Source organism: Streptomyces sp. NPDC002788, assembly GCF_053592115.1.
Map to the genome: position 1 here is coordinate 1 of NZ_JBSFVB010000003.1, position 57,265 is coordinate 57,265.

Annotated in this window: 48 protein-coding genes, 8 tRNA genes, 1 pseudogene and 1 riboswitch (2 of these 58 running past the window's edge); of the genes and pseudogenes, 29 read left to right on the forward strand and 28 right to left on the reverse strand. The window is 71.2% G+C overall.

The features are described from left to right. Positions 1-539: 539 nt before the first annotated feature. Positions 540-1,088, reverse strand: a complete 549-nt coding sequence (locus ACWD1U_RS06610) for a MarR family winged helix-turn-helix transcriptional regulator (protein WP_451105052.1) — start codon at positions 1,086-1,088, stop codon at positions 540-542. Positions 1,089-1,211: 123 nt separating this feature from the next. Here ACWD1U_RS06610 and ACWD1U_RS06615 point away from each other — a divergent pair, with 123 nt between their 5' ends. Then, complete coding sequence (locus ACWD1U_RS06615) at positions 1,212-2,477, forward strand: MFS transporter (RefSeq protein WP_451105767.1); 1,266 nt, start codon at positions 1,212-1,214, stop codon at positions 2,475-2,477. Positions 2,478-2,489: 12 nt separating this feature from the next. Here ACWD1U_RS06615 and ACWD1U_RS06620 read toward each other — a convergent pair whose 3' ends face one another. Both ACWD1U_RS06620 and ACWD1U_RS06625 read right to left on the reverse strand, forming a co-directional pair. Continuing rightward, positions 2,490-4,157: an ATP-binding SpoIIE family protein phosphatase gene (locus ACWD1U_RS06620; RefSeq protein WP_451105053.1), complete on the reverse strand. Its 1,668-nt coding sequence runs from the start codon at positions 4,155-4,157 to the stop codon at positions 2,490-2,492. A gap of 173 nt (positions 4,158-4,330) precedes the next feature. Then, a complete protein-coding gene (locus tag ACWD1U_RS06625) occupies positions 4,331-5,710 on the reverse strand; it encodes an NAD(P)/FAD-dependent oxidoreductase (RefSeq protein WP_451105055.1) in 1,380 nt (459 codons plus the stop codon). 376 nt (positions 5,711-6,086) lie between these two features. Between ACWD1U_RS06625 and ACWD1U_RS06630 the strand changes: the two genes are divergently transcribed. Further along, positions 6,087-6,854 carry a TetR/AcrR family transcriptional regulator gene (locus tag ACWD1U_RS06630; RefSeq protein ID WP_451105057.1) on the forward strand — a complete coding sequence of 256 codons (768 nt, stop codon included), beginning with the start codon at positions 6,087-6,089 and terminating at the stop codon, positions 6,852-6,854. 467 nt (positions 6,855-7,321) lie between these two features. Beyond that, positions 7,322-9,268 carry a sigma-70 family RNA polymerase sigma factor gene (locus tag ACWD1U_RS06635; RefSeq protein ID WP_451105059.1) on the forward strand — a complete coding sequence of 649 codons (1,947 nt, stop codon included), beginning with the start codon at positions 7,322-7,324 and terminating at the stop codon, positions 9,266-9,268. Here ACWD1U_RS06635 and ACWD1U_RS06640 read toward each other — a convergent pair. Together ACWD1U_RS06640 and ACWD1U_RS06645 are read right to left on the reverse strand one after the other, a co-directional pair. Next, complete coding sequence (locus tag ACWD1U_RS06640) at positions 9,255-9,680, reverse strand: BTAD domain-containing putative transcriptional regulator (protein ID WP_451105060.1); 426 nt, start codon at positions 9,678-9,680, stop codon at positions 9,255-9,257. The two genes, ACWD1U_RS06635 and ACWD1U_RS06640, sit on opposite strands and share 14 nt — an antisense overlap. Next, positions 9,578-11,695: an asparagine synthase-related protein gene (locus ACWD1U_RS06645; protein WP_451105061.1), complete on the reverse strand. Its 2,118-nt coding sequence runs from the start codon at positions 11,693-11,695 to the stop codon at positions 9,578-9,580. The genes ACWD1U_RS06640 and ACWD1U_RS06645 overlap by 103 nt, the downstream gene beginning before the upstream one ends. Positions 11,696-12,485: 790 nt before the next feature. Between ACWD1U_RS06645 and ACWD1U_RS06650 the strand changes: the two genes are divergently transcribed. From ACWD1U_RS06650 to ACWD1U_RS06665, 4 genes are all read left to right on the forward strand, one after another. Beyond that, the gene (locus ACWD1U_RS06650) at positions 12,486-13,910 is read left to right on the forward strand and encodes an MFS transporter (RefSeq protein WP_425952295.1); all 1,425 of its coding nucleotides are present in this window, start codon (positions 12,486-12,488) and stop codon (positions 13,908-13,910) included. 136 nt (positions 13,911-14,046) lie between these two features. Next, on the forward strand, positions 14,047-15,243 hold the full coding sequence (lhgO, locus tag ACWD1U_RS06655; protein WP_451105063.1) for an L-2-hydroxyglutarate oxidase: 1,197 nt from the start codon (positions 14,047-14,049) through the stop codon (positions 15,241-15,243). Between the two features lie 87 nt (positions 15,244-15,330). Further along, complete coding sequence (trmB, locus tag ACWD1U_RS06660) at positions 15,331-16,161, forward strand: tRNA (guanosine(46)-N7)-methyltransferase TrmB (RefSeq protein ID WP_451105065.1); 831 nt, start codon at positions 15,331-15,333, stop codon at positions 16,159-16,161. 59 nt (positions 16,162-16,220) lie between these two features. After that, a complete protein-coding gene (locus tag ACWD1U_RS06665) occupies positions 16,221-17,549 on the forward strand; it encodes a PrsW family intramembrane metalloprotease (protein ID WP_451105067.1) in 1,329 nt (442 codons plus the stop codon). Between the two features lie 79 nt (positions 17,550-17,628). On the opposite strand, the gene ACWD1U_RS06670 is transcribed toward ACWD1U_RS06665, so the two are convergent. The 4 genes from ACWD1U_RS06670 to ACWD1U_RS06685 form a co-directional block, all read right to left on the reverse strand. Continuing rightward, positions 17,629-18,573: an aldo/keto reductase gene (locus ACWD1U_RS06670; protein WP_451105069.1), complete on the reverse strand. Its 945-nt coding sequence runs from the start codon at positions 18,571-18,573 to the stop codon at positions 17,629-17,631. A gap of 153 nt (positions 18,574-18,726) precedes the next feature. Next, the gene (locus ACWD1U_RS06675) at positions 18,727-19,758 is read right to left on the reverse strand and encodes a M23 family metallopeptidase (RefSeq protein ID WP_451105070.1); all 1,032 of its coding nucleotides are present in this window, start codon (positions 19,756-19,758) and stop codon (positions 18,727-18,729) included. 11 nt (positions 19,759-19,769) lie between these two features. After that, positions 19,770-19,926, reverse strand: a riboswitch (cyclic di-AMP (ydaO/yuaA leader). A gap of 294 nt (positions 19,927-20,220) precedes the next feature. Next, positions 20,221-20,294 (reverse strand) — tRNA-Met (locus tag ACWD1U_RS06680). 124 nt (positions 20,295-20,418) lie between these two features. Continuing rightward, a complete protein-coding gene (locus tag ACWD1U_RS06685; RefSeq protein WP_451105072.1) occupies positions 20,419-21,549 on the reverse strand; it encodes a dihydrofolate reductase family protein in 1,131 nt (376 codons plus the stop codon). A gap of 77 nt (positions 21,550-21,626) precedes the next feature. Between ACWD1U_RS06685 and ACWD1U_RS06690 the strand changes: the two genes are divergently transcribed. From ACWD1U_RS06690 to ACWD1U_RS06700, 3 genes are all read left to right on the forward strand, one after another. Further along, on the forward strand, positions 21,627-22,142 hold the full coding sequence (locus tag ACWD1U_RS06690) for a MarR family winged helix-turn-helix transcriptional regulator (protein WP_451105074.1): 516 nt from the start codon (positions 21,627-21,629) through the stop codon (positions 22,140-22,142). Between the two features lie 143 nt (positions 22,143-22,285). Next, positions 22,286-22,927, forward strand: a complete 642-nt coding sequence (locus ACWD1U_RS06695; protein WP_451105076.1) for a GTP cyclohydrolase II — start codon at positions 22,286-22,288, stop codon at positions 22,925-22,927. A gap of 118 nt (positions 22,928-23,045) precedes the next feature. Then, a complete protein-coding gene (locus ACWD1U_RS06700) occupies positions 23,046-23,561 on the forward strand; it encodes a MarR family winged helix-turn-helix transcriptional regulator (protein ID WP_451105078.1) in 516 nt (171 codons plus the stop codon). A gap of 55 nt (positions 23,562-23,616) precedes the next feature. On the opposite strand, the gene ACWD1U_RS06705 is transcribed toward ACWD1U_RS06700, so the two are convergent. From ACWD1U_RS06705 to ACWD1U_RS06725, 5 genes are all read right to left on the reverse strand, one after another. Continuing rightward, entirely contained in the window at positions 23,617-24,666 is a 1,050-nt protein-coding gene (locus ACWD1U_RS06705) for an ATP-binding SpoIIE family protein phosphatase (RefSeq protein WP_451105080.1), read from the reverse strand. Further along, a complete protein-coding gene (locus ACWD1U_RS06710) occupies positions 24,666-25,109 on the reverse strand; it encodes an ATP-binding protein (protein ID WP_451105081.1) in 444 nt (147 codons plus the stop codon). Before ACWD1U_RS06710 ends, ACWD1U_RS06705 begins: the two co-directional genes overlap by 1 nt. After that, positions 25,109-25,537: an STAS domain-containing protein gene (locus ACWD1U_RS06715; protein WP_451105083.1), complete on the reverse strand. Its 429-nt coding sequence runs from the start codon at positions 25,535-25,537 to the stop codon at positions 25,109-25,111. The genes ACWD1U_RS06710 and ACWD1U_RS06715 overlap by 1 nt, the downstream gene beginning before the upstream one ends. Continuing rightward, positions 25,534-26,442 (reverse strand): STAS domain-containing protein, encoded by a 909-nt coding sequence (locus ACWD1U_RS06720; RefSeq protein WP_451105084.1) that lies wholly within the window; start codon positions 26,440-26,442, stop codon positions 25,534-25,536. The genes ACWD1U_RS06715 and ACWD1U_RS06720 overlap by 4 nt, the downstream gene beginning before the upstream one ends. Positions 26,443-26,551: 109 nt before the next feature. Continuing rightward, entirely contained in the window at positions 26,552-27,748 is a 1,197-nt protein-coding gene (locus ACWD1U_RS06725; RefSeq protein ID WP_451105768.1) for a PP2C family protein-serine/threonine phosphatase, read from the reverse strand. Positions 27,749-28,208: 460 nt separating this feature from the next. On the opposite strand from ACWD1U_RS06725, the gene ACWD1U_RS06730 reads away from it, so the two are divergent. Both ACWD1U_RS06730 and ACWD1U_RS06735 read left to right on the forward strand, forming a co-directional pair. Then, positions 28,209-28,703 carry a MarR family transcriptional regulator gene (locus ACWD1U_RS06730; protein ID WP_451105085.1) on the forward strand — a complete coding sequence of 165 codons (495 nt, stop codon included), beginning with the start codon at positions 28,209-28,211 and terminating at the stop codon, positions 28,701-28,703. Between the two features lie 335 nt (positions 28,704-29,038). Beyond that, a complete protein-coding gene (locus ACWD1U_RS06735; protein WP_451105087.1) occupies positions 29,039-29,899 on the forward strand; it encodes an RNA polymerase sigma factor SigF in 861 nt (286 codons plus the stop codon). A 59-nt stretch (positions 29,900-29,958) separates the two neighbouring features. Here the strand turns inward: ACWD1U_RS06735 and ACWD1U_RS06740 are convergent. From ACWD1U_RS06740 to ACWD1U_RS06755, 4 genes are all read right to left on the reverse strand, one after another. Beyond that, positions 29,959-30,031: transfer RNA gene (locus ACWD1U_RS06740), tRNA-Lys, on the reverse strand. 149 nt (positions 30,032-30,180) lie between these two features. Further along, positions 30,181-32,307 (reverse strand): DEAD/DEAH box helicase, encoded by a 2,127-nt coding sequence (locus ACWD1U_RS06745; protein WP_451105088.1) that lies wholly within the window; start codon positions 32,305-32,307, stop codon positions 30,181-30,183. Positions 32,308-32,686: 379 nt separating this feature from the next. Beyond that, positions 32,687-33,220: a hypothetical protein gene (locus tag ACWD1U_RS06750; protein ID WP_451105090.1), complete on the reverse strand. Its 534-nt coding sequence runs from the start codon at positions 33,218-33,220 to the stop codon at positions 32,687-32,689. 86 nt (positions 33,221-33,306) lie between these two features. Further along, positions 33,307-33,657 (reverse strand): metallopeptidase family protein, encoded by a 351-nt coding sequence (locus ACWD1U_RS06755; RefSeq protein WP_190199398.1) that lies wholly within the window; start codon positions 33,655-33,657, stop codon positions 33,307-33,309. Between the two features lie 83 nt (positions 33,658-33,740). On the opposite strand from ACWD1U_RS06755, the gene ACWD1U_RS06760 reads away from it, so the two are divergent. The 8 genes from ACWD1U_RS06760 to ACWD1U_RS06795 all read left to right on the forward strand — a co-directional run bounded on the left by ACWD1U_RS06760 (position 33,741) and on the right by ACWD1U_RS06795 (position 40,934). Further along, positions 33,741-35,315, forward strand: coding sequence for a metallophosphoesterase family protein (locus tag ACWD1U_RS06760; protein ID WP_451105091.1), 1,575 nt, complete (start codon positions 33,741-33,743; stop codon positions 35,313-35,315). 80 nt (positions 35,316-35,395) lie between these two features. Beyond that, positions 35,396-35,468: transfer RNA gene (locus tag ACWD1U_RS06765), tRNA-Glu, on the forward strand. A 37-nt stretch (positions 35,469-35,505) separates the two neighbouring features. After that, positions 35,506-35,580, forward strand: a tRNA-Asp gene (locus tag ACWD1U_RS06770). A gap of 24 nt (positions 35,581-35,604) precedes the next feature. Then, a tRNA-Phe gene (locus tag ACWD1U_RS06775) sits at positions 35,605-35,678 on the forward strand. Between the two features lie 124 nt (positions 35,679-35,802). Further along, entirely contained in the window at positions 35,803-36,252 is a 450-nt protein-coding gene (locus ACWD1U_RS06780) for a hypothetical protein (RefSeq protein ID WP_451105093.1), read from the forward strand. A 184-nt stretch (positions 36,253-36,436) separates the two neighbouring features. Beyond that, positions 36,437-40,381, forward strand: coding sequence for an ATP-dependent RNA helicase HrpA (hrpA, locus tag ACWD1U_RS06785; RefSeq protein WP_451105095.1), 3,945 nt, complete (start codon positions 36,437-36,439; stop codon positions 40,379-40,381). Between the two features lie 94 nt (positions 40,382-40,475). After that, positions 40,476-40,550, forward strand: a tRNA-Asp gene (locus ACWD1U_RS06790). A gap of 189 nt (positions 40,551-40,739) precedes the next feature. Beyond that, a complete protein-coding gene (locus ACWD1U_RS06795; protein WP_451105097.1) occupies positions 40,740-40,934 on the forward strand; it encodes a DUF6274 family protein in 195 nt (64 codons plus the stop codon). A 473-nt stretch (positions 40,935-41,407) separates the two neighbouring features. On the opposite strand, the gene bldC is transcribed toward ACWD1U_RS06795, so the two are convergent. Beyond that, the gene (bldC, locus tag ACWD1U_RS06800) at positions 41,408-41,614 is read right to left on the reverse strand and encodes a developmental transcriptional regulator BldC (protein WP_003949541.1); all 207 of its coding nucleotides are present in this window, start codon (positions 41,612-41,614) and stop codon (positions 41,408-41,410) included. Between the two features lie 597 nt (positions 41,615-42,211). After that, complete coding sequence (locus ACWD1U_RS06805; protein WP_451105099.1) at positions 42,212-43,057, reverse strand: hypothetical protein; 846 nt, start codon at positions 43,055-43,057, stop codon at positions 42,212-42,214. 223 nt (positions 43,058-43,280) lie between these two features. On the opposite strand from ACWD1U_RS06805, the gene ACWD1U_RS06810 reads away from it, so the two are divergent. Both ACWD1U_RS06810 and ACWD1U_RS06815 read left to right on the forward strand, forming a co-directional pair. Then, a complete protein-coding gene (locus ACWD1U_RS06810; RefSeq protein ID WP_451105101.1) occupies positions 43,281-44,387 on the forward strand; it encodes a Leu/Phe/Val dehydrogenase in 1,107 nt (368 codons plus the stop codon). 306 nt (positions 44,388-44,693) lie between these two features. Continuing rightward, entirely contained in the window at positions 44,694-44,942 is a 249-nt protein-coding gene (locus ACWD1U_RS06815) for a DUF3073 domain-containing protein (protein ID WP_451105103.1), read from the forward strand. A gap of 83 nt (positions 44,943-45,025) precedes the next feature. Here the strand turns inward: ACWD1U_RS06815 and purM are convergent, their stop codons facing one another. From purM to purS, 8 genes and pseudogenes are all read right to left on the reverse strand, one after another. Then, positions 45,026-46,105, reverse strand: a complete 1,080-nt coding sequence (purM, locus tag ACWD1U_RS06820; protein ID WP_451105105.1) for a phosphoribosylformylglycinamidine cyclo-ligase — start codon at positions 46,103-46,105, stop codon at positions 45,026-45,028. 45 nt (positions 46,106-46,150) lie between these two features. Continuing rightward, entirely contained in the window at positions 46,151-47,680 is a 1,530-nt protein-coding gene (gene purF / locus ACWD1U_RS06825; protein WP_451105107.1) for an amidophosphoribosyltransferase, read from the reverse strand. Positions 47,681-47,743: 63 nt separating this feature from the next. Further along, positions 47,744-48,517 carry an META domain-containing protein gene (locus ACWD1U_RS06830; RefSeq protein WP_451105108.1) on the reverse strand — a complete coding sequence of 258 codons (774 nt, stop codon included), beginning with the start codon at positions 48,515-48,517 and terminating at the stop codon, positions 47,744-47,746. Positions 48,518-48,554: 37 nt separating this feature from the next. Further along, complete coding sequence (locus tag ACWD1U_RS06835; protein WP_451105110.1) at positions 48,555-49,385, reverse strand: sterol carrier family protein; 831 nt, start codon at positions 49,383-49,385, stop codon at positions 48,555-48,557. Between the two features lie 153 nt (positions 49,386-49,538). Further along, positions 49,539-49,810 (reverse strand): annotated as a pseudogene (locus ACWD1U_RS06840) (ArsR/SmtB family transcription factor); the annotation flags it as partial. Between the two features lie 53 nt (positions 49,811-49,863). Next, on the reverse strand, positions 49,864-52,140 hold the full coding sequence (gene purL, locus ACWD1U_RS06845; RefSeq protein ID WP_451105112.1) for a phosphoribosylformylglycinamidine synthase subunit PurL: 2,277 nt from the start codon (positions 52,138-52,140) through the stop codon (positions 49,864-49,866). After that, positions 52,137-52,817, reverse strand: coding sequence for a phosphoribosylformylglycinamidine synthase subunit PurQ (purQ, locus tag ACWD1U_RS06850; protein WP_451105113.1), 681 nt, complete (start codon positions 52,815-52,817; stop codon positions 52,137-52,139). The genes purL and purQ overlap by 4 nt, the downstream gene beginning before the upstream one ends. Further along, on the reverse strand, positions 52,814-53,077 hold the full coding sequence (gene purS / locus ACWD1U_RS06855; RefSeq protein WP_030251612.1) for a phosphoribosylformylglycinamidine synthase subunit PurS: 264 nt from the start codon (positions 53,075-53,077) through the stop codon (positions 52,814-52,816). The genes purQ and purS overlap by 4 nt, the downstream gene beginning before the upstream one ends. Positions 53,078-53,344: 267 nt before the next feature. Between purS and ACWD1U_RS06860 the strand changes: the two genes are divergently transcribed. Continuing rightward, on the forward strand, positions 53,345-53,662 hold the full coding sequence (locus ACWD1U_RS06860) for a histone-like nucleoid-structuring protein Lsr2 (RefSeq protein ID WP_451105116.1): 318 nt from the start codon (positions 53,345-53,347) through the stop codon (positions 53,660-53,662). A gap of 133 nt (positions 53,663-53,795) precedes the next feature. Continuing rightward, positions 53,796-53,867: transfer RNA gene (locus ACWD1U_RS06865), tRNA-Gly, on the forward strand. 81 nt (positions 53,868-53,948) lie between these two features. Beyond that, positions 53,949-54,021, forward strand: a tRNA-Gly gene (locus ACWD1U_RS06870). Between the two features lie 163 nt (positions 54,022-54,184). Continuing rightward, the gene (locus ACWD1U_RS06875) at positions 54,185-55,156 is read left to right on the forward strand and encodes an ABC transporter ATP-binding protein (protein WP_451105118.1); all 972 of its coding nucleotides are present in this window, start codon (positions 54,185-54,187) and stop codon (positions 55,154-55,156) included. Continuing rightward, positions 55,153-55,956 (forward strand): ABC transporter permease, encoded by an 804-nt coding sequence (locus tag ACWD1U_RS06880; protein WP_451105120.1) that lies wholly within the window; start codon positions 55,153-55,155, stop codon positions 55,954-55,956. Before ACWD1U_RS06875 ends, ACWD1U_RS06880 begins: the two co-directional genes overlap by 4 nt. Positions 55,957-55,978: 22 nt before the next feature. Continuing rightward, positions 55,979-57,265: the 5' portion of a sensor histidine kinase gene (locus ACWD1U_RS06885; protein ID WP_451105122.1), read on the forward strand. The gene runs 3 nt beyond the window's last position; the window shows 1,287 of its 1,290 coding nt (coding positions 1-1,287); it begins with the start codon at positions 55,979-55,981; its stop codon lies beyond the right edge, outside the window. Continuing rightward, position 57,265: a 1-nt sliver of a response regulator gene (locus ACWD1U_RS06890; protein WP_451105124.1), read on the forward strand. It continues 620 nt past the right edge of the window; only 1 of the gene's 621 nt is visible here; the start codon is cut by the window's right edge — 1 of its three bases falls inside, at position 57,265; the stop codon falls past the right edge of the window. Before ACWD1U_RS06885 ends, ACWD1U_RS06890 begins: the two co-directional genes overlap by 4 nt.

Sequence of the window (57,265 nt, forward strand, 5' to 3'; positions counted from 1 at the left end):
CGGGGTATCAACATATCTGGCGTTGACTTTTGGCACGCTGTTGAGTTCTCAAGGAACGGTCGCTTCCTTTGTACTCACCCTCTCGGGCTTTCCTCCGGGCGCTTCCCTTCGGTCTTGCGTTTCCGACTCTATCAGATCTTTTCTCGACCCGATTTCCTCGGTGCTTTCCAGGTTCCCGCTTCCGCGTTTCCCTTTCCGGCGGTTCTGACTCTATCAGATCCTTTCGGGCCCGATTCCCTGTCAGCAGGGTTTGCCTTCGCGGCTGTTGGGCCGTTCCGACGTGTCCAACCTTAGCGCGTCCCCTCGGCGATTCCAAAATCGAGGTTCTCGTCGATCTCGGGCCGTCGAGTCCCAATTCGAATTGAATTCGGGCACGCCGAAATCAACCCCGTTGGGAGCGATCTTGCTGGTGGTTGGGTGCCGCTGGTGCGGCAGAAGTGCTGTCGCAGAACCGTTACGGCTCCGCGGCAACCCGAAGAACTTTACGGATCCGGCATGGGGGTGTCAAGCGGCCCCTGTCAAGATCTTTTCGCTCGGCGTCAGTCCAGGTCGGTGAGGCGTCCGCCGGCGTCTGGCTGGGCGTCCTCGACCCGGCGCAGCAGGCGGGTGAGCACGTCGCCCAGTGCCGTGCGCTCCTGCGGGGACAGGTCCTGGAGCAGGTCCTCCTCGAAGACCGACGCCAGGCGCATCGCCTCCAGCCACTTCTCTCGCCCCTCTGGTGTCAGCTCCACGATGACTCGTACGCGGTTCGATTCGTCTCGCTCTCGGGTCACCAGAGATTCGGCAACCATGCGGTCGATCCGGTGGGTCATCGCGGCCGGCGTGAGACCGAGGCGCTTGGCGAGGTCGCTGGGGCCCAGACGGTAGGGGGCGCCCGAGAGGACGAGGGCCTTGAGGACCTCCCACTCGGCGTTGCTGATGCCGAGGGCCGCGGTCTGACGGCCGTAGGCGACGTTCATGCGGCGGTTCAGACGGGACAGGGCGGAGACGATCTGCTCCACCTGGGGGTCGAGGTCCTGGAACTCGCGCTGGTACGCGGCGATCTGCTCTTCGAGGGTCGGCTCGCTGGGGCCGGGGGTGTCGCCCATGGGCCGCAGTATGGCACGGCCGTTCTTTGCCTTGAAGTCCTTGGGTATGTACTCTTTAGCTTCGAACTTTAGTTTCGAAGTCTTCACTCCTGTTTTGTGAGAGAGGTGAACGTGACCAGGGCGATGGGCGCAGCGATGCGCCGGATCCACGTGGGTAACGCACTCAGCGCCTTCGGGCTCGGCTTCACGGTCCCGTACCTGTACGTCTATGTGGCGCAGGTGCGAGGGCTGGGAGCCATGACGGCGGGTCTCGTACTCGCCGTCTTCGCTGTGGCCGCGCTGATCGTGCTGCCGTTCGCCGGGCGGGCCATCGTCCGGCGCGGCCCGCTGCCGGTGCTGCTCACCGCCCTGGTCGCCGCCGCCGTGGGGGCGCTGAGCCTGGGAATCTCGAGCAGCGCGGCGGCCGTGCTGGTGTCGGCCTCCCTGCTCGGAGCCGGGCAGGCCGTGATGCAGCCGGCGCTGGCGACGATGATCGTGGACTGCTCGTCGGCGGAGACCCGGTCGCGTGCGTTCGCCATGCAGTTCTTCCTGCAGAACCTCGGACTCGGGGTGGGCGGTCTCATCGGTGGTCATCTGGTCGACGCGTCGAGCGCCGCCTCCTTCACCCTGCTCTTCGCGATCGAGGCGGTGATGTTCCTGCTGCTGGTCGTGGTGATGACGACCGTGCGGATGCCGCACGCGCCGAGGATCGAGGACGCGCCCGTGGCCTCGGGGCGGGGCAGCTGGAGGCAGTTGCTGGGCAACCGGGCCATGGTGCAGCTGTGTGTGCTGGGCTTCGTGCTGTTCTTCGCCTGCTACGGGCAGTTCGAGTCGGGGCTGAGCGCGTACGGGGTCGAGGCCGCCGGGATCTCGACGTCCGCGCTGGGGACGGCGCTGGCCGCCAACACGCTGGTGATCGTCGTCGCGCAGTTCGCCGTGCTGCGGTACGTGGAGCGGCGTCGGCGGTCGCGGGTGATCGCTGCTGTCGGTCTGATCTGGGCCGTGGCATGGGCGGTCGCCGGGTACGCGGGACTCGGGCACGGGAGCCAGGAGATGGCGACGGCCGCGTTCGTGTCGACGTACGCGTTGTTCGGGCTGGGTGAGGCGATGCTGTCGCCGACCGTGGCACCGCTGGTCGCCGATCTGGCGCCGGAGGGCATGGCCGGTCAGTACAACTCCGCGTTCGCCCTGGTCAAGCAGCTCGCGCTGGCCGTCGGGCCGGCCGTGGGCGGACCGCTCGGGGCCTCGCTGCACGCGCCGTACATCGTGGCGTTCCTGGTGTTCTCGCTGGGGATCACCGTCCTCGCCGTGCGGTTGGGGCGGCAGCTGACCGACGCGCAGGACCAGCCGTGGCTCGCGAAGAGCCGGGTCGTGGCGCGGGGCGGAGCGCCCGTCTCCGCTGACGTCTGACCCCCACCCCGCCTACGGCACCGGGGTGCGCGGCAGGACGAACTCGCACCACACCGCCTTGCCGCCGCCCGGTGTGCGGCGGCAGCCCCAGTTGGAGGCGATCGTGGCGACGATGGCGATGCCGCGGCCCGATTCGTCGCCCGGTTCCGCCCGGCGGCGTCTGGGGAGGTGGTCGTCGCCGTCGGTGACCTCGATGATCAGGCGGCGGTCGGTGCGGCGCAGGCGCAGGCGCATCGGCGGGGTGCCGTGCTGCAGGGAGTTGGCGACCAGTTCGCTGGTGGCCAGGACGCCCAGGTCGTGCAGGTCGGCGGGGAAGCGCCAGCTGGTCAGGACACCGGAGGCGAAGGCACGCGCGCGTGGGGCCGCTTCGACGCCGCCCAGGAGTTCCAGGGCGGCGTTGCGGAAGAGCTCGCTCTCCGGGCCGGTGCGTGCGGGGTGCTGCAGGACCAGGACGGCCACGTCGTCGTCGTGGTCGGGGGTGACGCCGGCCGAGCGGACCAGGCGGTCGCAGACGACCTGGGGGGTGCCGGTGGCGCCGGACAAGGCGCGTTCCAGGGCGGCGATGCCCTCGTCGAGGTCCGCGTCGCGGCGCTCCACCAGGCCGTCCGTGTAGAGGACGGCCGTGGAGCCGGGGCCGAGGGGGATCGAGCCAGAGGCGTGGATCCAGCCGCCGGTGCCGAGCGGGGGCCCGGTGGGTTCGTCGGCGCGCAGGACCGTGCCGCTCTCGTCGCGCACCAGGATGGGGAGGTGGCCTGCCGAGGCGTAGACCAGCTTGCCCTCGTTCGGGTCGTGGATGGCGTACGCGCACGTGGCGATCTGGTTGGCGTCGATCTCGGCGGCCAGGCCGTCGAGGAGCTGGAGGATTTCGTGCGGGGGGAGATCGAGGCGGGCGTAGGCGCGCACCGCCGTGCGGAGCTGGCCCATGACCGCGGCCGCCCGGACGCCGCGGCCCATGACGTCGCCGATGACCAGGGCCGTGCGGCCGCCGCCCAGGGTGATGACGTCGTACCAGTCCCCGCCGACCGCGGCTTCGGTTCCGCCGGGGTGGTAGGTGGCGGCAATGCGCAGGTCGTCGGGTTCTTCGAGTTCCTGGGGGAGCAGTGAGCGTTGCAGGGTGACCGCTGTTTCGCGCTGGCGGCGTTCGCTGGCGCGCAGGCGTTCGGCGGCTTCGGCGTGGTCGGTGACGTCGTTGGCGAAGACGAGGACGCCGCGGCCGTCACTGCCGCCCTTGCCGTCGCCCTGGGCGACCGGGGTGCAGGTGAAGGTGTAGGAGCGGCCGTCGGGGGCCTTGCGGGACTTGACCGTGCGCGGCTTGCCGCTGCGCTGGACCTGGTCCAGGAGGGGGAACAGGCCGAGGGCGTCCAGCTCGGGGAGGGCCTCGCGGGCGCGTTCACCCAGGGGGCGTACGCCGAAGGCGGTCGTGTAGGCGTCGTTGACGTAGGCGACGCGGTGGTCGGGGCCGTGGACCAGGGCGACGAGGGACGGGACGCGGTCGAGGACCTCGCGCACCCGCAGCTCGTCGACGGCGGGTACGGACGGTGCCTCGTCGGTCAGTTGTTCGGCGCGGGCGGCGGGTACGGAGCCTTCCCCCCGCCGGTCCGGGGAGGCCGTCTGCTCGGTCCGCGCTGCGGCGCGGCGCTGCGTTCCGGGGAGCCGGGCGCTCCAGCGCGTGAAGTTCACGAATCCTTGCCTCGTGTAGTGGTCGGCGGCCGGCACCGGAACCGGCCGGGGCCCCGGGGGCCCGCACCGGGACGTGGGGTGGCACGCCCGCGGTGGTGGACCAGTCTGGCAGGGCGCGGACCGGACCGACATCCGTCAGACGCCGGGCCGGCCGGTGGAGTTCCTGGGTTCGGTCAGGACGACCCCTTCGGGTTGTGCGGGGGGTCCTGGAAAGGCTTTCCACCGGCCGCGAGTTCGAACTCCGCCCGGGGGTGTTCGAGTGAACCCAGCGAGACGATCTCCCGTTTGAACAGGCCGCCCAGGGCCCATTCGGCAAGAACGCGCGCCTTGCGGTTGAAGGTGGGCACGCGGCTGAGGTGGTAGGCGCGGTGCATGAACCAGGCGGGGTAGCCCTTGAGCTTGCGTCCGTAGAGGTGGGCGACGCCCTTGTGCAGACCGAGGGAGGCGACCGAGCCGACGTAGGCGTGTTCGTACGTCGTCAGGGGCTCGCCGCGCAGGGTGTGCACGATGTTGTCGGCGAGGACCTTGGCCTGGCGGACGGCGTGCTGGGCGTTGGGGGCGCACTCGCGGCCCGGCTCGTCGGCGGTCACGTCGGGCACGGCGGCGGCATCTCCCGCGGCCCACGCGTGCGCGGCGCCCTCGACCGACAGTTCCGGCGTGCACGTGAGGCGTCCGCGGCCGTTGCGGGGCAGGTCGGTGGCGGCGAGCACCGGGTGGGGTTTCACGCCGGCCGTCCAGACGACCGTACGGGTCGGGAAGCGGGCGCCGTCGCTGAGGACGGCGACCCGGTCGGCGCAGGACTCGAGGCGGGTTTCGAGGCGGACGTCGATGTTGCGGCGGCGCAGTTCGGTGACGGTGTAGCGGCCCATCTCCTCGCCGACCTCGGGAAGGATGCGGTCCGAGGCCTCGACGAGGATCCACTTCATGTCCTCGGGCCGGATGTTGTGGTAGTAGCGCGCGGCGTAGCGGGCCATGTCCTCCAGTTCGCCGAGCGCCTCGACACCGGCGAAGCCGCCGCCGACGAAGACGAAGGTGAGGGCCGCGTCGCGGATCGCGGGGTCGCGGGTGGAGGAGGCGATGTCCATCTGCTCGATGACGTGGTTGCGCAGGCCGATCGCCTCCTCGACCGTCTTGAAACCGATGCCGTGGTCGGCGAGGCCGGGGACCGGCAGGGCGCGCGAGACGGAGCCGGGGGCGAGGACGAGTTCGTCGTAGGACAGCCGCTGCCCGCCCGTGCCCTCTTCCTCGGTGGCGAGGGTGGTGATGGTGGCGGTGCGTTTCGCGTGGTCGACGGCGGTGGCCTCGCCGATGACGACTCGGCACCGGTCGAGGACGCGGCGCAGCGGTACGACGACGTGGCGGGGGGAGATGGCGCCGGCGGCGGCCTCGGGGAGGAACGGCTGGTACGTCATGTACGGGTCGGGGGTGACGACCGTGATCTCCACCTCGCCCCGCTCCAGTTCCCGTTTCAGTCTGCGCTGCAGGCGCAGGGCCGTGTACATCCCGACGTAGCCACCACCGACAACGAGAATGCGCGCACGTTCCTTCACCATCCCATGACGCACCCGCCGCTTGCGTTTGTCCACAGCCTCGACGAATCGTGTGACCTGAGGCGGAGAGCGCGCGGAGTTGGCCGAATCGGCGAGCTGCGAGGGATAGGCGCAGGTCAGACGTGGTGGTGCGGGGGGCGTACGGGGGCACATTCGGGACGTATACGGCCCGTACTCCGATCGGTGGGCGCTCCGTGCGGAACCTAACCCTTCTGAATTGACCCCCTCTCAACTATGTTCGTGTGTCGACGGGGTGTAGGGGGATGTGCTCACCGGGTCCGCGACCGTCGGACCCACGGACCCGAGCCTGTTCTCCCGCCCCGGCATCGAATGGCGGGGAGTGTCTCCGGGGGGAGACGTCATTACCGGGGGAATGCATATGCATGTTCAGGATTCTCATTGGTCGTCCGCATCCGCTCTGGCAGCGGGTGGCGCGACGATGAGCGCGGCGACGGGCCACGGACGCGCGGACGCTGCGCGGACGACACCGCTGCGTGTGGACGCACAGCGCAATCTGGAGCACGTGCTGCGTGCGGCGCGCGAGGTCTTCGGCGAGCTGGGGTACGGCGCGCCTATGGAGGACGTGGCGCGGCGCGCGCGGGTCGGCGTGGGCACGGTGTACCGGCGGTTCCCGAGCAAGGACGTGCTGGTGCGCCGGATAGCCGAGGAGGAGACCTCCCGGCTGACCGACCAGGCGCGTGCGGCGCTCGGGCAGGAGGACGAGCCGTGGTCGGCGCTGTCGCGTTTCCTGCGGACGTCGGTGGCCTCCGGCGCCGGGCGGCTGCTGCCGCCGCAGGTGCTGCGGGTCTCCGTCGAGGACGGGACCGGCGGTGCGCGGGTGCCGCAGCAGCGGATGCAGCCGGGTTCGACGGAGCTGCGGCTGGTCCCGGACCAGTCGGCGGCCGTCGCCGCACCGGCGGTCGGGGCGGAGGACGACACCGGGGCGGCGGCGCTGCTCGAGGTCGTGGGCCATCTCGTGGAGCGGGCGCGTGCGGCGGGTGAGCTGCGGGCGGACGTGTCCGTGGCGGACGTGCTGCTGGTGATCGCGACGGCCGCGCCCTCGCTGCCGGACGCCGCACAGCAGGCGGCGGCGTCGGCCCGGCTGCTGGACATCCTGCTGGAGGGGTTGCGCTCGCGGCCGGCGTGAGCTGTCGGTGTGCTTTCGGGGCTCGGCGCGTGCTGTCGAGGCCAGGAGTGTGACGGGGCTCGGGGCGTGCTGTCGGGACTCGGAGCGTGTGGGGCTCGGTGGCTCGTCTTCCGGGCCCCATGCCTGTCTCCGGGGCCGGGATCGTGACGGCCGGGGCCCGGATCGTGACGGCCGGGGCCCGGATCGTGACGGCCGGGCCTGAAGCGCGTGCGTGCCCTCCACCGTCGGCGATGCCGCCGTACCGCAAGACCTCGGGAGCCCGGAGCACGACGGCCGGCCCGAAGCAGGGCGTCGGGTGCCCGGAGCGAAACGGGAGCCTTCCCTGAACGAGTGATGGACAGTACTGACGTGCGGCAGTTCCCCACGGACGAGTGATGGTCCGAACTCCGGGGTTCCGGCGAGGAGCCGCTATGGCACTCTGACCCGGTGGTCCGGACGGGTTGGGTGGCTGGCGGGGGCTTTCCGCGATGAGCGGTGACGGGCGGGACGAGTCGAGTGGGAGCGGTGGCGGCGACGCCACGACCGGCGGCCCCGTTCCGCCGCAGGTGCCGATCCAGGGCGGACGCGCGAGTCTCCCGCCCGGCGGGCCCGCCGAAGTCTCGGTCCCGGCCCAGCGCGCATGGCGCGCGGACAGCGTCCTGCCGCCACCGCGCGAGTCGCCGCCGTCCGACGCCGACCTCATCGACCGGATGCGCACGGGCGACGACACGGCGTACGAGGAGCTGTTCCGGCGCCATGCGCAGGCCGTGCGCCGGTACGCCCGGACCTGTTGCCGTGACGCCTACACCGCGGACGACCTGACCGCCGAAGTCTTCGCCCGCATGCTCCAGGCGGTCCGCGGCGGGTCCGGCCCCGCGCACGCCGTACGCGCCTATCTGCTCACCTCGGTGCGGCGCGTCGCCGCCTCCTGGACCCGGTCGGCGCGCCGGGAGCAGCTCGTCGACGACTTCGCGGCGTTCGCCGCTCAGTCCGCCCGCGGATCCGACGTGTCCGACGACGACACGCTCGAACCGGGCGCGGACGTGCGGGCGATGCGCGAGGCCGAGCAGTCCATGGCCATGCGGGCCTTCCGATCGCTGCCGGAGCGGTGGCAGGCCGTGCTCTGGCACACCGAGGTGGAGGACGAGTCCCCCAGCGAGGTCGCCACGCTCTTCGGGCTGGACGCCAACGGCACCCGCGTGCTCGCCAGCCGGGCCCGCGAGGGCCTCAAGCAGGCCTACCTCCAGGCCCATGTCAGCGCCACGCTCACCGCCGACGAGAAGTGCGCCCGCTACGCCGACCAGCTCGGCACGTACGCCCGCGGCCGGCTGCGCACGCGTGCCGAACGGGGGCTGCGCGAGCACCTGGAGGAGTGCGGGAGGTGCCGGCTGGCCGCGAGCCAGATCGCGGAAGTGGCCGGCGGTATCCCCGCCCTCGTGCCGGTCGCCGTCATCGGCTGGTTCGGTGCCGCCGGTTACGCGAAGGCGGCCGGGCTCATCGCCGGAGGCGCCGGTGCGGGAGCGGCCGGTGCGGCTTCGGCGGCGGGCGGCTCGTCCGGGGGAGCCGGGGCGTCCGGGGGCGGCGGTGGGGCGGCGTCCGAGGGGCTCGGCGCCCCGGTGAAGGCCGGTATCGCGGCCGGTGTGGTCGCCATGGGCGTCGCGGCCGCGGTGCTGCTGGCACTGGCCGGCAACGAGAAGCCGAAGGAGGAGGCCGAGTCCGCGCCTTCGCCCCCTCCGCCGACGTCGGTGGTGCGCCCCGGTGAGCCCACGCCCTCCCCGTCGCCGCGCGAACCCGCGCCGCGGCCACCGGCGTTCGTGCCCGTGGGCGCCGAGACGCCCGCGCCGGCTACGCGCTCCAGGACCAGCCCGAACCCGGCACCTTCCGCGTCCCCGACCCCGGCCCCGACGCCCACCCGGTCTCCCGCGCCGCCGAGACGGACCCCACCCCCGGCCCACGCACCCACGCCCACCCCGTCTCCACCGCCGCAACCGCCGCCCGCCCCGGCCGTCTACCAGTGGAGCGACCTGTCCTACGACGTCACCGCTGACGGCACCGAGCCGGAGATGCGGATCGGCGCGAGCAGCCGGGTCTGGAAGCGGTACGGCATGTCCGTCGGCGACCAGCGCTACACGCACGGTGTCACCGTGCACGGCCGCTCCTCCGTCACCATCGGCCTCAACCGCTCCTGCACCTCGTACGACGCGCTCGTCGGAGTCGACGACATGGCGCTGAAGCTCGGCAGGGTGTACTTCGCCGTCTACGCCGACGGGGTCCGGCTGTGGCGGTCCGGGCTGGTCGAGGGCGGTGACCCGGCCGTCCGCGTCCATGTGGATCTCACCGGCCGCAGCACCGTCCGGCTGGTGGTGGAACCGCGCAGCGCCCTCGACGACCTGGCACCGGCCGACTGGGCGGAGCCGAGGTTCACCTGCCGCTAGCGGTGTCCGAGCCGCGCATGCCTGTGGAGCCGCCCTGCGCACCGGGTGCCGCCACGACGGGGGGCTTGTCGACCAGCGCCGCGAGCAGCTCGGCGGCGGGGGGGACGCGGAGCGGTTCGTCGCAGGGGTGTACGGCGGTCATCTCCCGCGGTTCCGGTACGACGTCCTGCGCGCGGCCGAGCCGTAGCCGGGCCTCCGCCCGGGCCCGGACCGCCTCCGGCCCGATCGCCTCAAGGCGGGCGACGGCGGAACGGTCAGGGAGGTCGGCGAGGGCGCCGCAGGCACACCCCGCCCCCGGCCGGACGGGCGCTACACCCGCCGCCCACCTCCGGCCCCGGCCCCCAACGCCCCCCGCTGCGGGGCGATTCCCGCCGGTACCGCCCGTTGCCGTGCCGGCGTCCCCGTCCAGCACGTGCCTCGGCGGGACAGCAGGCGGCGCAGCCACAGTTCCATGGAGACCAGGTCGGCGAGGCCGTCCAGGGGAAGAGGCTCACCCGCTGCCGCGCTGCGCAACGCCTTGCGGACCACCCGGGCCTCGACCAGCCCCGCCTCCGCCAGCAGCGGCGTGTCGAACAGGGTGACCAACGAGTCCGCCGCCACCCGCAGGCCCGTGCGCGCAACGGCCGCCGCCGTCGCCTGGGTCGGGGCGCCCCACCCGGGCGGCAGCTCGCGGACACCGGCCCCCTCCAGCACCGTACGCAGGATCGCCGCCCGGGCCCCCGGCCGCACCCGCAGCGCCTCGGGCAGTGCCCGGGCCGCACGCACGACCTGGTTGTCGAGGAACGGCGCGTGCAGCCGCTGGAAGCGGATTTCCGCGGCCTGCTCCAGCACCCGCAGGTCCGCCGCATGCCGGGCCAGCGCCGCACGCGCGCGGAAGTCACCGGGCCGCTGCCCCGGCCCCACCAGCTCCGACCGGTGCGTCGACGCCTGGAGACGAACCGATACTTCGGCGAGCGCCTCACCAGTCAGCCAGCGCGCCGCCGGCCCGGGTCTGCCCCAGGTCAGCGCGGCGAGGGAGGCCTCCACCGCACCGCCGGTCGCGTCGAGACCGTCGTCCGACCGGGGGTCGAGGAGCCGCTCGGCGAGGAACTCCAGGCCCGCCCGGTACGGCGTCCGGGACAGCCGCCGCGCCGCCGCGTACACGCGCGCGGGGACGAACACCGACCCGTCCGCCTTGGCCAACGCCGCCACCGGCCGCACGAGATGGCGCCGCCTGCGGTCCATCAGCAGGTCGGCCAGTCGTGCGGGATGGGCGTCCAGGACCTGCCGCGCGCCGTACCCGGTGAAGTGGTCCGCGCTGCCTGCCGCCAGCCGGGCCCGGTGCCGCGCCGCCGAGACCAGGCACGGCCCGGGTTCGTCCGTCAGCGGGCCGTCCAGGTCGGCGTACGGCAGGGTCTCCTCACCGCCCGCCACGACGACGTGGTGCAGCCGCGGGTTCGCCGCGAGGGCCCCCGCCCGCTCCAGCTCGGCCTCCCGCCCTCCGACAGCGAGGTCGTTGAAGGTCACCGCCAGCAGCCGCTCGCCCGCGCCCGTGCCGTGCCCCAGCACGGTGCCCGGCATCCCGGGCAGCCCCGCGGCGAGCAGCGCCAGTGCCCCCGAGGCCGGGCCGCCGGACAGATCCGCCCCGATCCCCGGAACCGGCATCCCGCGCGCGGCACGCCGCTCGGCGGGACCCATGCCGGGCACGGGCCCGGGGTCTATGTCCGCCCCGGGGACGTGCCGCGGCGCGGACAACCGCGTGCGTACGGCCTCCACGAGGGCGTCGCGCACTCCGTCGACCGCGCTGTCGGGATCGGCCGGAGGGGCCGCCACCGCCAGCGAGGCGACCGGCTCGTACCCGGCGATCTCCCGAGCCCCGGCGCGCAGGATGAGGGCATGCCCCGGCGGAATGCGCTTCACGCCGTCGTACGGCGTGGAGTCGTGCAGCGCGGCGGGCACGTCGGGGGCGGCCAGCAGCGCGGCGAGATGCCCGAAGTCGAGGTTGGCCTCGATGAGGTCGGCCAGCGGCAGCGCGGCCGTGGCGTACGCCGTCCCGCCGGCCCAGGGCGTGTGGAACACCGGCCGCGCGCCCGCCAGGTCACCGCAGACGGTGACCCGCCTGCCGACCTGAACGATCGCGGTGTAGCTGCCCGGCCAGGCGGTCAGATGCCGAAGTGCCCCGCCGCGCGCGGCGAACAGAGCGACCCGGAGTTGCTCGTCGGTGGCGCCGCAGATACCGAGCACGGCGATCCGGGTCCGGTCGTCGGCCTTCACGACCCGGACCTCGTCGGGGCGCCAGTCGCCGACCGCCCACAGCGGATCCGGGTCGCCCCACAGGAGTTGGGACCCCACCGGGTGCAGAGTCTCGCCGTCGTTCCCGGTGGCCCCCGCCGATCCGGAAGCGACGGCTCCCGCGGCGGTGCTGCTCCATCCCACCAACCACCGCATCGCCGCCTCCACAGGCTGTGGACAACCAGTGCACCGTACGAACCGGTTCACCATGCTGCCATGAAGGAAGCGCTCCAGAGGGTGCCCGCGCCGCTTGCGCTCCGCCGAATGCGCCCCGGCGGAGCCGCCCCCGCGGTGGGGAACACCCCGAACACCCGCGCGCCACACGCGAGTCGGGTGAAAGGGTGAGCGGAGAAGAGGGTGACGCAGGCGGAAGCGAAGAAGAGTCCGGCCAAGACGCAAGACACGTCGGCGACATGTCTGCGGTACGACTGCGACGCGAATGCGCCCCCGATACGCGCCCCAATCGCGCCCGACACGCCCTCAAGTACCGTGGTCGGAGCCCTGATGCCCCTCGACCGGCGGGGTCGATTTTCAGCCAAATCGCCGTCGGGTGGGCAGCATCGAACACTCTCCGTACAGGCCTCGAGCCCTGTCACCCGGTCGCGCAGTCCGGGAGACGGAGCACGCCTCCCGGACCGTTCCGCCGCCCGCGGGGATGAAGGCGGCGGTGTCCCCCAGCCCACTGGATCCAGTACAGCGGGCCGACCCACGCGAAAACCATGGAATCGCTCCCGTGATGGCCGGAGAAGAGCGCACGGCCGGGCGCACGGCCACACAGTGGGAGCACGTCGCAACTGCCCGTATCTGAACCGCACTTCAGTACGGACCACAATCCCGCCAACCGGAAGAATGCCCCTTAACGCTTGGGATGCGGCGAACTACGCTGGGTTTACGAATGCCGCACGGTTATGCCAGCGCGGCAGCCGTCTGTGTCGAGGGGTGACGCATGTCCAGGGAGCAACGCGGGCCGAACGAAAAACTCGGCGCCGTTCTCGCCCTCGCGGGAATCAGCAACGCAGGCCTCGCGCGGCGCGTCAACGATCTTGGCGCCCAGCGAGGACTGACGCTTCGCTATGACAAGACGTCGGTGGCGCGCTGGGTGTCGAAGGGCATGGTGCCGCAGGGTGCGGCGCCGCACCTCATCGCCGCCGCCATCGGCCAGAAGCTCGGCCGTCCGGTGCCGTTGCACGAGATCGGCCTGGCGGACGCGGACCCCGCGCCCGAGGTCGGTCTCGCCTTTCCGCGCGATGTCGGCCAGGCGGTGAAGTCCGCGACCGAGCTGTACCGCCTCGACCTCGCCGGCCGCCGCGCCGGGTCTGGCGGCATCTGGCAGTCGCTGGCCGGATCGTTCGCAGTGAGCGCATACGCAACGCCGGCCTCGCGATGGCTGATAACCCCGGCCGACAGTTCGGTGGCGCGGGACGTGGGCCCCGGTGAGGGATCCGGCGCGCCGCTCAAAGTCGGCCACAGCGATGTGCAGAAGCTGCGGGAGGCCGCCGAGGACGCGCGACGCTGGGACTCCAAGTACGGCGGCGGCGACTGGCGTTCGTCGATGGTTCCCGAGTGCTTGAGGGTGGAGGCCGCCCCTCTGCTGCTCGGCTCCTACTCCGACGAGGTCGGCCGGGCGTTGTTCGGCGCCTCCGCCGAACTCACCCGCCTCGCAGGCTGGATGGCCTTCGACACCGGCCAGCAGGAAGCGGCCCAGCGCTACTACATCCAGGCCCTGCGCCTGGCCCGAGCGGCGGCGGACGTCCCCCTCGGGGGCTACGTCCTGGCCTCCATGTCCCTCCAGGCCACCTACCGCGGCTTCGGCGACGAGGGCGTGGACCTCGCGCAGGCCGCCCTGGAACGCAACCGCGGCCTCGCCACGGCCCGCACCATGAGCTTCTTCCGCCTCGTCGAGGCACGTGCCCACGCCCGCGCGGGTGACGCCCAGGCGGCCGGCGGCGCCCTGAAGGCTGCCGAGAGCTGGCTGGAGCGGGCCCGCCCCGGCGACCACGACCCGAGCTGGCTCGGCTTCTACTCCTACGACCGTTTCTGCGCCGACGCGGCCGAGTGCTACCGCGACCTCAAGGCACCCCGCCAGGTCCGCCGCTTCACCGAGCAGGCCCTGTCGAAGCCGACGGAGGAGTTCGTCCGCTCGCACGGCCTGCGCCTGGTCGTCTCCGCGGTCGCCGAACTGGAGTCGGGGAACCTGGACGCGGCGTGCGAGCAGGGGGTCCGGGCCGTGGAGGTCGCGGGGCGCATCTCGTCCGCCCGCACGACGGAGTACGTGAAGGATCTTCTGCACCGGCTGGAGCCGTACGGCGACGAACCGCGGGTGGTGGAGCTTCGTGAGCGTGCACGGCCGCTGCTGATGACTCCCGCGTGAGCGTCCGCCGAGTTGCGGTGATCCTGAGTCCCGGTTGATCTACGGCTGACCACGGCCGTCGGGTGCGATGCCCGTCCCGGCGTTTGAACGCGCTGTCAGTGGCGCAGTGCACTATCGGTAGTGGGAGGTGGTGCTCGTGCGGCCCGCATACGACTGTGACGTACTGGTGATCGGCGGCGGGATCGTCGGTCTGTCCACGGCGTACGCGATCACACGCGCCGCACCGGGCACACGTGTCACCGTCCTGGAGAAGGAACCGGGCCCGGCCCGCCACCAGACCGGTCGCAACAGCGGCGTCATCCACAGCGGCATCTACTACCGCCCCGGCTCCCTCAAGGCGCGCTACGCGGTGCGGGGCGCGGCCGAGATGGTCAAGTTCTGCTCCGAGTACGGCATCCCGCACGCGGTCACCGGCAAGCTGATCGTCGCGACCGACCGCGCGGAGCTGCCCCGCCTGCACGCACTCGTGCAGCGCGGCCGGGAGAACGGCATTCCGGTCCGGGAACTGGGCGGGCCCCAGATCGCCCGGTACGAGCCGGAGGTGCGGGGCCTCGCCGCGATACACGTCGGCACGACCGGCATCTGCGACTTCGTCGCGGTAGCACGTCAGCTGGCGCACGGCTCGGGGGCGGAGATCCGCTACGGCACGAGGGTCGTCCGCGTCGACCGCCGCCCCGAGCGGGGTGTCGCGGTACTCACGGCCGCGGGGGACGTCGTACGCGGGCGGGTCCTCGTGAACTGCGCGGGTCTGCAGTGCGACGAGATCGCGCGACTGACCGGGGACGACCCGGACATGCGGATCGTGCCGTTCCGGGGCGAGTACTACGAGCTGGCGCGGCCGGAGCTGGTGCGCGGACTGGTCTACCCCGTCCCCGATCCGGCGTTCCCCTTCCTCGGGGTGCATCTCACACGCGGGATCGACGGCGGAGTCCACATCGGGCCCAACGCCGTGCCGGCGCTTGCTCGCGAGGGGTACGGGTGGGGCACGGTCCGGTTGCGCGAGCTGGGATCCACCCTGACCTGGCCCGGCTCGTGGCGGATCGCGCGCCGGCACTGGCGCTACGGGGCCGGGGAGCTGCGCCGGTCGCTGTCCAAGGGGGCGTTCACGGAGGCGGTGCGCAAGTTGCTGCCCGGGGTGTCCGAGGACGACCTGGTCCCGACGGCGGCGGGCGTGCGAGCACAGGCGGTCCTGCGAGACGGCACGCTGGTGGACGACTTCCTGATCCGCGAGGGCGCCCGCACGGTGCACGTCCTCAACGCACCGTCCCCTGCGGCTACGGCGTCGTTGCCGATCGGGCGCGAGGTGGCACGGAGGGCGTTGAGCGCACTGTGAGCGCACGGCGGCAGGCGCAAGCGCGCACCCCCACCGGACCGGGCACAGGCCGCCCCAAGCCCGCCACCCCGTAAAATCGGCCTCACTGTGTCTGACTCCGCGAACACCCCCGAAACCCCGCACCCCGACACCCCCGGCGCCTCCGACCGGCCCACCCGGGTCGAGGGAGAGCCGCGCTTTCCCGACGGGCCGAAGGCCGATCCCGCCGGGTCGCACTTCGAGCGGCGGATCCGGAGTTTCCAACCGCGGCGGAGCCGGGTGACCGCCGGCCAGGCGGACGCCCTGCAGCGTCTGTGGCCCAAGTGGGGCCTCGACATCGACGGCCGGGCCCTCGACCTCCCCGACCTGTTCGGCAACGACAACCCCGTCGTCCTGGAGATCGGCTTCGGCATGGGCGAGGCCACCGCCCAGATGGCCGCCGCCGACCCCGCCACCAACATCCTCGCGGTCGACGTCCACACCCCCGGCCAGGGCAACCTGCTCAATCTCGCCGACCGCAACGGCCTGTCCAACCTCCGCGTGGGCAACGGCGACGCGATCATCCTGCTCCGCGAGATGCTCGCCCCGGACTCCCTCGACGGCCTCCGCGTCTACTTCCCCGACCCCTGGCCCAAGAAGCGGCACCACAAGCGCAGGCTCATCCAGCCCGACTTCCTGACCCTGGCCGCCACCCGCCTCAGGCCCGGGGCGCTCGTGCACTGCGCCACCGACTGGGAACCGTACGCCGAACAGATGCTCGACGTACTCACGGCACACCCCGACTTCGAGAACACGCAGGCGGACGGCGGTTTCGCGCCGCGTCCCGACTTCCGGCCCCTGACCCGTTTCGAGGGCCAGGGACTGGACAAGGGACATGTCGTGAACGACCTGCTCTTCCGGCGCGTACAACACGCGGACCAACCCCCCACCGGCGCCTGACCGCACCCGGCACATCCCCCGCCCGCGGACAGCGCCACCCCGTCGTTAGGGTCAACGCCTTGGCCACCTGCCCCACACACCCCTATCCCAGCGGTCCCCCTGACGGCACCCCCGTCGGCGGCTCGCTGCGGCACGCACACTGGTGGCAGCGGCCCTGGGTGCGTTACGGCGCCCCCACCACGCTCCTCGCGATCTCCGGCCTGGTCATCCTCGCCCTGGTCCGCGAAGAGACCGGCACGGAAGGGTTCCTGGTCGGGCTGGGCCTGGCCGTCCTCCCGGTCCCCCTGCTCATAGCCTCGTTCCGCTGGCTGGACCGGGTCGAACCGGGCCCCTGGCGGAACCTGCTGTTCTGCTTCGCCTGGGGGGCCTGCGCGGCGGCGTTGATCGCGATCGTCGCCAACAGCTTCGCGACGCGATGGATAGCGACGGCGACCGCGGACCCGTCCAGCGCGGACACGCTCGGCGCGACGGTGATAGCCCCCGTGGTCGAGGAGTCGGCCAAGGCGGCAGCCGTCCTGCTGGTCTTCCTCTTCCGCCGCCGCGACTTCACCGGCATCGTCGACGGAGTCGTCATAGCCGGCGTCACGGCCACCGGCTTCGCGTTCACGGAGAACATCCTCTACCTGGGCACCGCCTTCGGCACCGACCAGCTCACCGGCCACACCGGAATCGCCTCCGTCACGGCGGCGACCTTCTTCGTGCGCATCGTCATGTCGCCGTTCGCGCACCCGCTGTTCACCGTCCTCACCGGCATCGGCTTCGGCATCTCCGCGCTCTCGGCGGACCGCCAGCGCATCCGCCGCGTGGTGTTCCCACTGTCCGGACTCCTGCTCGCGATGGGCATGCACGCGATGTGGAACGGCTCGTCGGCCTTCGGCGAGTACGGCTTTTTCGCCGTGTACGCGGCGTTCATGGTGCCCATCTTCGGGCTGCTGACGTGGCTGGTGATCTGGACCCGGCAACGGGAGCTGAGGACCGTACGGGAGGAGCTGCCCGCGTACGCCGTGGCCGGTTGGCTGACCCCGGCGGAGCCGTACGCGCTGGGCTCGATGCGGGCCCGTCGGATAGCCCGCCAGTACGCACGCCGTCACGCGGGGAAGGCGGCGGCACGGGAGGTGGCCCGGTACGAGGCGTACGCGACGTCCCTCGCGTTCCTCCGGCACCGGGCCCGCCGCGGCCGCGCCGGGGCCGACTTCGCCGTACGGGAGCGCGAACTGCTCCACGCACTGTGGCGGCGCCGGGAGGCGGCCCGCCCCGCGCTGGACCACGCGGCGCGGATCACGGCCCCTCCGGTCCCGGTGACGGCCCCGCCCTGGCCGGTGTACGGGGTGTACGGGTACGGCCATCGGCCGACGCCGTACCCCGCGTACAACCCCTACCGGTCGTAGCCCCGAGAAGCCCGGCCCGTAAGCCCGACCCGAACAACGACCGGGACCCCGAGCCCCCAGACCTCAGGCCCTCATGCCCTCAGGCCGAAGCCGCCGTAAGACGCCCGACCTCTGCCTCCGTCAAGGTCAGCTCCCCGACCCCCACCAGCGCGGGCAACTGCTCCACCGTCCGCGCGGAGGCGATCGGCGCCGCCACGGTCGGCTGGGCGGCGAGCCAGGCCAGTGCCACCGTCGCCACGGGGACGTCATGCGCCTCGGCGATCTCGTCGAGCGCGCCGAGCACCCGCCGCCCCCGCTCGGTCTCCAGGTGCTTGGCCGCGCCCCCGGCCCGCACGCTCTCGACGGTCGTACCGGGCCGGTACTTGCCGGTGAGAAAGCCGGACGCGAGCGCGTAGTACGGAACGGCCGCGAGGCCGCTCCGCTCGGCGAGGTCCTGGAGTTCGCCCTCGTAGGTGTCGCGGGACACCAGGTTGTAGTGGGGTTGGAGGGCCACGTACCGGGCGAGCCCCTCACGGTCGGAGAACTCCAGGGACGCCCGCAGCCGCTCCGCGGAGATGTTGGAGGCGGCGATGTGGCGCACCTTGCCGGCCTTCACGAGTGCGTCGAGGGCACCGATGATCTCCTCGACCGGCACGTCGGGCTGGTCGAAGTGGGTGTAGTAGAGGTCGATGTAGTCGGTGCGCAGGCGCCGCAGGGAGGCGTCGGCGGCGGCCTCGATGTTCGCGGCGGACAGCCCCCGGAACTCGGGGTGCTGGCTGACCTTCGTGGCGACGACGACCTCGGAGCGGTTGCCGCGCGCTTCGAGCCACGTGCCGAGCAGGGTCTCGGACTCGCCGCCCCGGTTGCCGTCGGCCCAGGCCGAGTAGACGTCGGCGGTGTCGACGAAGTTGCCACCGGCGGCGGTGTACGCGTCGAGGACGGCGAAGGACTGCGCTTCGTCGGCGGTCCAGCCGAAGACGTTGCCGCCGAGGGCGAGCGGGAAGACCTCGAGGTCGGAAGAGCCGAGCTTGCGAAGAGACGTCATACCGTGCGTCAACGAACGTGAGGGAATGCCTCATTCCGCAGCGGACGCAAAGCTCCCGCAAACCCCTTTGGACACACCCGAGTACGGAAACCGGCGGCCCTGACGTCGGGGGGCGTCGTCAGGGCCGCCGGTGCTCCGACGGGCGGTGTCCGCTTACGGGTTCAGGCCCTTGCCCTGCAGCCACGCCCTCGGGTCGATGCCGCTCGAGGATCCACCGGAGTGGACTTCGAGGTGGAGGTGGGCCCCGGTGACGTTGCCGGTGGCGCCCACGCGGCCGATGACGTCACCGGTGCTGACCTTCTGGCCGACGCTGACGCCGATGGACGACTGGTGCGCGTACCAGATCTCCGTGCCGTCATCGAGGGTGAGGACGGTCTTGTAGCCGTACGAGCCGTTCCAGCCGGCCTCGGTGATGGTGCCGCTGTGCACCGCCTTGATCGGCGTGCCGGTGGGAGCGGCGAAGTCGAGGCCGGTGTGGTAGCCGGAGGACCAGTAGGCGCCGGCCTGACCGAAGGACGAGGTGATGGTGTAGGAGGAGGTCGGCAGCGTGTACTGCTTGGCGAGGGCGGCGAGCCGCTCGGCCTCGGCCTTCTTCCTGGCCTCCTCCTCCGCCTTCTTCTTGGCTTCGGCGGCCTTGGCCTTGGCCTCCTTCTCCGCCTTGGCCACAGCTTCCTGGGCCGCCTTCTCGGCGGCGGCCGCGGCTTGCTGCGCGGCCTTGCTCTCCACCTGGTCCTGCTGGTGCTCGACCTGGGCCATGATCCGGGCGCGCAGCGCCTCGCCCGCGCCGTCGGCTCCCTGGTCGGTCTCCGCGGCGGCGGTGCCGAGGCTGCTGAGCGGGGTGGCGGAGCCTTGGGGGGTGTCGTCGTCCGAGATGAGGGAACCCACCGAGGGAAGGTCCGGGACGGAGATCGACACCGGCGGCTTGCCGGTCTGGGCGCTGGCCATACCGCCCGCGCCCACGGCGGCGATGACGCCGACGCCGAGGACGGTGGAGCTGCGGGCGAGTCCTCCGCCGCGCTGCTTGGTGACACGATGCCGGCCACGGACGGGGCGGATGGACTCCGCGGTGGGGTTCCACTCCTGGAACGGGCCCTCGTCGGTGCGCTGACGGCCGTAGCCGAACGTCTCGGTGTCGCGCTGGTCCGTCGCGAACGGGGCCTCGGGGGCAGGCCGGTTGGACGCCACGTGGGCGTACTCCTTTCCTTCCTTCTCGCCTACCGGGTTAGCTGACGGGTTCGGAGCAGGAAGGTCTCCTACGCGCGTATACCGACCGTGCTTCCACGGCGGCATCCGCTCGATTCACCCCAAGTGGTGGTTCCCCGGTTCCCTTTCGGGATTCGGCGCGTGCGCACGGAGCCGCCTTCTGTGACGGCTGGGACGACCGCGCTGCGTTATCGAACGTTAATAGACGGACGGTGGGTATTCCAGCGCTTCCGCTTGATCATTAACCTTTTTCGTGCGGACTTACCTGCCACGACCGTAGTAAATCGGGCGAGTTGACCGCCTCGCAAGTGACTCATGAGTTTTGATGGTTCGTCAGTTGTTATGCGGAGCGGGGCGATTCGCTCACTGGCCGTAACGACGCGTCCGGGCACGGGAATGCACCGAGGGCCGGAACCCTTTCGGATTCCGGCCCTCGGCCTTCAGTAGCGGGGACAGGATTTGAACCTGCGACCTCTGGGTTATGAGCCCAGCGAGCTACCGAGCTGCTCCACCCCGCGTCGTTGTGACTCCAGTGTACGCCATCCGCGGGACAGCTCGTGCACACCGGCTCCTCGGCCGCCCGGGTCGCCCGCGCGACGAGGTCTCCCACGCGGTGAACAGCCCGTCGGCGCCGGGGTCCGGTCAGTGCAGCAGGTGCCGGTTCGGCGCCTTGGCCCGCTCCTCCTGCTCCGGCAGGACGACGACCTCGGCTCCCCCGGCGGCCAGGACACCGCTGCCGTCGGCCCCGGCCACGAAGGTGTCCGGCTCACGCCAGGCCGTGACGACGCGTCGTACGCCCGCGTCGAGGATCAGCCGGGCGCAGGGTGCGGGACGGGAGGCGCGGCGGGCGCAGGGCTCCAGGCTGCTGTAGACGGTCGCGCCGGTGAGCCTCGGGTCGGCCGGGTCGAGCTTGGCCAGGGCCGCCTCCTCGGCGTGCACGACCGGATCGCCGCCCTCGCGGGAGTGGCCGCGGGCCAGTTCGGTGCCGTCGGCCGCGACCACCACCGCACCCACGCTGAACGCCGTGTCCGACGGCGGACACCGCTCCGCCAGTGCGCAGGCGACGGCCAGCCAGTGGTGGTCGGCGGCGACCGGGAGCGGTCCGGTGCCCGGGGCGGTCGGTTCGTAGCGCATGAGGACGACGTCCTCGATCCGCCGCGTCTCCAGCAGCCGGAGCCGGCCGGACTGGTAGCCGCCGGGTCCGAAGAGGCGGGGCGCCCCGGGGTCGCCCACGAACAGCGGGGCGAGGACCAGCTGGAGTTCGTCGGCGAGGCCCTGAGTGAGGAGCTGGGTGTGGATCAGGCCGCCGCCCTCGACCATGAGCCGCCGTACGCCCCGCACGTCGTGCAGGTGGGTGAGGAGCCGGCGCCAGTCGAGGTCGGGGCCGAGGGGGACGATGTCGGTGGCGAGGCCGAGGGCACGGGCGCGTTCGGCGCCCTCGTCGGTCGTGTAGAGGACCGTCTCGCCGCCGGTGTGCCAGAACCGGGCGTCCGGGTCGAGGTCGCCGGAGCCGCTGACGGTGACCTTGAGGGGGTACTCGGGCTTGCCGGCGGTCGTGCGGGCGGCGCGCCGCTCGGCGGAGTTGACCAGGAGCTGGGGGTTGTCGGCGCGGAGGGTGCCGGCGCCGACCAGGATCGCGTCGACGGACGCCCGGACCTCGTCGACCCGGTCGAAGTCGGCGGGGCCGGACAGGAGCAGGCGTTCGGGTCCGGTGTCGTCCAGGTAGCCGTCGAGGGAGACGGCGGCGGACAGCAGGACGTACGGGTGGGGCATCGACGCTCCGCGGCTGGTCGGGACGGCGGGACTGGGCAGGGCTTGGTTCAAGTTTGAAACAAACCTACACTGGCGGCATGACGACTCGCTGGCTCACCCTCGAGGAGCAACGCGCCTGGCGCGCGTACATCGCCGCCTCACTGCTCCTGGAGGACGCGATCGACCGGCAGCTCCAGCAGGACGCCGGCATGCCGCACCTGTACTACTCCATCCTGTCCGTCCTCTCCGAGTCTCCGGAACGGCGGCTGCGCATGACCGATCTCGCCGAGCGGCTGAAGATCACGCGCAGCCGGCTGACGTACGCGGTGACGCGACTGGAGAAGGACGGCATGCTGCGGCGCGAGGCCTGCCGGTATGACAAGCGGGGCAGTGTCGCGGCGCTGACCGACGAGGGGTTCGCCGTGCTGGAGCGGGCGGCACCGGGACATGTCGAAACCGTGCGGAGCTTCGTGTTCGACCGGCTCAGCGAGGAGCAGGTGGTGCAGCTGGAGGCGATCTCCGCTGCGATCGCTCAGGGACTCGAGGAGGACGGGGAGCGGCCGGCGTCGGACGACGTGCCGTGGCGGCGGAGGTCCTCGTCCGCCTGTTCGTGACGCGCGCCACAAGGCACCGCGTCCTCATTGCTTCAAATTTCAAGCAAGAGTAGGGTTCCGATCGTGGATCTGCTTCAAATCTGAAGCACATCTGAGAAGTACGGCTGTGCAGCCGAACAGGAAACGGAACCCGGAGGCCCCGCATGCCCGACACCCCCGCAGTCCTCGCCACCCCGCGCTCCCGCGTCCGGGTCCCGCTGCGCTTCCACGACGGCTACCAGGCCGACGCCGAGCTCGTCACCTTCCACGGCCTGGCCGACGGCCAGGAGCACGTGGCCGTCGTCCTGGGTGAGCCGGGCCCCGTCCCGCTGGTGCGGCTGCACTCCGAGTGCCTGACCGGGGACGTGTTCGGCTCGGCCCGCTGCGACTGCGGTCCGCAGCTGCGCGAGGCGGTCGAGCGCATCGCCGAGCGCGGCGGCGTACTCCTCTACCTCCGCCAGGAGGGCCGCGGCATCGGCCTCTACAACAAGCTCGACGCGTACGCCCTCCAGGACGAGGGCCTCGACACGTACGAGGCCAACGCGGCCCTGGGACTGCCCGAGGACGCCCGCGACTACACGGCGGCGGCCCAGATGCTGCGGGCCCTGGGCATCGGCGAACTGGACCTGCTCTCCAACAACCCCGACAAGGCGGGTCAGTTGCGGGAGCTGGGCGTCGGCGTCCGCGACCGCGTCCCCACCGGGGTCTTCACCACCGCGCACAACGTCCGCTACCTGCGCGCCAAGGTCCTCCAGACCCAGCACACGCTGCCGCTCGCCGCGCTGACGGAACTCAGCGCCGGCTGAGCCGCCCACGGTCCGGCCGGGTTCTGAACGGGGTTGCTTGCCTCTCGGCTCATCGGGTACCGCCTTTGAAAGAGGGCGACCTCCGCAGTACCCGGAGCTTATGGAAAGTGACCGTTCTGTGACCGATCTCGGTGGCCCCGGTGACCACCGGGCGAGAGGGCCGGGCGACGGCCCGGAGGCCGTCGCCTCGCAGATCGCCGATGCGGTGGACAGTCTTACGGCCCTGTGGTCGGTCGCCGCACAGGAGGCGTCTCTGCGCCTGTCCCCGCACCAGCTGCGGGCGTTGCGCACCGTGGAGGCGGCGCCCGGTCTCAACCTCACGGCTCTGGCGGACGGCCTGGACATCGGTCTCCCGACGGCCAGCCGCCTCTGCGACCGCCTGGCGGCGGCCGGCCTCCTGGAGCGGACCCCGCACCCGGACACCCGCCGCGAAGTCCAGCTCCGGCTCACCTCCCACGGCCACCACGTCCTGGGCGACGTCGCCGGCCGCCGCGCCCGGGCTCTCGCCACGGCCCTGGCGGCGATGGAACCGGCTGAACGGGCGGCACTCAGCAGGGGGTTGAGGGGGTTCCTGGCGGCGCAGGGCGCCGTGCCTCCCCGGGCCGACGGGAGCAACGGGCTGCCCGGACGGTAGCGGGAACGGGCGGTCGGGGCCCTCGCCGTCGGACTCCGAGGTCGTCCGGCGGTCGTCACGCACTCGACGATCCGCCGTTCAGCACCGCCACGCACGTGTCGTCCCGCACCGGCCGGGCCGCGCTGCCCGCGTCCCGCAGCACCACCGCGGCCGCCACCGCCGGGTCGCAGCTGAACAGGACGTCCTCGGGCGGGGTCCAGCGGCTGGGCAGGCCGTCGCTGTGCAGGACCAGCAGGCTGTCGTCGCGCCACGGCTCCCGCTGTGCGGGCAGGTCGGGGGCCTGCGCGCCCACGATGCCGGGGTGGGACAGCAGCGGCTTCCATGTGCCGTCGGTGCGCAGGCGGCCGCCGACGTTGCCGATCCCGGCGAAGTGCAACTGCCCTGAGGAGAGGTCGGCTTGGGCCACGGCGACGGCAGCGCCCCGGGTGGGGCGCAGGGACCGGCCCAGGCGCCGCAAAATCTCGGAGGGCGGCAGCTCGGCCAGGCCGGGCAGTTCGGTCACCGCCGCGGTGGAGGCCTCGGCGGCCTTCGCTCCGTGACCGAGCCCGTCGGCGAGCAGGAGGGTCAGGCGGTCGCCCGAGCGGACCCGGGCCCAGGCGTCGCCGGAGTACTCGGCCCGGCCGAGGGGGACGTTGACGCCGCCGGCGCGCGGGCCCGGCGGGGGCGGCTCTTTGTGGCGGAGGGCGGGCTCGTGGTCGATACGGGCCAGCACGACCGTGCCCCGGCCGGGGGCGCTGTGCAGGTCGAAGTCGTTCGCTATGCGCCGGCACGTACCGAGCCCGGCACCGAGGGAGGCGGCCACGGTCGTGGAGTAGCCGTCGCGCATCGCCGCCGCCACGTCCGGGATGCCGGGGCCGTGGTCGAGCGAGAGCAGCTGCACGCACGTCCGCCGGCCGCCGTCGTACTCCCGTTGCACGAGGTTGATGAGCACGTGCCCGCCGTCCGCGTGCCGCAGCAGATTGGTCGCCAGCTCCGTCGCCACGAGCGCGGCGGTCGCGGTGCGGTTCGAGGGCAGGCCGGCGCAGGCGCTGGCCTCCTCGGCCGCGACCCGGACGTCCCGCACCCGGGTCGAGTCGTCCACCGGCACGTCCCAGACCCTGCTCATCACGGCCCCGTCCGGGACGGCGGTACGACGGTGGCCCAGGCCGTGACGGTGACGGTGGTCCCCTCGCCGGGACGGCTGTCCACCTCGAAGTCCTGCACCAGCCGCTTGGCCCCGCTCATGCCGAGGCCGAGACCGCCGCCGCTGGTGTAGCCGTCGGTCATCGCCTGGTCCAGGTCGCGGATGCCCGGCCCGGTGTCGACGAAGGCCAGCCGCAGCCCCTGCGACTGCCCGGTGACCAGCGGGGTGATCTCCACATGGCCGCCCCCGCCGTGGACGAGGGTGTTTCGGGCCAGTTCGCTCGCCGCGGTGACGAGTTTGGTCTGCTGCACGAGCCCGAAGCCGAGCTCGGCGGCGGCCTGCCGGACCTGCTGCCGTACCCAGGCCAGATCGGCGTCCGAGCCGATCGGCAGGGTGGTCCGGGCGGCATGGCGGGAAGCCTGCATCAAGGACTCCCCTTCCCGTCGCGCGAGTCCGCGGTGAGCAGTTCCATCGCGCGTTCGACGTCCAGGGCCGTCCGCAGCCCCGGCAGGGTGAGCCCCAGCTCGACCAGGGTGATCGCCACCGCCGGGCGCATCCCGGCCAGCACCGTACGGGCCGCCAGCAGTTTCGCTCCGGCTGCGATCTCGGCGAGGACCCGCCCCAGGAAGGAGTCGACGATCTCCACGCCGGAGATGTCGATCACGACCCCGGTCACCCGGGAGTGCGCGATCCGGGCCGTGATGTCCTGCTGGAGCTGCTCGGCCATCCCGTCGTGCAACTCGCCCTGGAGGGTGACCAGCAGGACGTCGCCCAGCTGGAGAACCGGCACCGTGAAGGCGTGCCCGCCCACGGGCGCGGTCAGCGGGAGTCCGTCCCCCGCGGGCCCGTTCACCGCGCTCCCGCGTCCGCCGGGTCGGCCGCCCGCAGGGGCGCGATCTCGACGCCCTGCCGACTGAGCGCGTAGGCCAGCGCGTCCGCCAGGCTCGCGCGGGTGAGCACCGTGCCGAGGTCGATGCCCAGATGGACGATGGTCTGCGCGATCGCGGGCCGGATACCGGAGACGATGCACTCCGCGCCCATCAGCCGGGCTGCCACCACCGTCTTCATCAGGTGCTGGGCGACCAGCGAGTCGACCGTGGGCACGCCGGTGATGTCGAGGATGGCGTACCGGGCGCGCTCGGCGACGATCGCGTTCAGCAGGCTCTCCATGACCACCTGGCTGCGCGCGCTGTCCAGGGTGCCGATCAGCGGGACCGCGACCGTGCTGTCCCAGAGCTTGATCACCGGGGTGGCCACCTCGTGCAGCTGCTCGCGCTGCCGGGCGATCACCTCCTCGCCCGCGCTGACCGTCGTCTCCAGCACGACCAGGCGAAGGGTGCCCATGAGCACGGTCAGCGCCACGACGCACTCCTGCGCCTCGGGGGAGTGCGGGTCCGGGAACTCGGCGCGCAGCACCTCGGTCGCCGGTTCGCGCAGGGCGGCCACCTCGTGGGAGACGCCGTCCGGGTCGAGGCCCGTGCGGGCGCGGGAGGCGGCCATCCGCCCCAGCTGGTCGCGCACCGCCTCGAAGCCGGACGCCCGGATGTCGTCCAGCCGCCCGGAGGCCGCCACGGCCGCCAGCGCGGCGGCCACTGCCCGGCCGGCCTCAACCGCCTCGTCGCGTGACACCGTGAAGACCGTGCGGAACAGCGCGGTGTCCGCCCACCGTTGGGCGATCTGCTCACGGCGCCGTTCGAGGAAGGCGCTCACCCGGTGCGCGGCCGGCTCCTGTTCAGCGTTCTCATCCGACACCGACACTTGCATCGCTCCCTTGCACGGACCGGCCGAGGTCACGCCACGGCACCCCAGCCGTTACTTGCCGTATGACAAACATTAGTGCCGACGGGCGGCACCGCCAAACAACCGTCTACCGACGCCCCCGACCAGCGCCTTCCCTCACCCCCTGCCGTCCACGCCAGTCCAGACAGACCACGAGGGCGTCGTCGTCCGGGACGGACCTGCCGCGATGGCCGGTCAGTTCGCGCAGGATGGCCCGGGGCACCTCGGCGGCCGGAAGCAGCCGGGTCGACTGGATCGCCCGGGCCAGGGCGGTGTCGCCGTAGGTCTCTCCGCCCGGGGAGGCGACGTCGTACACCCCGTCGCTGACGAAGACCAGCCGGTCGCCTGGCTCGATGCCGAACTCCTGGGCGACGTAGTCGGTCTCCTCGAACATGCCGAGCGGCAGCTGGGCGTCGAAGGCGACCGGTTCGACCGCGCCCCGGCGCAGCCGCAGCAGCCGCGGGGACCCGGCGTCCACCGCCCGGGCTCGTCCGGTGGCCAGGTCGATGTCGAGCATCAGCACGGACAGGTAGCAGCGGCCCCGGTAGTGGGCGTACACCGCCTGGTCGGCCAGGGCCGCCTGGTCGTCGATGGCCAGACCGGCCCGGCGCGCGTTGCGCAGGGCGTTGATCGCCAGGTTCGTCAGCAGGGAGGCCTCGATGCCCTCGCCCATGCCGTTGGTGACGTAGAGGCTGAGCCGGTCGGCCGACGCGGACCAGTCGAAGCTGTCGCCGAAGATGGCGTACGCCGGTTCCAGCTGCGCGCCGAGTTCGTACTCGGGACGGGCGCAGGAGCGGCCGGGCAGCAGCTGCCACTGCATCTCGGCGGCCAGGGTGAGCCGGTCCCGTCGGCGGGCCTGGAGGTACAGGTCGGTGTCCCGCTCGGCCACGACCACTTCGTGCCCCAGCACCTGGGCGATCTCGGCCAGTTCGCCCAGGCAGTTCTCGGCGTGCTCGCCGCCCGGCAGGGTCACCGTCAGCACGCCGAGGCGGTCGCCGCGTACGGAAACGGGCAGGTGCGCGCGGACGAGATCACCCGAAGGGCCTTCCAGGTGCGGCTCCTGCGCGCCGAAGGCCCGGCCCGCCGGGCTGTTGTGCACCGGCACCGGCTCGAGGGTCTGCGGCAGCACGGACACCGGCTGAAGCACCGTCATCCCGTAGTCGGCCAGGAACAGCTCGACGGAGTCCGCCGCGTACTGATCGGTCAGTACACGACGGACCGCGTCCAGCAGTTGATGGGGCGCCGCCGTGCGCAGGGCGCGCTCGGCGGCGATGAATCTGTTCACGGTCGTGGTCACGACGGTCGAAACACCAGTCCTTGGTCAGTGGTCGATGAGTTGGGGGGGGACGAGCCCCGGCACGGCGGGCCCGTGACACGCGCCACTCGGACACGCGCCACTCGGGCACGGCCGTGGGCACGGGCACGAGCCTCGGCGCGACCGCGGGTACGGCTCGTCCGGCATTGCCGCGGAGACGGGCGCGGGCCTGGGCACGGCCGTGGGAGCCGGCTCAGGGGCGAGCCCGAACACGCACCCGGCCACGGGGGCGAGTACGGCCACAGGAACGGGCCCGGCCGGGGGAACGGCTCCGGTAGCGGTTCCGGCCACAGGCCCGTTCGCGGCCCGGCGCGCCGGCCTCGGGCGTGCGGCCGACGGCGTGGTGGGCCGCTGGCCCCCGCGTCCGCAAGTCACCCGTGGCTCCCGGCACGCCTAGTACGCTGACGGCCATCCCGGTGCCTGCGAGAGTGTGACTGTGACTTCCCTCCGACCCCGCCCAGAGCCAGCAGAGGTCGCCCGTGTGACCTCCACGGCCGCGGAGTTGCTGGAGGTTCTGTGGGGCAGGGCCTCGACCGCGCCGGCCTCCGCGTCCCAGCTGCGCGTGCTGCTCATCCTCGAGCACCACGAGGGCATCAACCTGCGCACCCTCGCCGACTCCCTCGCCTCCACACCGCCCTCGACCAGCCGGCTCTGCGACCGGCTCCAGGCGGCCGGGTTCGTCGAGCGCGTGGTCGGCCCGGCGGACCGGCGCGAGGTGCGGCTGCACCTCAGCAGCCGGGGCCGCGTCTTCCTGGGCGATCTGCGTGACCGCCGGGAGCACGCGCTGCGCGCGGTGCTCGACCAGATGCCCGCCGCCAAGCGGGTCGCGCTGCTGGAGGGGCTGGAGGCGTTCTGCGACGCGGCGGCGGCCCAGATACACGACGACTCCGACGACTCCCGCTCGTCCGGAACCCGGACGGCCTGAACTGCCCGCCGCGGCACGGGGTCGTTCCTTCCGGTTCTCCCCCGGGGCACGTTCGGCACGGCCAGATTGTTGCCTGCCCACTATAGTTGCCGAACGACAACTGTCCGCTCCATGAGCCACTTGGTCTCTTCCGCCGCCCCACACCGTCCCACCACCCTCCTGCCCGTCCGGTCACAGCACACGTCCGGATACCCCGGCACCGCCCCGACCTGCGTCGACTGTGGTCAACGTCTCGCCGAGGCGTTTACGGCGCATGAGCGGGGAGACACGGGGTAGCGGCGCTGGAGGTGGCCTGTCGGGGGATAGGAGCGGGCCGGAACTACGAGGGAGGGCCCGTGACGGCGACCACGCTCATCGGCACGACGACGGATTCCGCCACCGAGACCGGCGAGGAGCTGCCGCAGATCGCCGAACCGCAGAAGCTCGCCCCGCAGGACGCGCGTGCGCTGACGGGACAGTTCCTCGACCGGCTCGCCGTACTGGAGGAGGGAACCCCCGAATACCAGTACGCGCGCAACACGCTCATTGAGATGAACATGTCGCTGGTGCGGTTCGCGGCCCGCCGGTTCCGCGCGACCGGCCAGTCGATGGAGGACGTCGTCCAGGTCGGCGTCATCGGTCTGATCAAGGCCATCGACCGGTTCGAGGTCTCCCGCGAGGTGCAGTTCACCAGCTTCGCGGTGCCGTACATCATCGGCGAGATCAAGCGGTTCTTCCGCGACACGTCCTGGGCCGTGCACGTGCCGCGCCGCCTGCAGGAGGCCCGTACGGAACTCGCCAAGGCCACCGAGGAGCTGGCGTCCCGCCTGGGGCGCGCCCCGAAGGTCTCCGAACTGGCGGCGCTGATGAGCCTGTCGGAGGAGGAGGTCGTAGAGGCCCAGATCGCGGCCAACGGCTACCTGTCCTCCTCCCTCGACGCCGCGATCACCAACGACTCGGACGAGGGCGACGCGACACTCTCGGCGTTCATCGGCGAGGAGGACCCGGCCCTCGAACTCGTCGAGGACTTCCACTCCCTGGCCCCGCTCGTCGCCGAACTCGACGAGCGCCAGCGCCTTATCCTCCACCTGCGCTTCGTGGAGGAGCTCACCCAGGCCGAGATCGGCGCCCGCCTCGGCATCTCCCAGATGCATGTCTCCCGGCTGATCTCCCGCACGGTGGCCCGCCTGCGGTCGGGCATGCTGGCGACGGGCTGACGCCGCCCCGCAACTGATCGAGCCCCGGTCCGGAGTGACTCCGGACCGGGGCTCTTCTGTAGGCCCTGTGGGACTCGAACCCACAACCAATGGATTAAAAGTCCACTGCTCTGCCAATTGAGCTAAGGGCCCAGGCGATGTTGCCCCCACGAGCATAGCCGGACGACGCCGAGTCTCCGATCGGGTATCCGGGTCCCGGCCGTGCCGGAGGGACGAACAGGGCCGGAACGGCGGAGCGCCGCGGCCCGTCCGGGGGCCACGGCGCTCGTCACGCGTGTGCGTCAGCCGTTGCGCTTCCAGCGCGGCTTGTCCTCGCGGCGGCCGAAGGAACCGCCGGCACGGTGGTCGTCACGCCGGCCGTTCGGTCGGTCGTGGCCGCCGGAGCGGAAGCCCGGACGGTCGTCCCTGCGGTCGCGGTTGAAGGGACGGTCGCTGCCACGGTGCCCACCGCGCTCGTCGCGGCGGAAGCCGCCACGGTCACGGTCGCGGTTGAACCCGGCGCGGTCGTCACGACGCTCGAACGAACGGCCACCGCGGTCGTCACGGGACTCGAAGGACCGGCCACCGCGGTCATCCCGACGCTCGAAGGGACGACCACCACGGTCGTCACGGCGGAAGCCGCCGCGCTCGCCCCGGTCACCGCCACGCTCGCCCCGGTCGTCACGGCGGAAGCCGCGGTCACGGTCGAACGAACGGGCACCGCGGTCACGGTCCCGGTCGCGGTCCCGGTTGAAGCCACCGCGGTCGTCACGACGCTCGAAGGACCGGCCACCGCGGTCATCCCGACGCTCGAACGAACGACCGCCCCGGTCACGGTCGAAGGACCGGTCCCGGTCGGCGTACCGGTCGCGCCCGGCCCCGCCGCGCTCCTCGCGCCGCTCCCGGCGCTCGTACGGCGCGGAGGTCTCGGCGCGGTCCTCGCGCTCGACGTCCTTCGCGGTCGGCTGCTCCGGCACCGTCACCTCGACGGCGGCCGGAACGTCCCCGGACCCGGACTCCGCGGCCACCACGGCCGCGGGCTCCTCGCCCCGCTCACGGGCGATGCGCGCGAGCAACCGGTCGGCCTCCTCGCGCAGCTCGTTCGCACGCCGCTGCGCGCGCTCCAGCTCCTTGGTGAGCTGGGCGACCTCACGCTCGGCCTGCTGCGCCGCGTTGCCCACGGACTCGGCCTGGACCTCGGTCATCGACCGGGCCCCGGTGATCTCGGCGACCTCCGGGTCGAAGGCGCCGGCGCCCTGGATGATGTGACGCGAGGCGTCGACGCCCGCGTCCTCCATCAGCCGGAAGATCTGACGCCGCTGGTGCGGCAGCGAGAGGGAGACGACCGTTCCGGTGCGCCCGGCACGCGCCGTACGGCCGGCCCGGTGCAGGTAGTCCTTGTGGTCGCCGGCCGGGTCCACGTTCAGCACGAGGTCGATGCCGTCGACGTGGATGCCGCGGGCGGCGACGTCGGTCGCGACGAGCGCGTTGACGTAGCCCTTCTTGAAGTCCTCGAGCACGCGGGTACGCGCGCCCTGCGTCATACCGCCGTGCAGCGCGTCGGCCTTCACACCGGAGTCGCAGAGCTGCTCGGCGATACGGTCGGCGCCCAACTGGGTGCGGACGAAGATGATCGTGCGGCCCTTGCGGGAGGCGATCGCGGCGGTGACCGGCGCCTTGTCCTTGGGCTTCACGATGAGGATGTGGTGCGACATGGTCGTGACGTTGCCCTGGGCGCTGTCGACCTCGTGCGTGACCGGGTCGGTCAGGTAGCGCTTGACCAGCGTGGAGATCTCGTTCTCCATCGTCGCCGAGAAGAGCATGCGCTGGCCGCCCGCCGGAACCTGGTCGAGCAGCTCGGTGACCTCGGGCAGGAAGCCCAGGTCGGACATCTGGTCGGCCTCGTCGAGAACGGCGATCTGCACGTTCTCCAGCGAGCAGGCGCCGCGGTTGATGATGTCGCGCAGCCGGCCCGGGGTGGCGACCAGGACGTCGACGCCCCTCTCCAGGGCGTAGATCTGGTTGCCCATCGACGTACCGCCGCAGACGACCTTCATCTTCAGGCCGAGGACGTCGCCGTAGGGCTGCAGCGCGTCGGCGACCTGCATGGCGAGCTCGCGCGTGGGCGTCAGGATGACCGCACGCGGCTTGTGCTTCTCGGTCCGGCCGCCGGCCAGCGTGGCCAGGGCGGGCAGACCGAACGAGAGGGTCTTGCCGGAGCCGGTGCGGCCACGGCCGAGGATGTCCTTGCCTGCCAGGGCGTCCGGGATGGTCGCGGCCTGGATCGGGAAGGGGGTGGTCACACCGTTCTGCGCGAGCTTGCGCACGACGCCCTCGGGCAGACCGAGGTCCGCGAAGGTGGTCTGGGGGGCGTCTTCGACTGCCTCGTTCTCGGGCACGACGACGTGATCAGTACTGGCGATGGACATGCGAATGCGAAACCTTCCGGAGTCTCAAGTCGGCACGCGCCCGTCAACTCCGTGATTCGCGATTCGCAATACGACCGCCTCAATGCGGTCCACCACGGCAAGGGAGAGTACGCGCCACACGGCGCGCTCTGCGGTGGCGCCGGGCAAGATGGGATCAAACGATCTGCCACCATACGCAGTCCGGGCTCCGTAAGGCAAACCGGACTGAGCGGGAGACAGAGGGAACGCGCCCCGACGGCAGGCCGCCGGAAGCACTTCCCTTCAGCCCCAACCAGCCGCCGTCCGGAAATGTTCCCGGCTTTCGTGCTCGCTGCGACGGACGGAGCCGACCGGCGGCCCCAGGCCACCGTGATCTCCCGATCGGTCCCGCCCGGCACGGCTATGCCGGCGCCCCTGCCTCGGGCGCAGGCTCCCGCTGCGCCAGCTGCGGCCCCGGCGGCTCATGCGCCGACGACGACGGCTCCGGTGTGGGCTCCGGGGACGTCGTCGGCTCGGGCGGCGTCGGTGTGGGCTCGGGCTCGGCCGTCCGGGTGGGCTCGGGCGGAGCCGGCGGCTTCGGCGTGGGCCGCGGAGGCCTCCCCGGCTTGTCCCGCCCCGGCGCGGACGCGCTCGCGTCGGCGGTCGGCGACGGCGCGGGCGCCACCGACTCCCCCGGCCCGCCGCCCTTGCCCTTGTCGCCCTTCTCGCCCTTGCCGCGCCCCCGCTTGCCGTCGGCCGACGCCGCGCCGATCCCGGAGCCGCCGCCCGAGACCGCAGAGGCGCCGTCGGGCCCTTGGCCGGCCCGCTGCCCGGCGGAGTGCGACGGCTTGACGCTCCCGCCCGCGTCGTCGTCGCCGACACTCATACAGCCGGCGGCAGCGGCGACGGCCACGACCGTGGCGGCCAGGCGGACGGGTACGTACAAGGGGCGCACGGGGCCACCTCCGGGAAGGGTGAGGGAGTCAACACCTCAACTCCCGCCGCCCACAAGAGGACACGCGCCCCGCAGTCACAACCCGCTCAGCCGTAGCCCAGGGCGTGAAGGCGCTCGTCGTCGATGCCGAAGTGGTGCGCGATCTCGTGCACCACCGTGATCTCCGTCTCGGCGACGACGTCCTCGCGTGACTCGCACATCCGCAGCGTCGGGTTCCGGTAGATGGTGATGCGGTCCGGCAGCACACCGGCGTACCACTCGCCCCGGTCGGTCAGCGGCGTCCCCTCGTACAGCCCGAGCAGCTCGGGATCGTCGGCCGGCGGTTCGTCCTCGACGAACACCGCGACGTTGTCCATCAGTCGCGTCAACTCCGGCGGGATCCGGTCGAGCGCCTCGGCGACCAGCTCCTCGAACTCCTCGCGCGTCATCTCCAGCACAGGCCCATTGTCGGCCACGACCCCGCCGTACGAGAGCCATCCGGCGCCGCATATCCGGCCTCGGACTTGGGCATACGGGACCAATGGCCCGCGTCCCCGCCGCAATCCGGAGTGTCCTGAACCCGATCCGCAGGGCCCCACGCGCCCTGGCCCGTCACTACCGCTCCCGCCAGGCACCCACCACGATCGCGCTCGTACCGCAGCCGCACCCCTGGACCCGAGCGCTGGGACTCGTGACCGTCGTCCTCGTCGGCGCGTGGCTCGGCCTGCTGGTCGTGGGCAACGTACCGGTCCCGGTCGGCCCCATGAACACCACGATGACCCTGCGCCCCTCCTTCACCGGCGGCACGAAGATCAACATCTCGCCCCTGGGCGCCCTGCAGCTGGACAGCCACATCGCCCCGGTCCGCCTGGACGTGAACGTCGACCAGCTCGACCCGGACCGCTCCCGGGCCCTGGTCGACCATCCCGAGCGTCTCTCCGGCCTCCAGGACGAGGTCACCGAGGACGTCGGCCGCGGCACCCTCGACCTGGCCGTGCGCTCCGGCGTCGCCGTCGTCGCCGGCGCCACCGCCCTCGGCCTCGCCGTCTACCGCCGCCCCCGCCGCGCCCTGGCCGCCGGGGGCCTCGCCCTCACCCTGCTCGCCGCCTCGGGCGGCACGGCGTACGCCACCTGGCGCCCCGACTCCGTCCTGGAACCCAAGTTCTCCGGCCTGCTCACGTCGGCCCCGTCCCTGGTCGGCAACGCCCGCAGCATCGTCACGGAATTCGACATCTACCAGAAGGAGTTGGCACGCCTGGTCACCAACGTGACCAGGCTCTACGACGCCACCTCGACGCTCCCCGCCTACGCGCCCGACCCGTCCACGATCCGGGTCCTGCACGTCTCCGACATCCACCTCAACCCGGCGAGCTGGAAGATCATCGCCTCGCTGGTGAAGCAGTACAAGGTGGACGTGATCGTCGACTCGGGCGACACGATGGACCACGGCACGGCCGCCGAGAACGGCTTCCTGGACCCAGTCGAAAACCTCGGGGCGCCCTACGTCTGGGTCCGCGGCAACCACGACTCGATGATCACCCAGCGCTATATGGAGGGCCTGAAGAACGTCCACGTCCTGGACGGCGGCCGGGCGAAGACGATCAAGGGCCTGCGCTTCGCCGGCATCGGTGACCCGCAGTTCACCCCGGACCGCTCGCGGCAGCCCGGCGCCGAGCAGTCCCAGGAACTGGCCGGTGCCCGCCTGGCCACGGCCCTGCGCGACCAGCGCGCGTCCGGCACCCCGGTGGACATCGCCATCGCCCACGAGCCCTCAGCGGCCCGCGAGGTCGACGGCGAGGTCCCCCTGGTCCTGGCCGGCCACCTCCACCACGACGAGATGGAGGTCCTGAAGTTCGGCACCCGGCTCCGCATCGAGGGCTCCACCGGCGGCAGCGGCCTGCGCGCCATCGAGGGCAAGCACCCGGATCCCATCGAGGCGTCGATCCTCTACTTCGACCGGGACACCCGCCATCTCCAGGCCTGGGACGAGATCGAACTGGGCGGCCTCGGCCTCACGACCGCCGAGGTCAGCCGCCACCTCCCGAAGGAGAACCAGCCCGGCGCCGACCCGTCCCCGAGCACCCCGTCGGAGGACTCCCCCTCCGCCTCCCCCTAAACCGTTTTGGCGATACCTCCCGCCATCCCATATGCTTCTCACGTCCCCGACGCGCTGAGAAGCGCCCAGGCGGGCCGATAGCCCTCATCGTCTAGCGGCCTAGGACGCCGCCCTTTCAAGGCGGTAGCACGGGTTCGAATCCCGTTGGGGGCACGCACCACCCTGTGCGACACTGTCGTACGACAAGCTTGGTCCTGTGGAGCAGTTTGGAGTGCTCGCCACCCTGTCAAGGTGGAGGCCGCGGGTTCAAATCCCGTCAGGACCGCTGAGGTTTCACGTGAAACCTCGTGGCTGGGTAGCTCAGTTGGTACGAGCGTCCGCCTGAAAAGCGGAAGGTCGCCGGTTCGACCCCGGCCCCAGCCACAACCGCCCTCACCAGGGCTTGAGCCCCTCTCCACCGATGCTGGAGAGGGGCTCACTCGTGTCGCTTACGCCAGCCGGTACGCCAACGGCTCGCGCATCCGGTATCCCAGGAGGTACCTACGGCATGACGAACCCGTCTCCGACGCGCGGCCCCCTCTTCGCCTTCGCCGAAGACCTGACGAGCGAAGACGTCACAGCCCTGGAAACCTTCCTCAACACCCACCTGGGACGGATGTATGACGAGGTCGGCCCGACCGGTGAGATCTTTTTTGCGATGCGGTCCCTGCTCATCCTGGTCTCCGACTCCGCCGGCCTCCTGCACTCTCTGCTGAGGGTGAAGCAGCCCGATGCATGGCAGCGCGCAGCGATCGTGCGCGAATGGCAACGCCTGCGGGGCACGGCCGCGGATTTCAACCACTGCGACGGATACGATCACGACCGCTGGTGGGACCAGGTGCGGCACTACAACGCAGCAGACGAAGCGGCCGAACAGGATCGAATCCGCCGGATCGCCGCCAGCGCTGAGTCGAACGACGCCATTGATCAGAACGGCGTCGCAGCTCGGGGTGCCTGAGTTCACCTCTCCGGTCGGCCCTGGATCCATCGCGGCGCAACCAAAGCCCGTGGGCGCCGCAGGCGACCAGGGGGGGTCGGCTGTTCCGTCCTCCGGAGGGCCGGACGGGCGCGTGACCCGGCCAAACCGCCGGGGGCAAAAGCGTTAGCCATGAAAATCCGCGGGATGAGATCCTGGACCCCGTATGTCTACGCAATCCGCCCCCGCCCTCGGCGACCTCGCCCCCCGCCTGACCGAGCTCTCCCTGCGCGACGCGCACCGGCTCGGGCGCAGGCTCGAAGGCGCGCGCAAGATCCGTAAGCCGGAGGCCCGGGACGCTGTCCTCGCCGAGCTCGAGGCGGAGGTCGCCAAGGGCGAGGAGCGTATGGCCACCCGGCGCGCCCGCGTGCCCGAGGTCACATATCCCGAGCAGCTGCCGGTCAGCCAGAAGAAGGACGACATCGCGGCCGCGATCCGCGACCACCAGGTCGTGATCGTCGCCGGCGAGACCGGCTCCGGCAAGACGACGCAGATCCCCAAGATCTGCATGGAGCTCGGCCGTGGCGTACGCGGCATGATCGGACACACGCAGCCGAGAAGGATCGCCGCCCGCACCGTCGCCGAGCGCGTCGCGGAGGAGCTGAACACCCCCCTCGGCGAGGCCGTCGGCTGGAAGGTCCGCTTCACCGACCAGGTCGATCCGGACGCCACCTTCGTCAAGCTCATGACGGACGGCATCCTGCTCGCCGAGATCCAGACCGACCGCGAACTGCGCGCCTACGACACGATCATCATCGACGAGGCCCATGAGCGGTCCCTCAACATCGACTTCCTGCTGGGCTACCTCGCCCAGCTGCTGCCGAAGCGCCCCGACCTCAAGGTCGTCATCACCTCGGCCACCATCGACCCCGAGCGCTTCTCACGGCACTTCGGCGACGCCCCGATCATCGAGGTCAGCGGCCGTACGTACCCCGTGGAGGTGCGCTACCGCCCGCTCCTGGAGGAGGACGGCGACGACGCCGACCGCGACCAGATCACCGCGATCATCGACGCGGTGGAGGAGCTGCAGAAGGAGGGCCGGGGCGACATCCTGGTCTTCCTCTCCGGCGAGCGGGAGATCCGGGACACGGCCGACGCCCTCACCAGGAAGAACTACCGCTTCACGGAGATCCTGCCGCTCTACGCCCGGCTCTCCCACGCCGAGCAGCACCGCGTCTTCCAGCCGCACACCGGCCGCAGGATCGTTCTGGCCACCAACGTCGCCGAGACCTCTCTGACGGTCCCGGGCATCAAGTACGTCATCGATCCCGGCTTCGCGAGGATCTCCCGCTACAGCCACCGCACCAAGGTCCAGCGCCTGCCCATCGAGCCGGTCTCCCAGGCCAGCGCCAACCAGCGCAAGGGCCGCTGCGGCCGTACTTCGGACGGCATCTGCATCCGCCTGTACAGCGAGGACGACTTCAACGCCCGCCCGGAGTTCACGGACGCGGAGATCCTCCGCACCAACCTCGCCTCCGTCATCCTGCAGATGACCGCGGCCGGCCTCGGCGACATCGAGAAGTTCCCCTTCATCGACCCGCCGGACCACCGCAACATCCGCGACGGCGTCCAGCTCCTCCAGGAGCTCGGCGCCCTCGACCCGGCGCAGAAGGACCCCCGCAAGCGGCTCACCGAGACCGGCCGCAAGCTCGCCCAGCTGCCCGTCGACCCCCGGCTGGCCCGGATGGTCCTGGAGGCGGACAAGAACGGCTGCGTGCGCGAGGTCATGGTCATAGCCGCCGCGCTGTCCATCCAGGACCCGCGCGAGCGCCCCGCCGACAAGCAGACCCAGGCCGACCAGCAGCACGCCCGCTTCAAGGACGAGACCAGCGACTTCCTGGCCTATCTCAACCTCTGGCGCTACATCCGCGAGCAGCAGAAGGAGCGGGGCTCGTCCTCCTTCCGCCGGATGTGCAAGCAGGAGTACCTCAACTTCCTTCGCATCCGCGAATGGCAGGACATCTACACCCAGTTGCGCACGGTCGCCAAGCAGATGGGCATTCACCTCAACGAGGACGACGCCCCGGCCGACCGCATCCACGTCTCCCTCCTCGCCGGCCTGCTGTCCCACATCGGCATGAAGGACGTGAAGGAGGGCGCGAAGAACGAGTACCTGGGCGCCAGGAACGCCAAGTTCGCGGTCTTCCCGGGCTCGGCCCTCTTCAAGAAGCCCCCGCGCTTCGTGATGTCCGCCGAACTCGTCGAGACGTCTCGCCTCTGGGCCCGCGTCAACGCCAGGATCGAGCCCGAGTGGGTCGAACCCCTCGCCGGCCACCTCCTCAAGCGCACGTACAGCGAACCGCACTGGGAGAAGGACCAGGCGGCCGTGATGGCGTACGAGAAGGTCACGCTCTACGGCGTGCCGATCGTGGCGCAGCGGAAGGTCAACTACGGGCGCATCGACCCGGAGATCAGCCGCGAACTGTTCATCCGGAACGCGCTGGTCGAGGGCGACTGGCGCACCCACCACAAGTTCTTCTCGGACAACCGCCGACTCCTGACCGAAGTCGAGGAGCTGGAGCACCGGGCCCGGCGCCGGGACATCCTGGTCGACGACGAGACGCTGTTCGACTTCTACGACCAGCGGATCCCCGAACACGTCGTCTCGGGCGCGCACTTCGACTCCTGGTGGAAGCGCAAGCGCCACGAGCAGCCCGACTTCCTCGACTTCGAGCGCGAGATGCTCATCAACGAGAAGGCGGGCGAGGTCAGCAAGGCCGACTACCCGGACTCCTGGCGCCAGGGGAACCTGAAGTTCCGTGTGACGTACCAGTTCGAGCCGGGCGCGGACGCCGACGGCGTGACCGTCCACATCCCGTTGCAGGTCCTCAACCAGGTCACGGACGAGGGCTTCGACTGGCAGATCCCGGGCCTCAGGGAAGAGGTCGTCACCGAGCTGATCCGCTCCCTGCCCAAGCCGATCCGCCGGAACTACGTCCCCGCGCCGAACTACGCGAAGGCGTTCCTGGACAGGGCGGTCCCGATGCAGGAGCCCCTCACGACGACCATGGCCCGCGAGCTGAGGCTCATGGTCGGCGTGCCGTTCGAGGCGGACGACTTCGACTGGTCCAGGGTCCCCGACCATCTGAAGGTCACGTTCCGGATCGTCGACGAGCGGCGCCGCAAGCTGGCCGAGGACAAGGACCTGGAGGCTCTGAAGCTCCAGCTGAAGCCCAAGGCCCGCAAGGCCCTGTCGCAGGCGGCAGCGGCCACGGCCGAACGCCAGGGTGGCGAGTCCCTGGAGCGCAGGGGCCTCACCGACTGGACGATCGGCACGCTCACGCGCGTTTTCGAGACGCGCCGGGCCGGTCAGCCGGTGAAGGCGTACCCGGCGCTGGTCGACGACGGTGACACGGTCTCCGTACGCCTCTTCGACACCGAGGCCGAGCAGGCCGAGGCGATGTGGCAGGGCACGCGCCGCCTGATCCTGCGCAACATCCCGGTCAACCCGGCGAAGTTCGCCTCTCAGAAACTGACCAACGCGCAGAAGCTGGCGCTGTCCGCCAATCCGCACGGCTCGATCCAGGGCCTGTTCGACGACTGCGCGACGGCGGCCGCCGACCAACTGATCGCGGACTTCGGCGGGCCGGCGTGGGACGAGGAGTCGTACCGGAAGCTGTACGACAAGGTGCGCGCCGAGATCGTCGACACGACCGTCCGTACGGTGGCCCAGGTGCAGCAGGTCCTGGCCGCCTGGCAGTCCTGTGAGCGCCGCCTGAAGGCCGTCCGCAGCCCCGCGCTGCTGCCGAACCTCCAGGACGTGCGCAAGCAGCTGGACGGCCTCGTGAAGCCCGGCTTCGTGACGGGGGCGGGGCTGCGTCGGATGCCGGACCTGATGCGCTACCTGGTGGCCGCCGACCGGCGTCTCCAGCAGATGCCGACGAACGTCCAGCGGGACACGACGCGGATGCAGAAGGTCCACGAGATGCAGGACGAGTACGCCTGGCTCCTGGAGCAGATGCCGCAGGGCCGGCCGGTCCCGTCGGCGGTCCTGGACATCCGCTGGATGATCGAGGAGCTCCGGGTCAGCTACTTCGCCCACGCGCTGGGCACGGCGTACCCCGTCTCCGACAAGCGGATCGTGAAGGCGATCGACGCGGCAGCGCCGTAACGGCGCGTGCACCCAGGGTGAGTTCGACCAGGGGCCCCGCCCTCCTGTAGAGTCTCTTCTCGCAGCGCAACGCACGGATCGCACTGCGAAACCTGGTCCTGTGGAGCAGTTTGGAGTGCTCGCCACCCTGTCAAGGTGGAGGCCGCGGGTTCAAATCCCGTCAGGACCGCAGCAAAGAACCCGGATCTTCGGATCCGGGTTCTTTTTGTTTGCCCGGCACTGGGCGCCGGTCAGCCACCGCATGCCCGTTCAGCACGGTGCAAACCTTCCATGTCCCCTCACGCCGTCTTGACGCCCTCTCACCCTGTCGGTACTCCAGAACCAGGGCCCTTCCCCGCACGGCCCCCGGAGGTGGCGTATGGCGGCATCGGCCAGGCACGAGACGCGGGCGCTGCTCCGCGCGCACCTGGCGGCCGCGTCGTCGTACCGGCATCTCACCCGGCACTGCCCGATATGCCATCGCCTGCTGCGGCTGGCGATGGAGTCCGCCCCGCAGGCCGCCACCCGGGCCTCGGCATCCGCCCAGGAGGACGAGAGCCCGGCGCCCGCCTGATCCGCCGCCGGCCTCAACACCCTTTCTGGCGTGGGGTGCTGGAGCCACGGCGTTCCACTACCGCACCTGCGCCAGAGCCAACAAGCCGCTCAGTATGTGACGGGTGTCACCGCATGAGTTTTGGAAAGTGCGGTACTTACACCCGGCCTACAACAGGTCAATTTAATATGTGCAATTGCACCCCACCGGGACCCGACCGGAGGGCCCGCACACAGGGGATCCGACACCCGCGCACGGACTCCGGCGAGGCCGCTCACAGGCAGGCCGGCGGACCGGCATCGGCGCACAAAAAAGATCGCGCTGGACCCGGCGGAGTCCAGCGCGATCGACGACGCACCCTGTTATATGCCTGGAAAGCTCTGACTGGCTTGGGCGTGGGGGCTGTTGGGGCAGCACCCCGCGTCGCTTGGAGCTGCGGTTCCGGACGTCACGGCCTGTTGGGGGACGGACCGATTCGACCGGTATTCAGTTGTTCAGGCCTCGCTGCGCTGCTGCGGAATGCCCGCGAGCAGAGCGCGGACCTCGGCCTCGCGGTAACGACGATGCCCGCCGAGCGTGCGGATCGACGTGAGCTTGCCGGCCTTCGCCCACCGCGTGACCGTCTTGGGGTCGACGCGGAACATCGTGGCGACCTCAGCCGGGGTCAGCAGCGGCTCGGCATCAGGGGTGCGAGCGGTCATGAGCGGCCTCCTCGGGAGAACCGAACCTTCTCGGTTCTTTCCTCTAAATTCTGCACCTTGACCCGCGTTGCCCGAAATGGCGGACGCGAGTCGAGTCGGTTATAGGACGAACGGCTTGTCCTCGGCACTACAACTACACCATCTGTCCAGCCGCGTCGGCCAAACCGATGGAATTGCCCCTCCAGGTGTTCATCAGCGACGGAAGCCGATGGACCATGCCATAGCGGACAGTCACACCGCTGTGACGATCAGTCACAGGATGATCAGGAAGTCAGCAGACCCCCCAAAGCGTGCAATGCTGAGATTCCGCCCACACTGGAGCACTACGGGCGGAAGGAGTCCTCCCCGGACTCCTTGTCCTATTTTGGCATGAGGGGGGGCAAGGGGCGCAAGGGCCACGTACGTGCAGTCCGTCACGCTTGGCCCACTTGAGTGGTCTGCCCGGATCGGGCCCTACGTCCCTCGTTGACGAACCCTCAGAAAACGCACAGCCCGATTCAGGACTCGGTGCGAGGACGAAACCCCAAATCGGGCGGTTCGTCAAACGTCAGTTCGTGATCGACCGCGAGCGGTCCGTACGGACGACAAGGCCAGGGGTCAGTTCGCCGACCGCAGATCCCGTACGGAGCGCCACCGCTCCACGAGCCGGGCGTACGCCTCCCCCGCGGCTGTCCCGTCGCCCCGGCGCAGCGCGGCGATGCCCTCGGCCACGTCCGCCGCCGAATGGTCGTCCTCCAGCGCCCCGGTCGGCAGGGCGTGCACCAGGCCTCCGTAGTCCAGTTCCACGAGCGAACGCGGGTGGAACTCCTCCAGCCAGCGCCCGACGTCCACCAGGCCGTCGATCAGCGGCCCCTCGTCCATGGCCTCCCGCAGGGCCCGCAGGCCCCGGGCCACGCGCCGGCGGGCCTGGACCATGGGCGTGCGGTAGCGCAGCACGGGCGGGCTGTCGGCCGAGGTGCCCTTGCCGTACTCGCGCTCCTCGTCGGAGACCAGGACGAACCAGTTGATCGGCACCTGCCAGGTGGCCGTACGGATCCACGGCCGGGCGTCCGGGTTGTCCACCAGCCAGCGCTCGTAGTCCTGCGCCGCCTGGCCCCGCAGGAAGGGCGGCAGGACCGCGTCCAGGACGGGCGGCGGAAGCTCCTCCGAGAGCTCGTCCAGGGCCTGCCAGCCGCGCAGCCGGGTGCGCCAGGGGCAGACGCAGACGACGCCGTCGACATCGAGCACGAAGGCGTCCTCGCTCTCGTGCACCGGCACCGGGACGGGCGGGGTGGGCGCCAAGTCGGCCAGGGCACGGCGGAGTTCGTCCTGGTACGAGGGGCGGTCCGTACGGCGGGCGTAGCGGGCCCAGTGGCTGCGCTCCGGCTCGGGGAAGGCGGCCAGCGGTTCGTACACGCGCAAGTAGGTCGCGTAGGGGACGATCACCGAGGTCACCTTGGGCACGCCTGCTCCCTCCCCCGCGCACCGCCGCGAAAACCTTCGGAACCGCTCACGATCGCGCGGAAAATCTATGCAAATCGTCGCACGGGTGTACTCCGGTCGGAGGTCATCCTGCGCTCTGTGCGGCCGACGGGGCCACCAGGCTCTAATCTCGTGCTCAACAGTCCCCGCCACCCGCACGGGGAGCTGGTCACCACCCGCCGCAACTTACTCAGGAGTCACCACAGTGACCGACGTAACCGGCGCACCTGCTGATGTACTGCACACCCTGTTCCACTCGGACCAGGGCGGTCATGAGCAAGTCGTGCTCTGCCAGGACCGCGCGAGCGGCCTCAAGGCCGTCATCGCCATCCACTCCACCGCCCTCGGACCCGCGCTCGGCGGTACGCGCTTCTACCCCTACGCGAACGAGGCCGAGGCCGTCGCCGACGCGCTGAACCTCGCCCGCGGGATGTCGTACAAGAACGCCATGGCCGGTCTCGACCACGGCGGCGGCAAGGCCGTGATCATCGGCGACCCGGAGAAGATCAAGACCGAGGAGCTGCTCCTCGCCTACGGCCGCTTCGTCGCCTCGCTGGGCGGCCGCTACGTCACCGCCTGCGACGTCGGGACGTACGTCGCCGACATGGACGTCGTGGCCCGCGAGTGCCGCTGGACGACCGGCCGCTCCCCCGAGAGCGGCGGCGCCGGGGACTCCTCCGTGCTCACCGCCTACGGCGTCTACCAGGGAATGCGGGCCTCCGCGCAGCACCTGTGGGGCGACCCCTCGCTGCGCGGGAAGCGGGTCGGCATCGCCGGCGTCGGCAAGGTCGGCCACCACCTGGTGGACCACCTGCGGGCGGAGGGCGCCGAGGTCGTCGTCACCGACGTGCGCGAGGAGGCCGTGGGGCGGATCCTCGCGGCCCACCCGACGGGCGTGACGGCCGTGGCCGACACCGCCACCCTGATCCGCGTCGAGGGCCTCGACGTCTACGCCCCTTGCGCGCTCGGCGGGGCCCTGAACGACGACACGGTGCCGGCGCTCACCGCCAAGGTGGTCTGCGGCGCCGCCAACAACCAGCTCGCCCACCCGGGCGTGGAGAAGGACCTCGCCGACCGCGGGATCCTCTACGCGCCGGACTACGTGGTGAACGCCGGCGGGGTCATCCAGGTCGCCGACGAGCTGCGCGGCTTCGACTTCGACCGGTGCAAGGCGAAGGCCTCGAAGATCTTCGACACCACGCTGGCCATATTCGCACGTGCGAAGGAGGACGGTATTCCGCCGGCCGCGGCGGCCGACCGGATCGCCGAGCACCGGATGCACGACGCGGCCGCGGCCCGCCGGGCGGGCTGAACGGGGCCGATCACAAGACCTCGTACGTTTGACCGGTACCCGTCGGCCGGCAGTTAGAGAGAACTCTCACTTCTCCCGGCGGGTCGACCGCCGATAAGTGGTTAAAATCGCGGTTGACCAGCGAGGACAGGGCGCCTCGAAGGCCCTGGGCGCGGGCACGTCATGCGGGCGACGTACCGTATGGGCGCGGGCTCAGGTACCGTGGGAGCCCTACGGACCGGTCTCTCCGCGGAGAGACCGTGCCGGACCATGAACGCGTGTCAAGACTCTGGGGCCGTCGAGCCCCGTCGTTGAGGGGGTCGAGCCATGGGGCGCGGCCGGGCCAAGGCCAAGCAGACGAAGGTCGCCCGCCAGCTGAAGTACAACAGCGGTGGGACTGACCTCTCACGCCTGGCCGAGGAGCTGGGTGCATCGCCTTCGAATCCGCAGCCGCCTAACGGCGAGCCGTTCGAGGACGATGATCAGGACGAGGACCTGTACGCACGGTACGCCGACCTCTACGGAGACGACGACGACGAGGACGACCAGTCCTCGCAGCATCGTCGCGGCGCTTGACCTTGCACTGAGCACTCACCCGGTCGGTGACTTCGGTCACCGACCGGGTTCTGTGCTGCGCGCAAGGTGACGACTCCCGTGCCTCAGCTCGCGTAGTCACCGATCAGGGCGGCACCGGTGGTGTGCTCGCCCCGGTCCGTGATCTCGCCTGCCACCCAGGCGTCCACGCCACGGTCGGCGAGGGTCGCCAGGGCCACCTCCGCGGACTCCTGAGGCACGATCGCGATCATGCCCACGCCCATGTTCAGGGTCTTCTCCAGCTCCAGGCGCTCGACACTGCCCGTGCGGCCGACGAGGTCGAAGATCGGGGCCGGGACCCAGGTGGAGCGGTCGACGATCGCGTGCAGGTCGTCGGGAACGACCCGGGCGAGGTTGGCCGCGAGTCCGCCGCCGGTGACATGGCTGAAGGCGTGCACCTCGGTGGTGCGCATCAGGGCCAGGCAGTCCAGCGAGTAGATCTTCGTCGGCTCCAGCAGTTCCTCGCCGAGGGTGCGGCCGAGCTCCTCGATGTGCGCGTCCAGCGCCAGACCGGCCTGGTCGAGCAGGACGTGCCGGACGAGCGAGTACCCGTTGGAGTGAAGACCGGAGGACGCCATGGCGATCACCGCGTCACCCGTACGGATACGATCCGCGCCGAGCAGCCGGTCGGCCTCCACGACGCCCGTACCGGCTCCGGCGACATCGAAGTCGTCCTCGCCCAGCAGGCCCGGGTGCTCGGCCGTCTCACCGCCGACCAGGGCGCAGCCGGCCAGCACACAGCCCTCGGCGATGCCCTTGACGATCGCGGCGACCCGCTCGGGATGGACCTTGCCGACACAGATGTAGTCGGTCATGAACAGCGGCTCGGCGCCGCAGACCACGATGTCGTCCATGACCATGGCGACGAGGTCGTGCCCGATCGTGTCGTAGATCCCGAGCCGGCGGGCGATGTCGACCTTGGTGCCGACGCCGTCCGTGGCGGAGGCGAGCAGGGGGCGCTCGTAGTTCTTCAGGGCGGAGGCGTCGAAGAGGCCGGCGAAGCCGCCGAGGCCGCCGAGGACCTCGGGGCGCTGGGCCTTCTTCACCCACTCCTTCATCAGCTCGACGGCGCGGTCGCCGGCTTCGATGTCGACGCCCGCGGCTGCGTAGCTGGCGCCGCCCTCGGCAATGGGTTTCTCAGACATGGCTAAGGAAGACCTTCGTGTCGTACGGCGGGTGATACGGGCCGTCTACGGGCGGCGGATCGCGTCGGCGGCGGCCGTGGCGGCCGGGCCGGCGGCCAGCTCCGTCTCCAGCAGCTGCTTGCCGAGCAGCTCGGGGTCCGGGAGCTCCATCGGGTACTCGCCGTCGAAGCAGGCGCGGCACAGGTTCGGCTTGGCGATGGTGGTCGCCTCGATCATGCCGTCGATGGAGATGTAGGCCAGGGAGTCGGCGCCCAGCGAGGTGCCGATCTCCTCGATCGTCATGCCGTTGGCGATGAGCTCGGCGCGGGTGGCGAAGTCGATGCCGAAGAAGCAGGGCCACTTCACGGGCGGCGAGGAGATCCGGATGTGGACCTCGGCGGCGCCCGCCTCGCGGAGCATGCGGACCAGGGCCCGCTGGGTGTTGCCGCGCACGATCGAGTCGTCGACGACGACCAGGCGCTTGCCCTTGATGACTTCCTTCAGCGGGTTCAGCTTCAGGCGGATGCCCAGCTGGCGGATGGTCTGCGAGGGCTGGATGAACGTACGGCCGACGTAGGCGTTCTTCACCAGGCCGGCGCCGAACGGGATGCCGGAGGCCTCCGCGTAGCCGATCGCGGCGGGCGTGCCGGATTCCGGGGTCGCTATCACCAGGTCGGCCTCGACCGGGGCTTCCTTCGCCAGCTTGCGGCCCATCTCCACGCGGGAGAGGTACACGTTCCGGCCGGCGATGTCGGTGTCCGGGCGGGCCAGGTACACGTACTCGAAGACGCAGCCCTTGGGCTTCGCTTCCGCGAACCGGGAGGTGCGCAGGCCGTTCTCGTCGATGGCGACGAACTCGCCCGGCTCGATCTCGCGGACGTAAGCGGCGCCGCAGATGTCGAGGGCGGCGGACTCGGAGGCGACGACCCAGCCGCGCTCCAGCCGGCCGAGGACCAGCGGGCGGATGCCCTGCGGGTCACGGGCCGCGTAGAGGGTGTTCTCGTCCATGAAGACGAGGGAGAAGGCGCCCTTGACCTGCGGGAGGACGCTGTGGGCGGCCTTCTCGATGGTCAGCGGCTTGCCGTCCTCGTCCGTCTGCGCCGCGAGGAGCGCGGTGAGCAGGTCGGTGTCGTTGGTCGCCGCGACGCGCGGGGTGCGGCCGCCCTCCTGCTTGGGCAGGTCGGCGACCATCTCGGCGAGCTGGGCGGTGTTGACGAGGTTGCCGTTGTGGCCGAGTGCGATGGAGCCGTGCCCGGTGGCACGGAACGTCGGCTGGGCGTTCTCCCAGACGGAGGCGCCGGTGGTCGAGTAGCGGGCGTGTCCGACCGCGATGTGACCCTGGAGCGAACCGAGAGAGGTCTCGTCGAAGACCTGGGAGACCAGGCCCATGTCCTTGAAGACGAGGATCTGCGAGCCGTTGCTGACCGCGATTCCCGCGGATTCCTGGCCTCGATGCTGGAGGGCGTAGAGCCCGAAGTACGTGAGCTTGGCGACCTCTTCGCCCGGAGCCCAGACACCGAAGACGCCACAAGCGTCCTGGGGGCCCTTCTCGCCGGGGAGCAGGTCGTGGTTGAGTCGTCCGTCACCACGTGGCACGCCACCGAGTGTAGGCGAGGTCGTCCACTGGTCCGAATTGGGGATATCGGACTTTCCGGTGGATCACCGCTCGGCGACGGCTCGCACAAGGGTGCCGTTTTCGCTGGTCAGCGTAAGAGTTTGGTGATCGACTCCGTACTTCAGCTTCCCGTCGAAAAGTCGCAGCAGGGTCTTCTCGTCGGCCATGAGTGAGTCTTCGCACATCATGCGGGTCGTGGCCGGGGGGCCGAGGGTGATATGGCCGTCGCGGACGGTGGCCTTGGCGTTGACCTTGTTGCAGCCGAGGCTGCCGGAGACGGTGCCCTTCTTCGCGTCGAAGGTGAGGTGGGCGCGGCCGTCGGCCCGCGGGGTCGTGACGGTCCACTTGGTGCCGCTGAGCGGGGCGTCCTCGGCCTTGCTCAGGTGGACGGTGTCCCCCTTGCCGGTGGTGAGGGTGAGGCGGTCGCTCTTCACCCGCGCCTTGAGTTCCTGGTCCGAGAGGGCGCGGGCGAGGGTCTCCTCGAAGGCCATGGGCTTGTTCGCGCAGGCCATCTCGGTGGCCATGGTCTTGCCGAGCCGGACGCGGTCGCCGTCGACGGTGGCCTCGGCGCTGAAGTTGTTGCAGCCGAAGCTGCCCTCGGCCCGGCCGCTGTCGATGGTCACATGGGCGCCGGTGGGGGCCTTGTGGGTCTTGCCGCCGGCGGTGACGCTGTCCACGCTCCACCGCACACCGGTGACCGGCCTCTCGGCACCGACCGAGCCGCTGCCGCTGTCCGCCTTCTCACTGCCACAGGCCGCCATGAGCGGGACGAGCACGGCTGCGGCCGTCAGGGTCATGCGCTGCTTCTGCCTGTCCATGCCACTTCGACGGAGGACCCGGGGGGATCGGTTCCCCTTATGGCGATCGTTTCTTCTTCCGGGGCGGTGACTGGACCAGGAGTGGCAGGTAGGCCGACAGGTCCGCCCGCTCCCCGCTGGCGCTGACCTTGGCGTCCTGGAGCGCCTGCGTCCAGTCCAGCCGCCCGGTCGCCAGCCGGATCCAGGTCAGCGGGTCCGTCTCGACGACGTTGGGCGGGGTGCCCCGGGTGTGCCTCGGCCCCTCCACGCACTGCACCACCGCGTACGGCGGCACCCGTACCTCCGTCGAACCGCCCGGCGCCTTCGCGGCGAGGCCGTCGGCCAGCAGCCGGGTGCAGGCGGCCAGGGCCCGACGGTCGTGGGGGATGTCCAGGCCGGGAACGGCGGCGTTCAGGTCGTCGGTGTGGACGGCGAGTTCGACGGTGCGGGTGACCAGGTGGTCGGCGAGGGTCATGGCGCCCGTCGGCGCGGCGAGGAGGCGGGTGCCGGGGACGTCCGCGAGCTTCCCGGCGAGTCGCTCCTCGGTCCTGGCGTACAGGGTGCCGAGGTCGGGGTCGGCCTCGACGAGCTCCCGGGTGCCGTCGTCGACGTCGGCGGCGCGTGCGGCGGTGGCGAAGAACCAGTCGCTGAGGGTGAGCTCCGGCTTCACCGGCTCCTCGCGGTCGAGGTTGCGGCTGACGGTCTCCACCGCCATGGCCACGTGGGCCGCCAGCTCCCGGACCGTCCAGTCGCCGAGCCGGGTCGGCAGCGCCAGCTGCTCGGGAGTGAGGGTGTGGACGGCCTGCCGTACGTTCCCGAACTGGGCGAGTACGGCCGCGCGGATCTTGACGGGGTCGTAGCTGCGTGTGCGCTTCCTGGCCGGGGGCATGGGGGTCAGCCTAGGCCTGGCGGACGGCGGCGGGGGGGTGCCTCGAAGATCAGAGGTGGGCGACCACCAGGCCGATGAAGACCGGCTGCAGTCCCCGGAAGGCCGCCGTCTCGAGCTTGCGTGCGGACATCCTGTCCCCCGGCTGAGTCGCTTCTACGGACGTGACGTCGCCGGCGCCACGAGCAGCGGGACGATCCGCCCGGCGGCACCTCGTGGCGGCCCCGGCCGGTCGTGTGCAGCCGGCCCGTGCCGGTGAGCTGACGCAGGTGGTGGTAGATCTGGCCGGTCGTGCCGAGCTCGTCCAGCTCGGTGAGTTCAGCGGCGGTGCGCCGGCCGCCGAGGATCTCGCCGAGCAGCCGGAGCCGCACCGGGTGGCCGAGCGCCGTGAACGACTCGGCCGACGCCGTCCAGTCGCCCTCCAGCAGGTCCGCCGGACACGGCGAAGCCCCCGCCCGGACGGGGGCTTCGGAACGCTTGCTCACGCCAGCAGCGCCGGGATCGTCCCCTCGTGCGCCTCGCGCAGCTCGGACAGGGTGAGCGCGAACTCGCCCTGGACGTCCACCACCGCGTTTCCATCGGACTCGGCACCGTCGACGACACCGATACGGGTGGCCGGCAGGCCCCGCGCACCGCACATGTCGTGGAAGCGGACCTCCTCCGAGCGCGGTACGGCCACGAGCGCGCGGCCCGCCGACTCGGAGAACAGGAAGGTGAACGCGTCGAGCCCGTCCGGGACGATCAGCCGCGCGCCCTTGCCGCCGAGCAGCGCCGACTCGACCACGGCCTGGATCAGACCGCCGTCGGACAGGTCGTGCGCCGAGTCGATCATGCCGTCGCGGGAGGCCGAGATCAGGATCTCGGCGAGCAGCCGCTCGCGCTCCAGATCGACCTTGGGCGGCAGACCGCCGAGGTGGTCGTGCACGACCTGGGACCAGGCCGAGCCGCCGAACTCCTCGCGGGTGTCGCCGAGGAGGTAGAGCAGCTGGCCCTCCTCCTGGAAGGCGACCGGGGTGCGGCGGGCGACGTCGTCGATGACGCCCAGGACCGCGACGACCGGGGTCGGGTGGATGGCCGCCTCGCCCGTCTGGTTGTAGAGCGAGACGTTGCCGCCGGTCACCGGCGTGCCGAGCTGCTGGCAGGCGTCCGCCAGACCGCGTACGGCCTCCGCGAACTGCCACATCACCGCCGGGTCCTCGGGCGAACCGAAGTTCAGGCAGTCGGAGACGGCGAGCGGCTTGGCACCGGTGGTGGCGACGTTGCGGTACGCCTCCGCCAGGGCCAGCTGCGCGCCCGCGTACGGGTCGAGCTTGGCGTACCGGCCGTTGCCGTCCGTGGCGAGGGCCACGCCGAGGCCGGTCTCCTCGTCGATCCGGATCATGCCCGAGTCCTCGGGCTGGGCGAGGACGGTGTTGCCCTGCACGAAACGGTCGTACTGCGAGGTGATCCAGGACTTGGAGGCCTGGTTCGGGGAGGCCACCAGCTTCAGGACCTGGTCCTTCAGCTCCTCGGAGGTCCCCGGGCGCGGCAGCTTGTTCGCGTCGTCCGCCTGCAGGGCGTCCTGCCAGGACGGGCGGGCGTACGGGCGCTCGTAGACCGGGCCCTCGTGGGCGACCGTGCGCGGGTTGACGTCGACGATCTTCTCGCCGTGCCAGAAGATCTCCAGGCGGTCGCCGTCGGTCACCTCACCGATGACGGTGGCGATGACGTCCCACTTCTCGCAGATCTCCAGGAAGCGGTCGACCTTCTCCGGCTCGACGACCGCGCACATGCGCTCCTGCGACTCGCTCATGAGGATCTCCTCGGGCGAGAGCGTGGAGTCGCGCAGCGGGACGTCGTCCAGGGTGACGCGCATGCCGCCGGAGCCGTTCGAGGCGAGCTCGGAGGTGGCGCAGGACAGGCCGGCCGCGCCGAGGTCCTGGATGCCGACGACCAGCTTCTCCTTGAAGGCCTCCAGGGTGCACTCGATGAGGAGCTTCTCCTGGAAGGGGTCGCCGACCTGCACCGCGGGACGCTTCGAGGGCTTGGCGTCGTCGAAGGTCTCGGAGGCCAGGATCGAGGCGCCGCCGATGCCGTCGCCGCCGGTCCGGGCCCCGTAGAGGATGACCTTGTTGCCCGCGCCGGAGGCCTTCGCGAGGTGGATGTCCTCGTGCCGCATGACGCCGATGGCACCGGCGTTGACCAGCGGGTTGCCCTGGTAGCAGGAGTCGAAGACGACCTCGCCGCCGATGTTGGGCAGGCCCAGGCAGTTGCCGTAGCCGCCGATGCCGGCGACGACACCCGGCAGGACGCGCTTGGTGTCGGGGTGGTCGGCGGCGCCGAAGCGCAGCGGGTCGACGACCGCGACCGGGCGGGCGCCCATGGCGATGATGTCGCGGACGATGCCGCCGACACCGGTGGCCGCGCCCTGGTAGGGCTCGACGTACGACGGGTGGTTGTGCGACTCGACCTTGAAGGTGACCGCGTAACCCTGGCCGACGTCCACCACACCGGCGTTCTCGCCGATGCCGACCAGCATGGCGTCGTTCCGCGGTGCCTTCTCGCCGAACTGGCGCAGGTGCACCTTGCTGCTCTTGTACGAGCAGTGCTCCGACCACATCACCGAGTACATGGCGAGTTCGGCCCCGGTGGGCCGGCGGCCGAGGATCTCGACCACGCGCTCGTACTCGTCCTTCTTCAGGCCCAGTTCGGCCCAGGGCAGCTCGACGTCGGGGGTCGCGGCCGCGTGCTCGACCGTGTCCAGAGGCGTCCGGCTCATGCGTTGACCAGCTTCTTGAGGATCGAGGTGAAGAACGGGAGACCGTCGGTGCGGCCGGTGCCGACGAGGGGCTCCACGGCGTGCTCCGGGTGCGGCATCAGGCCCACGACGTTGCCGGTCTCGTTGGTGACACCGGCGATGTCGTTGTTCGAGCCGTTGGGGTTGACGTCCAGGTACCGGAAGGCGACCCGGCCCTCGGACTCCAGCTCGTCCAGCGTGTGCCGGTCGGCGACGTACTGCCCGTCGATGTTCTTCAGCGGGATGTGGATCTCCTGGCCGGCGGTGTAGTCGCTGGTCCAGGCCGTCTCGGCGTTCTCCACGCGCAGCTTCTGGTCACGGCAGACGAAGTGCAGGTGGTTGTTGCGCAGCATCGTGCCGGGCAGCAGGTGGGCCTCGGTGAGGATCTGGAACCCGTTGCAGATGCCGAGGACCGGAAGGCCGGCCTTCGCCTGCTCGATCAGCGGCTCCATGACCGGCGAGAAACGGGCGATGGCCCCGGCGCGCAGATAGTCGCCGTAGGAGAAACCACCGCACAGCACCACGGCGTCGACCTGCTTGAGGTCCTTGTCCTTGTGCCAGAGGGCGACAGGCTCGCCGCCCGCGACCCGGATCGCGCGCTGGGTGTCCCGGTCGTCCAGACTGCCCGGAAAAGTGACGACGCCAATACGAGCGGTCACTTCACGGCCTCCGCGACTTCCTCGACCCGGACGGTGAAGTCCTCGATCACGGTGTTCGCGAGGAAGGATTCCGCGAGATCGTGGATGCGGGCGAGGGCGGCCTCGTCGACCGGCCCGTCAACTTCCAGTTCGAAACGCTTTCCCTGGCGGACGTCCGAGATCCCGTCGAAACCCAGCCGCGGCAGTGCGCGCTGCACCGCCTGGCCCTGGGGGTCGAGGATCTCCGGCTTGAGCATGACGTCGACTACGACGCGTGCCACTGGCACTCCCGGTGTGTGGTGCTGAGCAGGTCCCTTCAGACTACCCGCACAAAATTTCTACGCGCGTCGACTTGTAGGAAACTACGTGACCGTCATCACGATCCGGCATCGAGCGGCACGTGGGCGAAATTTTCGGGAAAGATTCCGGATCGACACCCGAAACCTATTGCGTTCAGACACGCGGAAGGATTTAGTCGGGCTTCACCATGCATTGCCGGGCACTGTACAAATGAATTGGCACAGTGCCGCAAGAAGGGACCGATATTCGTGGCTCAGAAGGTCGTGGTCACTCTCTTTGACGACATCGACGGCTCGGAAGCGGCGGAAACGATCGCCTTCGGACTGGACGGCAAGTCGTACGAGATCGACCTGAGCGAGGTCAATGCCGGCGAACTGCGGAAGGCGCTCGCGCCCTTTGTGGAGGCCGGCCGCAAGCGGTCCCGCTCGGGCAAGGCGTACCGGCAGACGGAGGTCGCCCCCGACCCGTCGGCCGTGCGGGCCTGGGCCCAGGCCAACAAGATGGATGTCCCCGCGCGCGGGCGCATCCCCAAGAAGGTCTACGAGGCGTTCGCCGCCGCGCAGTGACGGCCCGTCGAGCACGGGCCGACGGCCGCTCATCCGCCCCTCACTGCAACCGACTTGCGCAGCACCCCTGCTGATCAGTTAGAGTTTGGAGCACGCCGAGGGGCGAGGCCGAAAGGCCCAGCTCACGGAACATGCGGGTGTAGTTCAGTAGTAGAACATCCCCCTTCCAGGGGGAAGGCGCAGTGTGCGATTCCTGTCACCCGCTCTGCATCGCCGTACCGGCCACTCTTGTGGATCAGGTAGGCTGGTGCCCGCACCGATCGGTGAGAGCCGATCGGGAGCATATGCGGACGTAGCTCAGTTGGTAGAGCGCAACCTTGCCAAGGTTGAGGTCGCGAGTTCGAGCCTCGTCGTCCGCTCGGGAATGAGACCCCGATCCATCAGGATCGGGGTCTTTTCATGTTGCCGAAGAGTCCCGGTCACCGAAGATCCGTGCTCGTCGAAGATCCGTCTGACATTTGTCATGCCGAGTGATGACAGCGCGCACTGCTCCCGGAGCCCGAGCGACGAGACGCTGAAGGCATGGAAACCAACGGACACGGACACGTGATTGAGGTCACTGACCTGCGGCGCGTGTACGGGGGCGGGTTCGAGGCGGTCCGCGGAATCAGCTTTTCCGTACGGTGCGGGGAGATCTTCGCCCTGCTGGGCACCAACGGCGCGGGCAAGACCTCGACCGTCGAGCTGCTGGAGGGACTCGCGGCACCGGCGGACGGCCGGGTGCGGGTCCTCGGACACGACCCGTACACCGACCGGGCCGTCGTACGGCCACGCACCGGCGTGATGCTCCAGGAAGGCGGCTTCCCGTCCGAGCTGACCGTCGCGGAGACCGCGCGGATGTGGGCGGGGTGCGTGAGCGGGGCCCGGCCCCCGGCGGAGGTCCTGGCCCTGGTCGGGCTGGAGGCGAAGGCCGGCATCCGGGTCAAGCAGTTGTCCGGCGGTCAGCGGCGCCGGCTCGATCTGGCACTCGCGCTGCTCGGTGACCCCGAGGTGCTCTTCCTGGACGAGCCGACCACCGGTCTGGACGCCGAAGGCCGCCGCGATACCTGGGAGTTGGTGAGCGCGCTGCGCGACGGCGGTACGACGGTGCTGCTGACCACGCACTATCTGGAGGAGGCCGAGAACCTCGCCGACCGGCTGGCGATCATGCACGAGGGCCGTATCGCCGCCACCGGGACCCCGGCCGAGGTGACCGCGGCGGAGCCCTCACGGATCTCCTTCGAGCTGCCCGAGGGCTATTTCGTCGGCGATCTCCCGCCGCTCGGCGAGCTGGGCGTGAGCGGGCACGAGGCCGACGGCCGGACCGTCCGGCTCCGCACCCACGAACTCCAGCGGGCCGCCACCGCACTGCTGACGTGGGCCGCACAGGCCCGGGTGGAACTGCGCCGCCTGGACGTGCGGTCGGCCTCCCTGGAGGAGGCGTTCCTCGGCATCTCCGAGAACACCTCCGCGGAACGGGCCAGGGCAATGGCGAGGAAGGAGTACGCGGCATGAGCGCCACGCACACGACGACCCGCCCGGCGCCGACGGCGACCACTCCACTGAGCCGGATGACGGCGCTCGCCCGTGCAGAGATGACCCTGCTCGGGCGCACCAAGGGCGCGCTCGTCGCCGCGCTGTTCGCCCCGCTCGTGCTGCCGGTCAGCACGTCCCAGTCGGCCAAGGAGATGGACCTCGCCGAAGTCGGTCTGGACACCGGCACGCTGGTCCTGCCCGCCGCGGTCGGCTTCTCCCTGCTGTTCGCCGTGTACTCGGTGCTCGTCGGTGTCTTCGTGGTCCGGCGTGAGGAACTCGTCCTCAAGCGGCTGCGCACCGGTGAGCCGCGGGACGTCGAGATCCTGGCCGGTTCCGCGCTGCCGGCCGTTCTCACCGGGCTCGTGCAGTGCCTGCTGCTGGCGGCGGGCTGCTCGGTCCTGCTGGATCTGTCCGCGCCGCCCGCGCCCCATCTGGCCGTCGCCGGCCTGCTGTCGGGGCTCGTGATGTGCGCCGCGCTGGCCGCCGCCACCGCGAGCTTCACCCGGACCGGCGAGAGCGCCCAGGTCACGCCCATGCCGCTGCTGCTCGTCTCGATGACGGGCTCCGGCATGTTCGTCCCGCTGGAGCTGCTGCCAGACCGGCTTGCCTCCGTCTGCGAACTGCTGCCCCTGACGCCCGTCGTGACCCTGGTGCGCGGCGGCTGGACCGGCGACCTGTCGGCGTACGAGGCGCTGGGCGCCCTCGCGACGGCGGTGGCCTGGACCCTCATCGCCGTGTTTGCTGTACGGCGGTGGTTCCGCTGGGAACCGCGGCGCTGACCGAAAGGGGAGGGACGGGCTGATGCGCGTGCCGGGCAGGTGGTGGCGGCGGAAGACCACGCCGGAGAAGGTCGAGACGTACACACGGTGGTCGTTGTATTTCTTCGCCGTGATGGAGTTCTTCTCCGTCGGGCTCACGTCCGTGGCCCCGCTGGGGCCCCGGCTGGGCGGTGCCGCCATGCTGGTGGTGGCCGTGCACGCCACCCTCTGCTTCGGGACCGTGTCGCGGGCGGTGGACTGGACGCGTGGCCGCAGGCCGCAGCCCACCGGGCTGCTGTGGACGCTGGCCGCCGTCACCGCCTCGATCGCCGCGGCCGGGATCGCCGTGGCCGAGCACGGACCCGACCGTGAGGGGGTCGACACCGCCGCGGGTGGAGTCTTCGGAGTCGTCCTGATCTTCGGTTCCGGCATCATCGCGCTCGGCGTCCGTGACCGGCGGCGCGCGTTCGCAATCGCGGGCGGCTTCGCGGCAGGCACCTGGAGTGTGTCGTTCGCGCTCGGTGCTTCCGCGTTCACGGCGCTCTTCACCGCGTTGCTCGTGCTGCTCGGCGGCACGTTCATGGCCTTCACGGCCGTCTTCTCCGTGTGGCTGCTCAACGCCGTGTACGAACTCGACGAAGCCCGCGAGACCCGGGCCCGGCTCGCCGTAGCCGAGGAGCGGCTGAGGTTCGGGCGGGATCTGCACGACGTCATGGGGCGGAACCTGGCCGTGATCGCGCTCAAGAGCGAGCTGGCCGTGCAGCTGGCCCAGCGGGGCCGGCCGGAGGCCGTGGCGCAGATGGTCGAGGTGCAGCGGCTCGCCCAGGAGTCGCAGCGGGAGGTACGCGAGGTCGTCCGCGGCTACCGCGAGGCCGACCTCGGGTCGGAACTCGCCGGTGCGCAAGGGGTACTGGCGGCGGCCGGCATCGACTGCACGGTCAGCGGGCGGGTCCCGGTGGGGCTGCCGGCCGGGGTGCAGTCCGCCCTGGGATGGGTGGTGCGGGAGGCCGCGACGAACGTCCTGCGGCACGGGGACGCGCGGCGGTGTGCGGTGCGGCTGGAGTTGCTGGAGGGGCGAATGGTGTTGTCCGTGGAGAACGACGGGGTCGCCGAGGGCAGGGACGGGACGTCCGGTTCATCCGGCTCGTCCGGCTCCGGACTCGCCGGACTGCGAGAACGGCTGGCGGAGATCGACGGGACGCTGGAGGCCGGGCCCGTGGGTCAGGGGTCGTTCCTGCTGACGGCGGAGATCGCGCTGCCGTCGGACTCCGTCCCCTCCGCCCCTGTCCCGACCGCCGCCGCTGCGCGCTCTGTGAGTGAGGTCATGCCA

Bases quoted from the DNA above. Each gene is read 5' to 3' on its own strand.
- ACWD1U_RS06610 (WP_451105052.1), bottom strand. From the start codon at position 1,088: ATGGGCGACACCCCCGGCCCCAGCGAGCCGACCCTCGAAGAGCAGATC.
- ACWD1U_RS06615 (WP_451105767.1), top strand. From the start codon at position 1,212: ATGGGCGCAGCGATGCGCCGGATCCACGTGGGTAACGCACTCAGCGCC.
- ACWD1U_RS06625 (WP_451105055.1), bottom strand. From the start codon at position 5,710: ATGGTGAAGGAACGTGCGCGCATTCTCGTTGTCGGTGGTGGCTACGTC.
- ACWD1U_RS06630 (WP_451105057.1), top strand. From the start codon at position 6,087: ATGCATGTTCAGGATTCTCATTGGTCGTCCGCATCCGCTCTGGCAGCG.
- ACWD1U_RS06635 (WP_451105059.1), top strand. From the start codon at position 7,322: ATGAGCGGTGACGGGCGGGACGAGTCGAGTGGGAGCGGTGGCGGCGAC.
- ACWD1U_RS06645 (WP_451105061.1), bottom strand. From the start codon at position 11,695: ATGCGGTGGTTGGTGGGATGGAGCAGCACCGCCGCGGGAGCCGTCGCT.
- ACWD1U_RS06650 (WP_425952295.1), top strand. From the start codon at position 12,486: ATGTCCAGGGAGCAACGCGGGCCGAACGAAAAACTCGGCGCCGTTCTC.
- ACWD1U_RS06670 (WP_451105069.1), bottom strand. From the start codon at position 18,573: ATGACGTCTCTTCGCAAGCTCGGCTCTTCCGACCTCGAGGTCTTCCCG.
- ACWD1U_RS06685 (WP_451105072.1), bottom strand. From the start codon at position 21,549: ATGCCCCACCCGTACGTCCTGCTGTCCGCCGCCGTCTCCCTCGACGGC.
- ACWD1U_RS06690 (WP_451105074.1), top strand. From the start codon at position 21,627: ATGACGACTCGCTGGCTCACCCTCGAGGAGCAACGCGCCTGGCGCGCG.
- ACWD1U_RS06695 (WP_451105076.1), top strand. From the start codon at position 22,286: ATGCCCGACACCCCCGCAGTCCTCGCCACCCCGCGCTCCCGCGTCCGG.
- ACWD1U_RS06705 (WP_451105080.1), bottom strand. From the start codon at position 24,666: ATGAGCAGGGTCTGGGACGTGCCGGTGGACGACTCGACCCGGGTGCGG.
- ACWD1U_RS06710 (WP_451105081.1), bottom strand. From the start codon at position 25,109: ATGCAGGCTTCCCGCCATGCCGCCCGGACCACCCTGCCGATCGGCTCG.
- ACWD1U_RS06745 (WP_451105088.1), bottom strand. From the start codon at position 32,307: ATGTCCATCGCCAGTACTGATCACGTCGTCGTGCCCGAGAACGAGGCA.
- ACWD1U_RS06760 (WP_451105091.1), top strand. From the start codon at position 33,741: ATGGCCCGCGTCCCCGCCGCAATCCGGAGTGTCCTGAACCCGATCCGC.
- ACWD1U_RS06780 (WP_451105093.1), top strand. From the start codon at position 35,803: ATGACGAACCCGTCTCCGACGCGCGGCCCCCTCTTCGCCTTCGCCGAA.
- hrpA (WP_451105095.1), top strand. From the start codon at position 36,437: ATGTCTACGCAATCCGCCCCCGCCCTCGGCGACCTCGCCCCCCGCCTG.
- ACWD1U_RS06795 (WP_451105097.1), top strand. From the start codon at position 40,740: ATGGCGGCATCGGCCAGGCACGAGACGCGGGCGCTGCTCCGCGCGCAC.
- bldC (WP_003949541.1), bottom strand. From the start codon at position 41,614: ATGACCGCTCGCACCCCTGATGCCGAGCCGCTGCTGACCCCGGCTGAG.
- ACWD1U_RS06815 (WP_451105103.1), top strand. From the start codon at position 44,694: ATGGGGCGCGGCCGGGCCAAGGCCAAGCAGACGAAGGTCGCCCGCCAG.
- purM (WP_451105105.1), bottom strand. From the start codon at position 46,105: ATGTCTGAGAAACCCATTGCCGAGGGCGGCGCCAGCTACGCAGCCGCG.
- ACWD1U_RS06830 (WP_451105108.1), bottom strand. From the start codon at position 48,517: ATGGACAGGCAGAAGCAGCGCATGACCCTGACGGCCGCAGCCGTGCTC.
- ACWD1U_RS06835 (WP_451105110.1), bottom strand. From the start codon at position 49,385: ATGCCCCCGGCCAGGAAGCGCACACGCAGCTACGACCCCGTCAAGATC.
- purL (WP_451105112.1), bottom strand. From the start codon at position 52,140: ATGAGCCGGACGCCTCTGGACACGGTCGAGCACGCGGCCGCGACCCCC.
- ACWD1U_RS06875 (WP_451105118.1), top strand. From the start codon at position 54,185: ATGGAAACCAACGGACACGGACACGTGATTGAGGTCACTGACCTGCGG.
- ACWD1U_RS06880 (WP_451105120.1), top strand. From the start codon at position 55,153: ATGAGCGCCACGCACACGACGACCCGCCCGGCGCCGACGGCGACCACT.